Annotated in this window: 49 protein-coding genes, 1 tRNA gene and 1 pseudogene; 19 read left to right on the top strand and 32 right to left on the bottom strand. The window is 65.7% G+C overall.

Going from position 1 to position 56517, the window contains the following annotated elements; all coding sequences use genetic code 11:
• The first annotated feature begins 25 nt into the window (after positions 1 to 25).
• The 4 genes from hrcA to BLEFHOIH_RS14615 all read left to right on the top strand — a co-directional run bounded on the left by hrcA (position 26) and on the right by BLEFHOIH_RS14615 (position 5691).
• Positions 26 to 1162: a heat-inducible transcriptional repressor HrcA gene (gene hrcA / locus BLEFHOIH_RS14630; protein WP_280950373.1), complete on the top strand. Its 1137-nt coding sequence runs from the start codon at positions 26 to 28 to the stop codon at positions 1160 to 1162.
• A gap of 77 nt (positions 1163 to 1239) precedes the next feature.
• Positions 1240 to 2154, top strand: a complete 915-nt coding sequence (gene grpE, locus BLEFHOIH_RS14625) for a nucleotide exchange factor GrpE (RefSeq protein WP_088346701.1) — start codon at positions 1240 to 1242, stop codon at positions 2152 to 2154.
• Positions 2155 to 2414: 260 nt separating this feature from the next.
• Positions 2415 to 3992 (top strand): sensor domain-containing diguanylate cyclase, encoded by a 1578-nt coding sequence (locus BLEFHOIH_RS14620; protein ID WP_088346699.1) that lies wholly within the window; start codon positions 2415 to 2417, stop codon positions 3990 to 3992.
• A 58-nt stretch (positions 3993 to 4050) separates the two neighbouring features.
• The gene (locus BLEFHOIH_RS14615; protein ID WP_170937166.1) at positions 4051 to 5691 is read left to right on the top strand and encodes a sensor domain-containing diguanylate cyclase; all 1641 of its coding nucleotides are present in this window, start codon (positions 4051 to 4053) and stop codon (positions 5689 to 5691) included.
• Positions 5692 to 5703: 12 nt separating this feature from the next.
• On the opposite strand, the gene pssA is transcribed toward BLEFHOIH_RS14615, so the two are convergent.
• Together pssA and gluQRS are read right to left on the bottom strand one after the other, a co-directional pair.
• Positions 5704 to 6564 (bottom strand): CDP-diacylglycerol--serine O-phosphatidyltransferase, encoded by an 861-nt coding sequence (gene pssA, locus BLEFHOIH_RS14610; RefSeq protein ID WP_088346695.1) that lies wholly within the window; start codon positions 6562 to 6564, stop codon positions 5704 to 5706.
• Positions 6565 to 6694: 130 nt separating this feature from the next.
• A complete protein-coding gene (gluQRS, locus tag BLEFHOIH_RS14605) occupies positions 6695 to 7594 on the bottom strand; it encodes a tRNA glutamyl-Q(34) synthetase GluQRS (protein ID WP_088346693.1) in 900 nt (299 codons plus the stop codon).
• A gap of 75 nt (positions 7595 to 7669) precedes the next feature.
• Between gluQRS and BLEFHOIH_RS14600 the strand changes: the two genes are divergently transcribed.
• A complete protein-coding gene (locus BLEFHOIH_RS14600) occupies positions 7670 to 8335 on the top strand; it encodes a prolyl oligopeptidase family serine peptidase (protein ID WP_245297015.1) in 666 nt (221 codons plus the stop codon).
• A 228-nt stretch (positions 8336 to 8563) separates the two neighbouring features.
• On the opposite strand, the gene BLEFHOIH_RS14595 is transcribed toward BLEFHOIH_RS14600, so the two are convergent.
• The 8 genes from BLEFHOIH_RS14595 to BLEFHOIH_RS14555 form a co-directional block, all read right to left on the bottom strand.
• Complete coding sequence (locus BLEFHOIH_RS14595; RefSeq protein ID WP_088346691.1) at positions 8564 to 9247, bottom strand: HAD hydrolase-like protein; 684 nt, start codon at positions 9245 to 9247, stop codon at positions 8564 to 8566.
• A 297-nt stretch (positions 9248 to 9544) separates the two neighbouring features.
• Positions 9545 to 10330, bottom strand: a complete 786-nt coding sequence (locus BLEFHOIH_RS14585; RefSeq protein WP_088346687.1) for an HAD-IA family hydrolase — start codon at positions 10328 to 10330, stop codon at positions 9545 to 9547.
• Between the two features lie 21 nt (positions 10331 to 10351).
• Positions 10352 to 11293, bottom strand: a complete 942-nt coding sequence (cbbX, locus tag BLEFHOIH_RS14580) for a CbbX protein (protein ID WP_088346685.1) — start codon at positions 11291 to 11293, stop codon at positions 10352 to 10354.
• A 226-nt stretch (positions 11294 to 11519) separates the two neighbouring features.
• Entirely contained in the window at positions 11520 to 11939 is a 420-nt protein-coding gene (locus BLEFHOIH_RS14575) for a ribulose bisphosphate carboxylase small subunit (protein ID WP_088346683.1), read from the bottom strand.
• A 76-nt stretch (positions 11940 to 12015) separates the two neighbouring features.
• Positions 12016 to 13476, bottom strand: a complete 1461-nt coding sequence (locus tag BLEFHOIH_RS14570) for a ribulose-bisphosphate carboxylase large subunit (RefSeq protein ID WP_088346681.1) — start codon at positions 13474 to 13476, stop codon at positions 12016 to 12018.
• Positions 13477 to 13519: 43 nt separating this feature from the next.
• On the bottom strand, positions 13520 to 15544 hold the full coding sequence (tkt, locus tag BLEFHOIH_RS14565; protein WP_245297014.1) for a transketolase: 2025 nt from the start codon (positions 15542 to 15544) through the stop codon (positions 13520 to 13522).
• A complete protein-coding gene (locus BLEFHOIH_RS14560) occupies positions 15544 to 16419 on the bottom strand; it encodes a phosphoribulokinase (RefSeq protein WP_088346679.1) in 876 nt (291 codons plus the stop codon). The genes tkt and BLEFHOIH_RS14560 overlap by 1 nt, the downstream gene beginning before the upstream one ends.
• 18 nt (positions 16420 to 16437) lie before the next feature.
• Positions 16438 to 17466: a class 1 fructose-bisphosphatase gene (locus BLEFHOIH_RS14555; RefSeq protein WP_088346849.1), complete on the bottom strand. Its 1029-nt coding sequence runs from the start codon at positions 17464 to 17466 to the stop codon at positions 16438 to 16440.
• A 151-nt stretch (positions 17467 to 17617) separates the two neighbouring features.
• On the opposite strand from BLEFHOIH_RS14555, the gene BLEFHOIH_RS14550 reads away from it, so the two are divergent.
• Positions 17618 to 18544 carry a LysR family transcriptional regulator gene (locus BLEFHOIH_RS14550; protein WP_088346677.1) on the top strand — a complete coding sequence of 309 codons (927 nt, stop codon included), beginning with the start codon at positions 17618 to 17620 and terminating at the stop codon, positions 18542 to 18544.
• A gap of 172 nt (positions 18545 to 18716) precedes the next feature.
• On the opposite strand, the gene BLEFHOIH_RS14545 is transcribed toward BLEFHOIH_RS14550, so the two are convergent.
• From BLEFHOIH_RS14545 to fdnG, 9 genes are all read right to left on the bottom strand, one after another.
• Complete coding sequence (locus BLEFHOIH_RS14545) at positions 18717 to 19094, bottom strand: hypothetical protein (RefSeq protein WP_088346675.1); 378 nt, start codon at positions 19092 to 19094, stop codon at positions 18717 to 18719.
• Positions 19095 to 19120: 26 nt separating this feature from the next.
• Positions 19121 to 19218, bottom strand: a tRNA-Sec gene (locus tag BLEFHOIH_RS14540).
• 8 nt (positions 19219 to 19226) lie between these two features.
• The gene (gene selB / locus BLEFHOIH_RS14535) at positions 19227 to 21134 is read right to left on the bottom strand and encodes a selenocysteine-specific translation elongation factor (RefSeq protein ID WP_088346673.1); all 1908 of its coding nucleotides are present in this window, start codon (positions 21132 to 21134) and stop codon (positions 19227 to 19229) included.
• The gene (locus BLEFHOIH_RS14530; RefSeq protein ID WP_088346671.1) at positions 21131 to 21922 is read right to left on the bottom strand and encodes a tetratricopeptide repeat protein; all 792 of its coding nucleotides are present in this window, start codon (positions 21920 to 21922) and stop codon (positions 21131 to 21133) included. The genes selB and BLEFHOIH_RS14530 overlap by 4 nt, the downstream gene beginning before the upstream one ends.
• Positions 21923 to 21931: 9 nt before the next feature.
• Entirely contained in the window at positions 21932 to 23326 is a 1395-nt protein-coding gene (gene selA, locus BLEFHOIH_RS14525; RefSeq protein WP_280950372.1) for an L-seryl-tRNA(Sec) selenium transferase, read from the bottom strand.
• Positions 23327 to 23349: 23 nt separating this feature from the next.
• A complete protein-coding gene (gene fdhE, locus BLEFHOIH_RS14520; RefSeq protein WP_088346667.1) occupies positions 23350 to 24264 on the bottom strand; it encodes a formate dehydrogenase accessory protein FdhE in 915 nt (304 codons plus the stop codon).
• Positions 24261 to 24914: a formate dehydrogenase subunit gamma gene (locus tag BLEFHOIH_RS14515; RefSeq protein WP_088346665.1), complete on the bottom strand. Its 654-nt coding sequence runs from the start codon at positions 24912 to 24914 to the stop codon at positions 24261 to 24263. Before BLEFHOIH_RS14515 ends, fdhE begins: the two co-directional genes overlap by 4 nt.
• Positions 24904 to 25812, bottom strand: coding sequence for a formate dehydrogenase subunit beta (gene fdxH / locus BLEFHOIH_RS14510; RefSeq protein WP_088346663.1), 909 nt, complete (start codon positions 25810 to 25812; stop codon positions 24904 to 24906). Before fdxH ends, BLEFHOIH_RS14515 begins: the two co-directional genes overlap by 11 nt.
• Positions 25813 to 25823: 11 nt before the next feature.
• A complete protein-coding gene (gene fdnG, locus BLEFHOIH_RS14505) occupies positions 25824 to 28943 on the bottom strand; it encodes a formate dehydrogenase-N subunit alpha (RefSeq protein WP_140421882.1) in 3120 nt (1039 codons plus the stop codon).
• 472 nt (positions 28944 to 29415) lie between these two features.
• Between fdnG and selD the strand changes: the two genes are divergently transcribed.
• On the top strand, positions 29416 to 31683 hold the full coding sequence (selD, locus tag BLEFHOIH_RS14495) for a selenide, water dikinase SelD (RefSeq protein ID WP_088346660.1): 2268 nt from the start codon (positions 29416 to 29418) through the stop codon (positions 31681 to 31683).
• A 4-nt stretch (positions 31684 to 31687) separates the two neighbouring features.
• Here the strand turns inward: selD and tsaA are convergent, their stop codons facing one another.
• Complete coding sequence (tsaA, locus tag BLEFHOIH_RS14490; RefSeq protein ID WP_088346658.1) at positions 31688 to 32152, bottom strand: tRNA (N6-threonylcarbamoyladenosine(37)-N6)-methyltransferase TrmO; 465 nt, start codon at positions 32150 to 32152, stop codon at positions 31688 to 31690.
• Between the two features lie 44 nt (positions 32153 to 32196).
• Positions 32197 to 32604 carry a LysR family transcriptional regulator gene (locus BLEFHOIH_RS14485; protein ID WP_088346847.1) on the bottom strand — a complete coding sequence of 136 codons (408 nt, stop codon included), beginning with the start codon at positions 32602 to 32604 and terminating at the stop codon, positions 32197 to 32199.
• 143 nt (positions 32605 to 32747) lie between these two features.
• Here BLEFHOIH_RS14485 and BLEFHOIH_RS14480 point away from each other — a divergent pair, with 143 nt between their 5' ends.
• Positions 32748 to 33788, top strand: coding sequence for a trypsin-like peptidase domain-containing protein (locus BLEFHOIH_RS14480; RefSeq protein ID WP_088346656.1), 1041 nt, complete (start codon positions 32748 to 32750; stop codon positions 33786 to 33788).
• Between the two features lie 134 nt (positions 33789 to 33922).
• On the opposite strand, the gene BLEFHOIH_RS14475 is transcribed toward BLEFHOIH_RS14480, so the two are convergent.
• Positions 33923 to 35386, bottom strand: a complete 1464-nt coding sequence (locus BLEFHOIH_RS14475; protein WP_210191849.1) for a hypothetical protein — start codon at positions 35384 to 35386, stop codon at positions 33923 to 33925.
• Positions 35387 to 35548: 162 nt separating this feature from the next.
• On the opposite strand from BLEFHOIH_RS14475, the gene BLEFHOIH_RS14470 reads away from it, so the two are divergent.
• The 3 genes from BLEFHOIH_RS14470 (at position 35549) to BLEFHOIH_RS14460 (ending at position 39348) form a co-directional block, all read left to right on the top strand.
• Entirely contained in the window at positions 35549 to 37021 is a 1473-nt protein-coding gene (locus tag BLEFHOIH_RS14470; protein ID WP_088346846.1) for a 1-acyl-sn-glycerol-3-phosphate acyltransferase, read from the top strand.
• A gap of 44 nt (positions 37022 to 37065) precedes the next feature.
• Entirely contained in the window at positions 37066 to 38649 is a 1584-nt protein-coding gene (locus BLEFHOIH_RS14465) for a cisplatin damage response ATP-dependent DNA ligase (protein ID WP_088346652.1), read from the top strand.
• A gap of 69 nt (positions 38650 to 38718) precedes the next feature.
• On the top strand, positions 38719 to 39348 hold the full coding sequence (locus BLEFHOIH_RS14460; protein ID WP_088346650.1) for a glutathione S-transferase family protein: 630 nt from the start codon (positions 38719 to 38721) through the stop codon (positions 39346 to 39348).
• A gap of 89 nt (positions 39349 to 39437) precedes the next feature.
• On the opposite strand, the gene BLEFHOIH_RS27015 is transcribed toward BLEFHOIH_RS14460, so the two are convergent.
• Positions 39438 to 40583 (bottom strand): murein L,D-transpeptidase family protein, encoded by a 1146-nt coding sequence (locus tag BLEFHOIH_RS27015; protein ID WP_245297013.1) that lies wholly within the window; start codon positions 40581 to 40583, stop codon positions 39438 to 39440.
• A 601-nt stretch (positions 40584 to 41184) separates the two neighbouring features.
• Here BLEFHOIH_RS27015 and BLEFHOIH_RS14450 point away from each other — a divergent pair.
• On the top strand, positions 41185 to 41718 hold the full coding sequence (locus BLEFHOIH_RS14450; RefSeq protein WP_125461717.1) for a hypothetical protein: 534 nt from the start codon (positions 41185 to 41187) through the stop codon (positions 41716 to 41718).
• Here BLEFHOIH_RS14450 and BLEFHOIH_RS14445 read toward each other — a convergent pair.
• The 4 genes and pseudogenes from BLEFHOIH_RS14445 to BLEFHOIH_RS14435 all read right to left on the bottom strand — a co-directional run bounded on the left by BLEFHOIH_RS14445 (position 41713) and on the right by BLEFHOIH_RS14435 (position 44448).
• Complete coding sequence (locus BLEFHOIH_RS14445; RefSeq protein WP_088346645.1) at positions 41713 to 41895, bottom strand: hypothetical protein; 183 nt, start codon at positions 41893 to 41895, stop codon at positions 41713 to 41715. The genes BLEFHOIH_RS14450 and BLEFHOIH_RS14445 overlap by 6 nt on opposite strands.
• A 294-nt stretch (positions 41896 to 42189) precedes the next feature.
• Positions 42190 to 42972 carry a DUF1828 domain-containing protein gene (locus BLEFHOIH_RS14440; protein WP_088346643.1) on the bottom strand — a complete coding sequence of 261 codons (783 nt, stop codon included), beginning with the start codon at positions 42970 to 42972 and terminating at the stop codon, positions 42190 to 42192.
• Positions 42969 to 43451: a hypothetical protein gene (locus BLEFHOIH_RS26250; protein ID WP_125461716.1), complete on the bottom strand. Its 483-nt coding sequence runs from the start codon at positions 43449 to 43451 to the stop codon at positions 42969 to 42971. The genes BLEFHOIH_RS14440 and BLEFHOIH_RS26250 overlap by 4 nt, the downstream gene beginning before the upstream one ends.
• Positions 43452 to 43483: 32 nt before the next feature.
• Positions 43484 to 44448 (bottom strand): annotated as a pseudogene (locus tag BLEFHOIH_RS14435) (IS1595 family transposase).
• 264 nt (positions 44449 to 44712) lie between these two features.
• Here BLEFHOIH_RS14435 and ada point away from each other — a divergent pair.
• Positions 44713 to 45771, top strand: a complete 1059-nt coding sequence (ada, locus tag BLEFHOIH_RS14430; RefSeq protein WP_088346641.1) for a bifunctional DNA-binding transcriptional regulator/O6-methylguanine-DNA methyltransferase Ada — start codon at positions 44713 to 44715, stop codon at positions 45769 to 45771.
• Positions 45768 to 46517, top strand: a complete 750-nt coding sequence (locus BLEFHOIH_RS14425) for a 2OG-Fe(II) oxygenase (protein WP_088346639.1) — start codon at positions 45768 to 45770, stop codon at positions 46515 to 46517. The genes ada and BLEFHOIH_RS14425 overlap by 4 nt, the downstream gene beginning before the upstream one ends.
• Before the next feature lie 192 nt (positions 46518 to 46709).
• Here the strand turns inward: BLEFHOIH_RS14425 and BLEFHOIH_RS14420 are convergent, their stop codons facing one another.
• The 3 genes from BLEFHOIH_RS14420 to BLEFHOIH_RS26700 all read right to left on the bottom strand — a co-directional run bounded on the left by BLEFHOIH_RS14420 (position 46710) and on the right by BLEFHOIH_RS26700 (position 48360).
• On the bottom strand, positions 46710 to 47147 hold the full coding sequence (locus BLEFHOIH_RS14420; RefSeq protein ID WP_088346637.1) for a VOC family protein: 438 nt from the start codon (positions 47145 to 47147) through the stop codon (positions 46710 to 46712).
• A 113-nt stretch (positions 47148 to 47260) separates the two neighbouring features.
• Positions 47261 to 47647: a DUF2794 domain-containing protein gene (locus BLEFHOIH_RS14415; protein WP_088346635.1), complete on the bottom strand. Its 387-nt coding sequence runs from the start codon at positions 47645 to 47647 to the stop codon at positions 47261 to 47263.
• 398 nt (positions 47648 to 48045) lie between these two features.
• Complete coding sequence (locus BLEFHOIH_RS26700) at positions 48046 to 48360, bottom strand: hypothetical protein (RefSeq protein ID WP_170937164.1); 315 nt, start codon at positions 48358 to 48360, stop codon at positions 48046 to 48048.
• Positions 48361 to 48567: 207 nt separating this feature from the next.
• Between BLEFHOIH_RS26700 and BLEFHOIH_RS14405 the strand changes: the two genes are divergently transcribed.
• Positions 48568 to 49368, top strand: a complete 801-nt coding sequence (locus BLEFHOIH_RS14405) for a methyltransferase (protein WP_170937163.1) — start codon at positions 48568 to 48570, stop codon at positions 49366 to 49368.
• Here BLEFHOIH_RS14405 and BLEFHOIH_RS14400 read toward each other — a convergent pair.
• Both BLEFHOIH_RS14400 and tsaD read right to left on the bottom strand, forming a co-directional pair.
• Positions 49289 to 50347, bottom strand: coding sequence for an NAD(P)H-dependent glycerol-3-phosphate dehydrogenase (locus tag BLEFHOIH_RS14400; protein WP_088346629.1), 1059 nt, complete (start codon positions 50345 to 50347; stop codon positions 49289 to 49291). The two genes, BLEFHOIH_RS14405 and BLEFHOIH_RS14400, sit on opposite strands and share 80 nt — an antisense overlap.
• Positions 50348 to 50562: 215 nt before the next feature.
• Positions 50563 to 51633, bottom strand: a complete 1071-nt coding sequence (gene tsaD, locus BLEFHOIH_RS14395) for a tRNA (adenosine(37)-N6)-threonylcarbamoyltransferase complex transferase subunit TsaD (protein ID WP_088346845.1) — start codon at positions 51631 to 51633, stop codon at positions 50563 to 50565.
• Between the two features lie 144 nt (positions 51634 to 51777).
• On the opposite strand from tsaD, the gene hemC reads away from it, so the two are divergent.
• From hemC to BLEFHOIH_RS14375, 4 genes are all read left to right on the top strand, one after another.
• The gene (gene hemC / locus BLEFHOIH_RS14390; RefSeq protein WP_088346627.1) at positions 51778 to 52722 is read left to right on the top strand and encodes a hydroxymethylbilane synthase; all 945 of its coding nucleotides are present in this window, start codon (positions 51778 to 51780) and stop codon (positions 52720 to 52722) included.
• Positions 52722 to 53444 carry a uroporphyrinogen-III synthase gene (locus BLEFHOIH_RS14385; protein WP_088346625.1) on the top strand — a complete coding sequence of 241 codons (723 nt, stop codon included), beginning with the start codon at positions 52722 to 52724 and terminating at the stop codon, positions 53442 to 53444. The genes hemC and BLEFHOIH_RS14385 overlap by 1 nt, the downstream gene beginning before the upstream one ends.
• A 116-nt stretch (positions 53445 to 53560) precedes the next feature.
• A complete protein-coding gene (locus tag BLEFHOIH_RS14380) occupies positions 53561 to 54868 on the top strand; it encodes a mitofilin family membrane protein (RefSeq protein ID WP_088346623.1) in 1308 nt (435 codons plus the stop codon).
• The coding region (locus BLEFHOIH_RS14375) for a heme biosynthesis HemY N-terminal domain-containing protein (protein ID WP_088346621.1) at positions 54868 to 56517 on the top strand (1650 nt) is incomplete at its 3' end. The genes BLEFHOIH_RS14380 and BLEFHOIH_RS14375, both read left to right, overlap by 1 nt.

Here is a 56517-nt window from a genome sequence, read left to right as displayed (position 1 = left end):
CAGCGCTTATATCAGGACCGAGCCATTGACCACGCGTCAGCGACCGACGGTGATGCAGCGCGCCAAGGATCTTCAGCTTGCCAAGGATCTGACGTCTTCCGCCTTCGGGGCGGCGGGCGAGGGGGCGAGCGTGAATGGTCTGAATGAGCGTTCGCGTGCCGTCTTCCGGATGATTATCGAGACTTACCTGTCGACCGGCGATCCCGTCGGCTCGCGCAATCTGAGCCGCAACCTGCCGATGACGCTGTCGCCGGCCTCGGTGCGCAACGTCATGGCCGACCTGGAAGCGCTCGGCCTGATCTACGCGCCGCATACCAGTGCCGGGCGCCTGCCGACCGAATCGGGCCTGCGCATGTTCGTCGACGGGCTGCTGGAGCTCGGCGACCTCGCCCATAATGAGCGAGCACATATCGAGGCGCAGATTTCTGGCCCGCGCGGCCTTAACGATTTGTTATCCGAGGCCAGCGAAATGCTGTCCGGCCTGTCGCGCTGCGCCGGCGTCGTGCTTACGGAGAAGCTCATTCAGCGCATCAAGCATATCGACTTCGTCAGCCTCGACGCGACGCGCGCCCTGATCGTACTGGTCGGCGAGGACGGCACCATCGAAAACCGGGTGCTGGCCTTGCCGCAAGGCCTGCCGTCCTCCGCCCTGGTCGAGGCGACCAATTACCTTACGTCGCGGCTGCGCGGGGCGACGCTCAGCGAGGCCAGAAAGCGAATCGAGGAAGAATTAACCGCAAAGAGGGCCGAACTTGACGAATTGACCGCGAAAGTGGTCCAGTCGGGCCTTGCGCAATGGTCCGGCGGCAAGGAGGATACCAAGAGCCTCATCGTGCGCGGCCAGTCGCATCTGCTCGACGATTTGAAGGCCGTCGAAGACCTGGAGCGCGTGCGGCTCCTGTTCGACGACCTGGAATCCAAAAAGGATATCATGCAATTGCTGACCCTGACGGAACAGGCGGACGGCGTGCGCATTTTCATCGGGTCAGAGAATCAATTGTTTTCGCTGTCCGGATCTTCGCTCATTGTGGCTCCGTTCAGCGATACGGAACATAAAATTGTCGGTGTTTTGGGGGTGATAGGGCCCACGCGCATGAACTACGCCCGGATTATCCCCATGGTTGATTACACGGCGAAGCTGGTTGGTCGCCTCCTGACTTGATTATTGCCAGCTTCTGGCCAATATCCGACGAAATTTGCTCCTGTGACGGAGCTCTTCCTAGAGAGGGTAGAACCGCAATGGAAGAAGACAAACGCGGCCCCGACGCATCCGGCGAGGACCCCTTGGGCGGTAGCGATGCGCAGGCCGATGCCGCTTCGCCGCAGGAGCAGGCGATCAGGCTCGCGGCCGAAATCGAGACGCTGAAAACCGAAAATGCCGAGCTGAAGGACAAATCGCTCCGCCTCATCGCCGAGATGGAGAATCTGCGCCGCCGCACCGAGCGCGACAAATCCGAATTCGCCAAATATGCGATCTCCGAATTCGCCCGCGACGTCGTCGGGGTCGGCGACAATATCCGCCGCGCCATCGAGGCGGTGCCGAAGGAAGCCGTGGTGTCGGATCCGGCACTCAGCAGCCTGATCGAGGGTGTCGAGGTGACCGAGCGCGAGCTGCTGAAGGTTCTCGAGCGGTTCCAGGTGAAGCGCTTCGACCCGATCGGCCAGCCCTTCAACCCGCATCTGCATGAGGCGATGACCAAGATCGAGGTGCCGAATGTTGCCGCCGACACGGTCGTGCAGGTGATCCATGCCGGCTACATGATCGACGAGCGCGTGCTGCGCCCGGCGGCCGTCATCGTCGCCAAGGGCAGCAGTAAGGGCAGCGAGACGCCCGGGCCGTCCGGCCCCGGCGCGCAGCAGGCCGCCGATGAACCCATCCCGCCCGGTGCAATGAAAGTGCCGAGCGACGTGGTGTCGTCGTCCGACACGCCGCCCCAGCAGCCGCGCGGCGGGCGGGCCGACGTCCACCAGAACGTGCTCGGCCGTGAGTTCCAGGGCCGCCGCCAGGCGGGCGGACCGGGCAATGACGAACGGGCCGCGCCCTACAGGCGTCAGCGCGGCGCCGGCGGCGAGCCTTTCGGCGAGGGTCGCCCGCAAGGGCTGAACAAGGCGTCCGCATTGCATAAGCCGGTCATCGGCCCGGGCAAGGAATAAGGCTCCGCCGGGGCCGTTTCCGGCTCTCTGGCAATTTTCTCTCACGGTGGATCCCCGCGTCGCGGGGACGGCACCTTCCCACCCTGCCCGCCGGGGTCGATCTTTTCCCACACATGGTGCATTGAATTCCACTGGCGGCCGTCGGGGAACGGCCAAAGCCGCGCCCTAATCGGCGTGACCGCTCAGCCCAGCTTAACCAAGTCGATAAATACCCTCCGGGCGCAGCCGCGAATGAAAGGATTTTCGTGGCCACCTGAGTCATGCCCGAGACGCAATCGGCCTTGCGCGCCCATCTGCCGACCATCCGCTCCCGGCTGATCCTTCTGGTGATGGCCTGCATCCTGCCGGCCTCCCTGATGATCGTCGGCATGATCGCCTATGGCAGCCATGAGGACCGCGTCACGCTGGCCCAGTCATCGCTGGGTACGGCGCGCGCCCTGATGTCGACGGTGGACCGGGATTTGGCTGGAGTGCAGGCCGGGCTGCTCGCCCTCGCCACCTCGCCCCATCTCGCATCGGACGATCTCGCCGCATTCTACGTGCAGGCGGAAGAGGTGCTGAAGACCCTGAAGGCCAACAACATCCTTTTGATCGATGCCAGCTTCCAGCAGCGCCTCAATACGCTCCGGCCATATGGCACCGAGTTGCCGACCATCCTCAATCCGCAATTGCGGAGTGTATTCTCGACCGGAGAGCCGATCATTACCGACCTCTATGTTGGGAGGGTCGCCAATCAATTCATCACCGCCATCGGCGTGCCCGTGCGGCAGGGTGGAACGATCCGATATATTCTCGGCGCCGGCATCCTGCCGGAACGCTTCGCCAGTCTCCTTGCCGAACAGCGCTTCGACCCGGATATTAGAGCTGCTATTTTCGACGGCACCGGCACCATCGTCGCCCGGACCCATGAGATGGACACGTTCATCGGAAGGAAGGGCAATCCCACCGTGGTCGCGCGGCTCGGAGAGGTCGCCGAAGACGCGGTGGATGCCATTTCGGTCGAGGGGATCCCCGTCCTCTCCGTATTCAGCCGTTCCTCGTTTTCGAATTGGTCGGTTACGATCGGCATTCCGAAGCAAATCCTCAATCAGGGACTTTGGCAGAAGCTGACCTGGCTCGTCATCGGCCTGGTGATCCTCCTGGCCGGCAGCCTGGCTCTGGCCTGGGAGATCGGTAGCCAAATTGCGGGGGCGATCCGCAAGCTGGCGGCGCCCGCTCTGGCGCTTGGCTCGGGAGTCGAGGTCACAGTCCCGCGCCTGGACCTTCGGGAGGCGGACGAGGTCGGCTGGGCGCTGACGCGAGCATCCGCGATGCTGATGGCCGCGCAGCACAAGGCCAGCCACGATCCTCTGACCGGCCTTGCCAACCGCACGCTGTTCAATGACATTCTGACCCACCAGTTGGCCATCTGCGTCCGCACGAACAGGTCGCTCTCCATCGTCAATATCGATCTCGACGGCTTCAAGCCCGTCAACGACGAGCACGGCCATGCCACGGGCGATGAAGTGCTGTCCATGGTCGCCGCACGCCTCAAACACGCCATTCGCGACTCCGACCTGGCGGCCCGGCTGGGCGGAGACGAGTTCGCGCTGATCCTGATCCACACGGGCCAAAGGGCCGCCGAGGGGATGGCAAGGAAATTGATCGAGGCGCTGTCGGTCCCCTATGAGATCGGGCCGGTGACGCTGGAGCTGTCGGCGAGCATCGGCATCGCTTCCTATCCGGATGCCGGCACCACCGGCGAGGCCTTGTCGCAGCACGCCGATCAGGCAATGTACACGGCCAAGGCGCTCGGCAAACGCCGCTATTGCACCTATGGCGGCGAATGCGGCAGGTGATCGATTAACCAGATCGGGAGATTCCCGCCGGCCCACCCCGCGAACGAAAGGATTTTGGTTGCCACATGGTGGGATGACCAAAGGCCTCGAAGCCATGGATGCCGTCGCGCCGGAGGAGGGAGACGATCTTCCGACCATCCGCTCCCGGCTGATCTGGCTCGTCCTGGCCTGCATCGTGCCGGCCGCCCTGCTGGTCGTGGGACTGATCTATTATTCCAGCCAGAAGGATCGCGCCGCCATCGTCGCGGTCTCGATCGACACCTCGCGCGCCATCATGTCGGCGGTCGACCGGGAATTGGTCGGGGTGCAGGCCGGCCTTGCCGCGCTCGCAACCTCGCCCTATCTGGCGTCGTCAGGCGATCTCGCTGCTTTTTACGCTCAGTCGGAAAATGTGCTGACCACGCTCCACGCGAAGAGCATCCTGCTCATCGATCCCAAATTTCAGCAGGTGCTCAATACCCTCCGCCCCTTCGGCAGCGCTTTGCCCTCAGAGGCCAATCATCCCGTCCTGGCGCGGATCTTCCATACCGGTGAGCCTGTCAGAACCGACTTGATGGATGACGCCATCGCGCAACGGCCCCTGATCGTGGTGGCCGTGCCGGTCCGCCGCGACGGCACGGTGATCTACGTTCTGGCCGCCACGGTTTGGCCGGAGGCGCTGGCCACGCTTTTGCACCACCAGGGGCTTTCGACCGAATGGATTGCCGCCATCTTGGACAGCACCGGCACGACCGTCGCCCGCACGCATCAAATGGGCCGCTTCCTCGGCAAAGAAGGATCGGAGGGCGTGTTAGACCGTTTGCGCGAGGCGCCGGACGGGGCGGTCGAATCGAGGTCGCTCGAGGGTATCCCGGTCGTTGCGGCCTTCAGCAGGTCGCCTATCTCGAACTGGGCGATTAGCATCGGCATTCCCACACAAGTGCTGAACCGGGCGCTTTGGGAGCCGCTGGAATGGCTCTTCCTCGGCACGGCGCTGCTGCTGCTCGCCAGCGTCGCGCTGGCCTGGGCGATCGGGCGCAGCATCGCCCACTCTGTCCATCGACTTGCGGCGCCCGCTCTGGCTCTCGGTTTGGGCGCCGAAGTCACCGTTCCACGTCTGCCGTTGAGAGAGGCCGACGAGGTCGGCCGGGCGCTGACGCGGGCCTCCGCCATGCTGATGGCCGCGCAGCACAGAGCCTGCCACGACGCGCTGACCGGGCTCGCCAACCGCGCTCATTTCGATGACGTTCTCGGCCGTCAATTGGCGTTTTCGGACCGGACCCAGACCCCGCTCTCTGTGCTGCTGATCGATCTGGACGCCTTCAAGCCGGTCAATGACGTGCATGGCCACGCTGCGGGCGATGCCGTGCTCTGCATTGTCGCCAACCGTCTCACATCGGCGATCCGGCAATCCGATCTCGCTGCGCGGCTCGGCGGCGACGAATTTGCGCTGATTCTGACCCCCGCCGGCGCCGGGGCTGCTCAGATCGTGGCGGCAAAACTGATCGAGAGCCTGTCTGCGCCCTACCGGGTCGAGCATATGACCCTTTACCTGTCGGCGTGCATCGGCATCGCCAGCTACCCGGAGGCGGGCGCGACCAGCATGGCGCTGACGCGGCGCGCGGACGAGGCCCTGTACAAGGCCAAGGCGACCGGCAAGCAGCGCTATTGCGTCAGCGGCGTGGTCGCGGCGAATGGCAGTCCGGCGGCCGTGCTGTGACGGCGCTGCCGCTCAGAGCTGTTTCTCGCGCGGCGCGGCGGCTTCGGCGTCATGGGCAAGGGCGGGTGCCTCGATCGCGGCGTAATCATGCTCCAGCTCGGCATAGCGGCGCATGCTGACGGGGATCAGCGCCAGATAGGTCAGGCAGCCGGCCGTGACGCTGAGATAAGGGTAAGTGACGAGCGTCGCGACCAGCACGACCGCGAGCGCCACCACCGGCGCGATATAGTCGGGGGCGATGCGGCGGCCGATCAGCTTGCCGGAAAAGGTGCGGATGCGGCTGACCATCAGCGCGCCGATGCAGATGGCGTAGACGCCGATCACCGGCATCGGCATCCAGGCTTTCGGCACGCCGAGCCCCTCCAGATAGAGCGGCAGCAGCACCAGGATCGCGCCCGCCGGCACCGGCACGCCGACGAAGAACGCGCTTTGCCAGATCGGCTTGCTCGGCTCGTCCAGCGCGACGTTGAAGCGGGCAAGGCGCAGCGCGGCGGCGATGGAAAACACCAGCACGACGATCCAGCCCAGGCTCTTGACGTCGCCGAAGCCCCAGAGATAGAGCAGCACGGAGGGCGCGACGCCGAAGCAGACGAAATCGGAGAGCGAATCGAGCTCGGCGCCGAATCGGGAGGAGGCTTTCAAGAGGCGCGCCATGCGCCCGTCGATGCCGTCGAGCACGGCGGCGAGCGCGATGGCGCCGAGCGCGGTTTCGAAGCGCCCTTCGATGGCCATGCGGATGGAGGTGAGCCCGACGCAAAGCCCGACCAGCGTCACCATGTTGGGGATCAGCGAGCGCAGCGGCACGCTCCGCTTGCGGGCGGCAAGGAAGGCGCGGCGGCCATTCATCATCCTGTGCGAGAAGCGGCGCTGCATGGGGCTATCGCTGAAGCTGGCGGGGTTGCGCCGCGAGGGCGAAGCGCGCGGACGAGGGGCGGGCGAAGTTCATGGCAATCCTGGGCAAAACCGTCTCGGGCGCTGAATTCGGCCTGTCTGCGATCATCGGCTACTCTAACCATTTCTCGCCTGAAAAGCCCACCAGTTCCTTGACCGCTTCCGGCGTAACATCCTCGGCGCGCAGGCTGCGCAGGCTCTTGTCACGGTGCGACTTGGACAATTTGCGGCCCGAATTGTCGACAATGAGGCGGTGATGCCAGTAAAGCGGCTCCGGCAGGCCGAGCAGCACCTGCAGCAGGCGGTGGATGTCAGTCGCCGCGATCAGGTCGAGGCCGCGCGTGACATGGGTGACGCCCTGCAGCGCATCATCCGTGACGACCGCGATATGATAGCTGGCGGGCACATCCTTGCGCGCCAGCACGATGTCGCCCCAGCGCTCCGGGTCGGCCCGGGTCGCCGCCTCCGCCCCGCGCGCGTCGAAGCTGCGATATGTCAGCGGACCGCCATGAATTTCCCGCGCAAGAGCGGCCGCCTTGCCCATGTCCAGCCGCAAGGCGTAAGCCTCGCCCGCCGCGATCCGGGCGGCGCTTTCCTCGTGCGACAGGTCGCGGTAGAGGCCGGGATAGACCGGCACGCCCTCCGGATCGCGCGGCGCGGCGGCGCCTCTGGCCTCGAAGGCCTGGGCGATGTCACGGCGCGTGGCGAAGCAAGGATAGATCAACCCGAGCGCCGTCAGCTTGCCGATGGCCTCGGAATAGAGGTCGAAATGCTCCGACTGGCGGCGCACCGGCCGCTCCCAATCGAGGCCGAGCCAGGCCAGATCGTCGAGGATCGCGGCTTCATAGTCAGGACGCGACCGCTCGCGGTCGATATCCTCGATGCGCAACAGGAAGCGCCCGCCATGGCGCGCCGCCATGGCATGGGTGAACAGCGCCGAGAAGGCGTGGCCGAGATGCAGAAAACCGTTCGGGCTCGGCGCGAAGCGGAAAACGGATCGGGCGCTCAGCATGGCTCCATCTTCACCCTTGAGGAAAATTCTGCAATATGCGGCTTACCGGATCATTCCGCAGCCGAGGAAACAGCCATGACCGCAAGCCTGCCAAAACTCGACGGCCCCCGCATCATGCCCGCTTCCGGCGGCGCGGCGAAGCAATTGGTGGTGTTCCTGCACGGCTATGGCGCGGACGGCCAGGACCTGATCGACCTCGGCCAGCACTGGCGCGGTCTCTTGCCCGACGCGGCTTTTGTCTCGCCGCACGCGCCCGAGCGGCTGCCCGGCGGCTACGGCGGCCGGCAATGGTTCCCGCTGACCATGCGCGACCCGCAGGAGCGCTGGCACGGCGTGCAGGCCGCCGGTCCGGCGCTCAATGCTTTTCTGGACGATGAACTGGCGGCGCTGGGCCTCGGCGACGAGGCGCTGGCGCTGGTCGGCTTCAGCCAGGGCACGATGATGGCCCTGCATGTCGGCTTGCGGCGGGCAAAGCCGATGGCCGGGATCGTCGGCTATTCGGGGATGCTGGTCGAGCCGGGCCGGCTGCGGGCGGACATCCGGGCGCGGCCGCCGGTGCTGCTCGTCCATGGCGACAGCGACGATGTGATCCCGGTCGCCGCGCTGCATCAGGCGCGCGCGGCGCTCGCTGGGGAAGGCGTCGCGGTGGAATGGCATGTGCGGCCGGGCCTGCCGCACGGCATCGACGGCGAGGCGCTGGAGTTCGGCGGCCAGTTTCTGGCCAACGCGTTCCGGAAGTGAGGCCGGGGCGGCCGGGCGCGGTCGGACCGCAGCCTCGGCGCGCGGCTCTCCGGTCCTCCGTCGTCCCGGACGCCGCAAAGCGGTGAGCCGGGACCAATCCCGCATCCGCAAGCGCAGCGGCAAGAGGAGAGGCGAGTTGGCCCCGGCTCTGACGGCCGGGGCGACGGATGAGAGATACGCGAGGAGGCGAGGGCACGCTCACAATCCGAGCGGACGTCGGCGTCGCATTCAGCCCGTCAGCTCCGCGATTGCGGCGCGCAATTCCGCGGCGTTCGTGACGATCCGGTCGGCGCCTAACGTGCGAATGTCGCGGCTGCCATAGCCGTGCGGGACCAGAATGACGGGGATGCCGGCCGCGCGGGCCGAACCGACATCGGCGCCGGAATCGCCGACCAGCACGGCGCGCGAAACCTCGCCCCCGGCGTCGCGGATGGCCAGCAGCAGGGGCTCGGCATCGGGCTTGATCCCGCGGCCGGGGACGTGGCCGACGACGGCGTGCATCCAGCGCGCGACATCCAGCGCATCAAGGATCTGCAAGACCAGATCCTCCGCCTTGTTGCTGCAGACGGCGATCCGCGCGCCCTCGCCATGCAGGCCGATCATGGTCTCGGCGACCCAGTTATGCAGCACCGTCCGGGGCGCGGGCGCGGCGCGGTAATGGGCCATCAGCCGGGCGAAAGCGGCCTCGGTCTCGGCCTCGTCCAATTCCAGTCCCGTCGCCAGCAACGCTTTGCGCAGCAGCGCGTCGAGGCCGCCGCCGACCATGCGCTCGGTCTCGGCAAGGCCGACATGGCGGCCGAGATCGTCCAGGGTCGCGTTCAGCGCGGCGGCGATGTCGGGCGAGGTGTGTGCAAGCGTGCCGTCGAGGTCGAAGACGACGGTGAGGGGCGGTTTCGGTGCGGGTTGCGCCATGGATGCCGGGGCCGATTTTGTGTGGCGTGATGCACTGGTCGTATTCCCCGCAAGGGCGGGAGGCCGGTATTCACTAACCGGAAATGCTCAGACTGCCTAACCACTTATGCGCGGCATGGGCGCGCGCGATCTGCTCAGAGGGCCTAAGTCTTTTGTCATCCCCGCGAAAGCGGGGATCCAATACGCCACAGCATCCGCGTTTAGGGCGCAGCCTCAGGCGAAGTTTGCCCTTTACTGGATACCCGCTTTCGCGGGGATGACAAAACCCGGTGTCTTTGCACCCGTGTGAGCGCCCCTTTAAAACGCCGCCGCGAAGGCATGTCCTGCGGGCCGGCCGAGGAAACTTCGATGCAGCGCCCGGATCGCGTCGATGAGCTGCGCGGGCGATGGCGTGGCGGCGGAGCGGTTCGGCTCGGCGAGGGCAGGCAGCGCCTCCACCACGCGGGCCGCGCCAGCGAAATTCTCGCCGCGCGAATAATGGCTTGGCGTAACCAGCGTCGCCAGACCCGCGCCGATGGCCGAGCGCAGACCGTTCTCCGAATCCTCGATGGCGAGGCAATTCTCGGGCGGCAATCCCAAACCGGCGAGGGTCGCCACGAACACGTCCGGCGCGGGCTTCTTGCGAGGCACGCTTTCGCCGGCGGCGATCACCTCGAACGCTCCGGCGCCGTCCGCGCCGAGCGTGCTTCGGAGCAGCGCATCGACATTCGGCCGGCTCGTCGTGGTGGCGATGGCGAGGCGAATATCGTCGGTCAGCGCGCCCTCGATCAGCTCGGCGACGCCCGGCCGCAGCTTGATCTGGCCGTCCGACATCATCTGCGCATAGATCGCCGTCTTGCAGCGGTGGAGGTCCGCGATCAACCTCTCGACCCCGATAACGCTCATGCCGAGCCCGCCCGTCATGTCGATATAGAAGGCCAGCCGCTCCTTGCCGCCCGTCACTTTCAGCAGGTCGCCATACAGAGCCTCGCTCCAATGCCAGTCGAGGCCGGCGTCGGCGAAGGCGCGGTTGAAGGCCGCGCGATGCACCTCCTCGGTTTCGGCGAGCGTGCCGTCGACGTCGAAAATGATGGCTTGGAGCATTCGGCCTCCCGGGCAACAGGCTTATTCCTTGCCGGCGTCGCTCGTGTCGGCGCCATTGGCGTTCTTCAGAACGCGGCTCGCCAGAATGTCCGGCGCGTCGATGATCGACAGCGTGTCGATGGCAATCGCGCCATCGCTGGCGAAAATGCGGTTGGCTTGCCGCAGCCGCGCCCGGTCGAGCGCATTGCGGATCGAGCGCGCATTGGCGAAGAGCGGCTGGCCCTTGCGCGCTTCGATATAGGCGATCAGTGCGTCGTGCCCATCCGGGCTCAATCTGTAATTCTGTTTGGCCAGCATAATTTCCGCAATACGTAGTAATTCGTCGTCTGAATAATCGGGAAAATCGATGTGGTGGGCGATGCGCGAGCGGAAGCCCGGGTTGGAGCGGAAGAACTTGTCCATGCGGTCGCCATAGCCGGCGAGGATGACGACCAGGTCTTCGCGCTGATTTTCCATGACCTGCAAGAGGATTTCGATGGCCTCCTGGCCGTAATCGCGCTCGTTTTCCTGGCGGTAGAGGTAATAGGCCTCGTCGATGAACAAGACGCCGCCCATCGCCTTTTTGAGGATTTCCTTGGTCTTCGGAGCCGTGTGCCCGATGTACTGGCCGACGAGATCGTCGCGCGTCACCGAGACCAGATGGCCTTTGCGGACATAGCCGAGCCGGTGCAGGATGTCGGCCATGCGCATGGCGACGGTGGTCTTGCCGGTGCCGGGATTGCCGGTGAAGCTCATATGCAAGGTCGGCGTCTCGACGGTCAGGCCCATGCGGCGGCGGACGCGGTCGACGAGCAGCAGCGCGGCGATTTCGCGGATGCGGGTCTTGACCGGCAGCAGGCCGACGAGTTCGCGGTCGAGCTGATCGAGGATGTCCGCGAGGCCGGTCTCGGCATATTCCTGGCGCAGATTGACGGATTGCGGCAGGGCCGGTTCGGGAAGACCGGCGGATTCCTTTGTAGACATGGCTTGCCTCGCTTCTTGAATGGGCAGGCAGGGCATTCGGCTTGCGGGGATTCAGTTTGTCTCCCGTCAACCTCGGACGAAATCCCCGCGAAGGCGGGGATCCAGTAGGCCGCAGTACGTACGGATAGGCAGAACGCCTATTCGAGTTTGTGAATACTGGATCCCCGCCTTCGCGGGGATTTCGAAGATTGGAATTTGCGGGGCGTTGTGTGCCCCGCACGGAGTCTCAGTACCGCTCCCCCTGCGGCTTGTTCACGGCGTAGGAGCGCGTCGTATAGGCGATTTTGCGGCCGGCGCGCTCCTGGCGCTCGAGCATGAAGCCCGGCTCGTTGGCGGGCCGGTCGACGATGAAGGACAGTTTGACCGACTCCCAGCCATGCGAGGAGTCGAAGGCCGACAGGCGGATATACATGCGCCCGCCATAGACCTTGCGGCATTCGGCCAGCTCCAGCATCACGGCGGCCGGGTCCTTGGTGTCGAACATCGGCAGGCCCCACATCTCCCAATAGGTGTTGCGGGGATGCGGGTCGTCGGTGAATTCCAGGTTCACGGCCCAGCCGTGGTCCATGCAGTACTGGATCTGCTTCTTGATCTGATCGTCCGTCAGGTCGGGCAGGAAGGAGAACGTGCCTTGGGTGACTCTCATCGTCGGGTTCCTTTTTTTGCCCTCCCCCTTGTGGGAGAGGGCGGGCGCCGAAGGCGACCGGGTGAGGGGTTTGGGACTATTCCGCAGCGGTGGCTGTCGGGATGAAGTCGGGCGTGTCGGTGGAGGCGTAGTCGAAGGTGATGTCCCCCCACAAATCGAGCGCCTGCTTCAACGGCGTGCAATGGCGCGCCGCCTCGATCAGGATCTGCGGCCCCTCGGCCAGATAGTCGCGGCCCTCGTTGCGGGCGAGGATCATCGCCTCCAGGGCGACGCGGTTGGCGGTCGCTCCGGCCTGGATGCCCATCGGATGGCCGATGGTGCCGCCGCCGAATTGCAGCACCACGTCCTCGCCAAGGTGATGCAAGAGCTGATGCATCTGCCCCGCGTGAATGCCGCCCGAGGCGACCGGCATCACCTTGTTCAGTGAGGCCCATTCCTGCTCGAAGAACAGGCCGTGCTGGAGGTTCACCTTGGTGTGCTCGTCGAGCAGCGTGTCGTAGAAGCCGCGGATCATCAGCGGGTCGCCTTCGAGCTTGCCGACCACGGTGCCGGCATGGATGTGGTCGACGCCCGCCATCCGCATCCATTTGCAGATGACGCGGAAATTCATGCCGTGGTTCTTCTGGCGCGAATAGGTCGAGTTGCCGGCGCGGTGCAGATGCAGGATGGTGTCGTTCTTGCGCGCCCATTTGGCCATGGACTGGATGGCGGTGTAGCCGATCACGAGGTCGATCATGATGATGACCGAGCCCAGCTCCTTGGCGAATTCGGCGCGCTCGTACATCTCCTCCATGGTGCCGGCGGTGACGTTGAGATAGTGGCCCTTGACCTCTCCGGTCGACGCCTGCGCGCGGTTGACTGCCTCCATGCAGTAGAGGAAGCGGTCGCGCCAGTGCATGAAGGGCTGCGAGTTGATGTTCTCATCGTCCTTGGTGAAGTCGAGGCCGCCCTTCAGCGCTTCGTAGACGACGCGGCCGTAATTGCGGCCGGACAGGCCGAGCTTGGGCTTGGTCGTCGCGCCGAGCAGCGGGCGGCCGAACTTGTCGAGGCGCTCGCGCTCGATGACCACGCCGGTCGCCGGTCCCTGGAAGGTTTTCAGATAGGCGACGGGGATGCGCATGTCCTCGAGGCGCAGCGCCTTGACGGCCTTGAAGCCGAAGACGTTGCCGATGATAGATGCGGTGAGGTTGGCGATCGAGCCAGGCTCGAACAGGTCCAGGTCATAGGCGATATAGGCAAAGTGCTGGCCCGGCGCATTCGGTACCGCATCGACGCGGTAGCATTTGGCGCGGTATTTTTCGCAAGCCGTCAGCCGATCGGTCCACACCACGGTCCAGGTCGCCGTCGAGGACTCGCCCGCGACGGCCGCCGAGGCCTCGATCGGGTCGACGCCGTCCTGCGGGGTGACGCGGAACAGCGCGATGATGTCGGTGTCCTTGGGCACGTAGTCGGGCTGCCAGTAGCCCATCTTCTTGTATTCCATCACGCCGGCTTTGTAGCGGTCCTTGCCGGTGACTTGCGTGTTGGTCATGTCCATCGGTTTTCTCCTTACCGGCCGATTGGCCGCTGACGTCTTGTTCTCAGTCGATGAGGCTGCGGGCGGCGGCAGCGATGCGCTCCGCGGTGATGCCGAAATGGCGGTAGAGGTCGGCCGCCGGGGCCGATGCGCCGAAGCCGGTCATGCCGATGAAGGGGCCGTGCCGGCCGAGCCACTGGTCCCAGCCCTGGCGCACGCCGGCCTCTATGCCGACGCAGGGCGCCGGACCGATGACCGCGTCCTGATAGGCGCGCGGCTGCTCGGCGAACAGCTCCCAGCAGGGCATGGAGACGACGGCCGCATTGATGCCGTCGGCGGCGAGGGCATCTGCGGCTTCGAGGGCGAGCGAGACTTCGGAGCCGGTCGCCAGCAGCGAGACGTGCAGCGGGCCTTCGGCTTCGCGCAGCACATAGGCGCCGCGATTGACCAGATTGCCGTCGCTCGGCGTCAGCCGCAGCGCCGGCAGCGCCTGCCGCGTCAGGCAGAGGATCGACGGGCGGGTTCGCTGCCCGAGTGCGATCTCCCAGCATTCGGCGGTCTCGATGGCGTCGGCGGGGCGGAAGACCAAGACGTTCGGCATGGCGCGCAGGCCGGCGACATGCTCGACGGGCTGGTGCGTCGGGCCGTCTTCGCCGAGGCCAATGGAGTCATGCGTCATGACGTAGATGACGCGCTGCTGCATCAGCGCTGATAGCCGGATCGAGGCGCGGCAATAATCGGTGAACACCAGGAAGGTGCCGCCATAAGGGATGAGTCCGCCATGCAGGGCGATGCCGTTCATCGCCGCCGCCATGCCATGCTCGCGCACGCCGTAATGGATGTAGCTGCCGGAAAAATCCGTCGGCGTAACCGGGCGCTGCGGCTTCGCATGGGTGAGGTTCGAATGGGTCAGGTCCGCCGAGCCGCCGACGAGGTTAGGCATGGCGGGCGCAATCGCTTCGAGCACCTTCTGCGAGGCCTGCCGGGTCGCCAGTTTCGGCCTCTCGGCGAGCCATTGCGCCATCAGCGCGTCGAGCCGGCCGATTACGGCGACGGAGGCCACGCCGTCGAGATCCTCGGCGAAACGCTTGCGCAGGTCGGCGGGCTGCGCCTCGCGGATGACGTTCCACACTTTGCGCGCCTCAGCGCCGCGGATCGCCGTGCGCCGCCATGCGGTAAGGATCGGGCCGGGGATCTGGAACGGCGGATGGGGCCAGCCGAGCGCCGCCCGCGCCGCTTCGATCTCCGCCGCGCCGAGCGGCGCGCCATGCACGCCCTCGGTGCCCTGTTTGTTCGGCGCGCCATAGCCGATGATGGTCTTGCAGGCGATGAAGGACGGGCGGTCGCTGTCGCGCGCCCGGCCGATCGCCGCCGCGATCTCCTCCCGATCGTGCCCGTCCACCTGCTCGACATCCCAGCCGGCGGCGCGGAAACGCTGCAACTGGTTGGTCGAGGTCGCGAGCGACGTCGGCCCGTCGATGGAGATGGCGTTGTCGTCCCACAAGACGATCATCTTGGACAGACGCAGATGCCCGGCAAGGTCGATGGACTCATGGCTGATGCCCTCCATCAGGCAGCCGTCGCCGACGATGGCATAGGTGTGATGATCGGCGACGCCGTCGCCATAGCGGGCATTCAGCATCCGCTCGGCGATGGCCATGCCAACCGCATTGCCGAGCCCCTGGCCGAGCGGCCCGGTCGTGGTCTCGATTCCCGGGCAATGGCCATATTCGGGATGGCCCGCCGTCTTCGCGCCGAGCTGGCGGAAACGCTTCAGCTCATCGAGCGTCACGCCTTCATAGCCGGTCAGATAGAGCAGCGCGTATTGCAGCATCGACCCGTGCCCGGCCGAGAGCACGAAGCGGTCGCGGTCCGGCCATTCCGGCTCGGCGGGATCGAATTTCAGGAACTGGCGGAACAGCACCGTCGCCACATCGGCCATGCCCATCGGCATTCCCGGATGGCCGGACTTGGCTGCCTCGACCGCATCCATGGCGAGGGCGCGGATGGCGTTCGCCATATCCTTATGGGCGACCTCGGCGCCGGTCGCGCTCGTCATATGGTAGGGCATTTCAATGATCTCCCCCATTAGCCTGCCCTTCTTTTGCGCTCGACCAGCTTCATGATCATCGGCGTCAGGATGAGCTGCATGGCCAGATCCAGCTTGCCGCCGGGGATGACGATGGAATTGGCGCGCGACATGAAGCTGTCGGGCAGCATGGCGACGAGATAAGGGAAGTCGATGCCGCGCGGATTGCGGAAGCGGATGACCACCAGCGACTCGTCCAGCGTCGGAATCCAGCGCGCGATGAACGGGTTCGAGGTATCGACCGTCGGCACGCGCTGGAAGTTGATGTCGGTGTGGGTGAATTGCGGGCAGATATAGTTCACATAGTCTGGCATCCGCCGCAGGATAGTCTGGGTCACGGCCTCGGCCGAATGGCCGCGCGATTCCTTGTCCCGGTGGATTTTCTGGATCCATTCCAGATTGATGACCGGCACAACTCCGATCTTCAGATCGGCGTGGCGGGCGATGTCGACGCCCTTGGTCACCACCGCGCCATGCAGGCCCTCGTAGAATAGCAGATCCGTATTCGGCGGCATGTCGTGCCATTCGGTGAATGTGCCTGGCGGCGCGCCGTGCAGCTTGGACTCGCGCTCGTCATGGATGTAATAGCGCGTGCGCCCGCCGCCCGTTTCGGCATAGGTGCGGAAGGTCTCTTCCAGCGCCTCGAACAGATTGGCCTCGGGGCCGAAATGGCTGAAATGGGCATTGCCGTTTTCGGCCGCCTCAGCCATCGCCGCCCGCATCTGGGCCCGGTCATAGCTGTGAAAAGCATCACCTTCGATCATCGCCGCCTTGACGCCTTCACGGCGGAAGATCTGCTCGAACGTGTGCTTGACCGTCGAGGTGCCCGCGCCGGACGAACCGGTGACCGAAATGATGGGATGCTTCTGCGACACGATCAGTCCTCCAGTGCCTCAGGCACGCAACAAGCCGCGGCGGGCGAATAGGGGCGAGCGTTCGAAAGTCGAGTTGGGGTCGGCCTTGTAGCGGCCGATGCGGTCGATCTCGCCGGCCGAGCCGAAGATCAGCGGCGTGCGCTGATGCACGGCCTCCGGCACGATGTCGAGGATGCGGGTCTGGCCGTCGAAGGCCTTGCCGCCGGCCTGCTCGATCAGGAAGGCGATCGGATTGGCCTCGTAGACCAGCCGCAGCCGGCCCTTTTCGTAGCCCTTGCGGGCATCGGCCGGGTAGAGGAAGACGCCGCCGCGCGCCAGGATGCGGTGGCACTCGGCAACCAGCGAGGCGATCCAGCGCATGTTCACATCCGAGCCGCGCGGACCTTCGACCCCCGCCAGGCAGTCGTCGATATAGGAGCGCACCGCATCGCTCCAATGGCGGTAGTTGGAGGCGTTGATGGCGTATTCGTTGGTGTCGGGCGCGATCGCCAGCCGGTCGGCGGTGAAGCGGAATTGCCTGGCGTCGCGGTCGAGGGTGAAGAGCAGCGTGCCCTCGCCCATGGTCAGCACCAGCGCGCATTGCGGCCCGTAGATCACATAGCCGGCGGCGAGCTGGGCCGAACCGGGCTGGGCGAAGCTGGCCTGGCCGGCGGCGGGCAGCACCGAGAAGATCGTGCCGATGGAGACGTTGGTGTCGATGTTGGAGGAGCCGTCCAGCGGGTCGATGGCGATGGCGAGCAGCCCGTCCGATTGCAGCTCGAGCGGCTGGCGCAGTTCCTCGGAGGCGATCAGCGCAACCGGCGCATCGCGCAGCGAGGCGATGACGCGGTCATTGGCCCACACATCGAGCTTGGTCTGGCTGTCGCCATCTTCGTTGGCGCCGAGCTTTTCCCCGAGCTGGCCCTCGAGCGGCCCGCGGGCGATCCGCACGGCGATATCGGCGGACGCCTCGGCGACGGCGCGCACGGCGCTCGCGACGGCGGACTTGGCCGGATCGTTGCCGGACCAGTCGGATAGATAGGAAGTGAGTGTGGTGACACCACGCATGTTTTGGCCGCTCCCGATGGAAAAGCAAATCGGCCGGGCCCGTTTGGCCATCGGCCTCCGGGTCACTGTTTACGGTTAGCTTTGCAAAAAAGCTGCATTCAGTAAAATTATTAGTTCTATGCCTATAGCAAAGTTTTCCTTACTATACGCGATGCACGAGATCAGCCTCAGGCAACTGCGCATTGTCTCCGCCATCGCCAAAACCGGGAAAGTCATTGGCGCGGCAGAGATTCTTGGCGTCACGCCGCCCGCCGTCACCCTCCAGTTGAGACAGCTCGAAGCGGGGCTGGGCCTTGCGCTGTTCGAGCGTGCGCGCGAAGGCATGAGACTGACCGCCGCAGGCCAGCACATTTTGCAGAGCGCGGCGCGGATCGACGCCGAACTCGCGAGCTGCCTTGAAGGCTTCAAGGCCATGCGCGGGCTGAAGGGCGGCACCGTCGCCATCGGCGTCGTCAGCACGGCGAAATATTTCGCGCCCGCAGCCCTCGGCGCCTTCAAGCGCAAGCAGCCCGATGTTGAATTGAAGCTGTTCGTCGGCAATCGCGGCGACACCATCCGCGCCCTGGCCGACCTCGAGCTCGACCTCGCCATCATGGGCCGCCCGCCGGAACATCTCGACCTCCGCAGCGCGCTGATCGGTGAGCACCCGCACGTCATCATCGCCCGGCCGGATCATGCTTTGGCCAAGCGTCGGGGGTTATCGCTCGGCGATCTGGCGGACGAGACCTTCCTGATGCGCGAGCAGGGCTCGGGCACGCGGATGCTGATGGAGCGGATTTTCGCCGATGCGGGCAGGACGCCGCGCATGGGCATGGAGATTTCCTCGAACGAAACCATCAAGCAGGCGGTGATGGCCGGGCTCGGCATCGCCTTCATCTCCGGCCACACCATCGCGGCGGAGGTCGAGATCGAGCGGCTGGCGGTGCTGAACGTCGAGGGCCTGCCGGCGACGCGGCAATGGTGGGTGGTGCATCACGCCGACAAGCGGCTGATGCCCGCGCCGCTCGCGCTCTGGGCCTTCCTGCACGAAGAGGGCGGGCAGTATTTGCCTGTGCTGCCGATGGCGGCGGAGGGGTGAGTAGCGGGCCAATCCGCAGCCTGATTCCCTCTCCCTGGGGAGAGGGTTAGGGTGAGGGGTTGGTGCCTCACGGCTCGCTCACGAACCCCTCACCCGGCGCTTCGCGCCGACCTCTCCCAAGGGAGAGGTTGCGCTGCGGCAAGCGGACAGGGCTTTGTTTCCAACGCAGCGGTCAATGCTTGACCTCGTCCGCCTCCTCGATCTGCATCCGGCGGCCGCGATTGTCGAAGAAGGCGGATTTGTTCAGCTCCAGCCGATTGCCCTTGACGCGCTCCTCGGTGTCGAGCAGGCGCAGTTTTGCAAGCCGGTCGGAAATCGGGCCGGATGCGGGATCGCGCGAAACGAAGAACGCCACCGCGTCCCACCGCCCAGGCGCGCCCTTCAGCAAGCGGCGCATGGCCGCCCAGTCAACCTCGTCGCCGATGACATGCAGATAGGTCGATGCCACCGGCTCGACCGTGATGTCGCCGACCTCGAGCACCAGGATCAGCGCGGTAAACGGCCCGCGCGCGAATTCCTCGACGATCCAATCGTCAAAATCGGGAAGCATGGCGTGCTCCGCAAAGGCTGAAGGTTTGGCGGAAGAGAGTGGGAGTCGAACCCACGAAAGACCGCTCTAAACGGCCTCCACTGGCTTTGAAGGCCAGCCGCACCACCGGGAACGTATCTCTTCCAGTTCGCATCACGCCACCGCGCCGAAATAGCTGAGGCGGTCGGCGCGCACCCGGCGGCGATCGCCGCGCCGGATGGTAACGCCTTGTCTATCAAGAAATTCCAGGATCTGGATAGCCACTTTGCGGCCGCTGTCGATACGGTCGCGGAAGGCGGCGGCGGTGACTTCGCCATGCGGGTTGGCAGCGGCGATGTCGAAGGCGATCTGGATCATCTCGGCCACCGCCTCGCGCAGGAAGAAATGGTCGTGCGCCACTTCGATGACGCGGCCGAGCCGGACGAGACGGCGCATCAGATTGCGCATATCCTCCTCCTCGACGTCCAATTCGACGGCGAAGTCGCGCACGCGCGGCGGCTTGAAGCGGTTGGCCTGGATGACGGCATGGATGTGCCGCCACAGCCTTTCTTCCTCGGCGCTGAGGCTGACCTTGTGGCTCGGCAGGCGCAGCCACGGCCCGTCATCGACCACGCCGCCGATCTTGCGTTCCGCGCCCAGCACTTCGGCGAAGGCGTCCTTGGTCAGCTTGACCGGCATCATGTTGCGCAGCCGCTCGGCCTGCAGGCCGGGATGGTTGGGCGATTTCTCGTGATGGGAGGCGAGGGTGGCGATCAGCGCCTCGCGCGCGGCGATCCAATGGTCGCGGCCGAAGACGATGCCGCCGGCGATCACCGCGCCGAGCCGCTCGAACAGCGCGGCGGCTTCCTCGGGGCGCAGATTCTGGGCGAGCGCGAACGCGGCGCGCTCGAAGAAGCCGGGCGGCGCCGCGAGCAGGAGCCGCACTGCCTCGGCCGTGGCATTGTCGAGCGCTTGCAGCCGTTCCAGCCGGTCGGGTCGGCGGCGATGGCGGGTGGAGGCGAACGGGTCGATCACCACGCCGCCGCCGATGGTCGCCTGGGCTGAGGCGTCGCGCAGGATCAGGCGGTCATGGGCGAGCGCGCCGATGGGCTGGTCGAGGACGATCTGGGCGAGGGCCGACTCGCCCGGCGCGAGCGTGTCGCCCTCGAGCAGCGCGACGCGGCCCATGCCGTGCGCGGCGGCCAGATGCACATGCACCGGCGTCCAATGCTTGAGCGGCTTTTGCTCGCCGGCGAGATAGTCGAGGCGGACGTCGATGACCGAGGTCGGCGCGTGCAGCTCGGGCGACAGCACCCAGTCGCCGCGTGCGATGTCCTCCTTGCTCACGCGAGGCCCTGCGATGTTCAGCGCGCAGCGATCCCCGGCGACGGCGCGTTCGGCCGGCTGGTTCTGGGCGTGCAGGCTGCGCACGCGGGCCTCAAACCCCTTCGGCGAGACGGTCAGCCGGTCGCCGACGCGGATCTCGCCGGAGAACAGCGTGCCGGTGACGACGAGGCCCGCGCCTTGCAGGGTGAAGACGCGGTCGATGGCGAGGCGCGGATAGCCGCTGGCCGGGCGGCGCTCGCCGCTATGCATGGCGAGCAGGTCGCGCAAGCCTTCGATGCCCTCGCCGGTCAGGCTGGAGACGGGCAGGATCGGCGCGCCGGCCAGTTTCGTCGGCGCCAGCAGCGCCTGGATTTCGGCGATGCGGCGGGCGCGCAACTCGCCGTCGGCGAGGTCGGCCTTGGTCAGCGCGACGATGCCGGTCTCGATGCCGAGCAGATCGACGATCTGCAGATGCTCGACGGTCTGCGGCATGACGCCGTCATCGGCGGCGATGACGAGCATCACGAGGTCGATGCCGGTCGCGCCCGCCAGCATGTTATGCACGAAGCGCTCATGGCCGGGCACGTCGACGAAGCCGCCGATGGTGCCGTCCGGCAGCGGAAAATAGGCATAGCCGAGGTCGATGGTGATGCCGCGCTTCTTCTCCTCGGCCAGCCGGTCGGCATCGACGCCGGTGAGCGCCTTCACCAGCGCGGTCTTGCCATGGTCGATGTGACCCGCCGTGCCGATAATCATGGCGCGTCACCGGGCGGCGTATCGGCGAGGCGGGCGGCTTCGGCGCGCTCGGCTGGCGTGGCGGCGGCTTCGGCCTTGGCGATGAAGGCGTCGGCGACGTCGCTGCGGCCCTTGCGGGCGCGGTAGAGCCAGGTCAGCGCGGCGACGATGTCGCGCGGCACGCCACTGCCCATCAGATAGGCCGCGCCCAGCATGGCCTGCGCGTCATGCTGGCCGAGCGCCGCCGCCTTGCCCCACCACTCGGCGGCGGCCACCACGTCGCGCTCGACGCCGAGGGCGTTGTGATAGAGGTCGCCGAGGCGGGCCATTGCCTCGCGGCTGCCGGCATTGGCGGCTTGCAGGCCGTATTTCAGCGTGCGGGCATAATCCTGGGTGACGCCGCCGCCGACCAGATGCATCCAGCTCACCATGTCAGCGGCTTCCGGGTCGCCGAGATCGGCGGCGCGATTGTACCATTCGCCGGAAATGGCGTGGTCCTGGGGCACGCCGCGGCCCTCGAAATAGAGCAGCGCCAGATTGCGCATGGCGGTCGCCTGCCCGGCGCGGGCGGCGCGGGTGATGAGCATGGCGGCATGGGCCTCGTCGCGGGTGACGCCATCGCCTTCGAGATAGAGCGCACCCAGCGCATTGAGCGCGCGGGGCTCGCCCGCCTCGGCGAGCGGCACCCACAGGCCGAGCGCCTTGCGCGTGTCGCCGGCCTTGTGCGCGGCGAGGGCGGCTTCCAGCCTCTCCGGTACGCTCGGCGGCGGTGTGCGGAGTGGCGACAAGAGACGCCCGATCAATCCCATGGCTGCCCCCTAAACCGCGAGATCGGCGAATTGGGCGGCGAGGGCGGGCTCGTCATGGGCTTCGAGGCAGCGGAGGTCGAGCCAGAGGCGCCCATCGGCGATGCGGCCGATCACCGGCACGGGCAGGGCGCGCAGCTTCGCGGCGAGCGCTTCGAGCCGGGTGCCGGAGCCGCGCGCCTGTTTGGCGGCGAAAGTGATCGCAAAACTCGGCATCAGGTCGAGCGGCAGCGCGCCGGAGCCGATCTGGCTGTGGCAGGGCGCGATTTCGGCGGTGAGGCCGCCGGGCAGTCTGGCGGACAGCGCGGGCAGCAGGCGCTCGGCGGCGGCGCGGATGTCTTGCGCGGGGCGGGCGAGCAGGCGGATGGTCGGCAATTGCGCGCGCAGACGTTCCGGGTCGGCGTAGAGCTTCAGCGTCGCCTCGATGGCGGCGAGCCGGATCTTGTCGAGCCTGAGCGCGCGCTTCATCGGATGCTTGGCGATCTGGCGGACGAGGTCCTTGCGCCCGGCGATGAACCCGGCCTGCGGTCCGCCGAGCAGCTTGTCGCCGGAGAAGGTGACGATGTCGGCGCCCGCCTTGATCGAGGCGGCGGCGGTCGGCTCGTAGGGCAGGCCGTAGCGGCGCAGGTCGGTCAGCGTGCCGGAGCCGAGATCCTCGATAACCGGGATGCCGCGTTCGCGCCCGAGCGCCGCCAATTCGCTGATGGCGATGGATTTGGTAAACCCCTTGATGGCGTAGTTCGAGCAATGCACCTTCATGATGAGTCCGGTCTCCGGCCCGATGGCGCGCTCGTAATCGGCCAGATGGGTGCGGTTGGTGGTGCCGACCTCGACAAGGCGGCAGCCCGCGTCGCGCATGATGTCGGGAATGCGGAAGGAGCCGCCGATTTCAACCAGCTCGCCGCGCGAGACGATGACGTCCTTGCCGCGCGCGAGCGCCGCCAGCACCAGCAGCACGGCGGCGGCATTATTGTTGACGGCGGAGGCAGCCGCCGCGCCGGTCAATTCCGTTAACCACGCTTCGATATGGCGGTCGCGCTCGCCGCGCTGGCCGGCCTCCAGCTCATATTCGAGCGTCGTCGCCGCGCGCATCGCCTCGACCGCCGCTGCGATGGCGTCCTCGGCGATGAGGGCGCGGCCGAGATTGGTGTGCAGCACCGTGCCGGTGAGGTTGAAAACACGCCGCTGAGACTGCGCGAAGCGCCTGGCCAAATCCGTCCGCGCCGCCGCAGCGACCGACGCCTCGTCCGCCCCGACCCTGCCCTCGCGGATGGCGCCCGCAATCCCGCGCAGCGCCTCCACGACCGGCACACGGCCATATTCCGCCTCCAAAGCCGCGACGGATGCCCATTTCAGCATCGCATCGACGGAGGGCGGCACGGGGCGCTTGGCTCGCCCGTCTGGCACTGGGGCGTCCTCTTGGGGTGTGCCTAGATCACCGGCACGAAGGGGTTTGGCGCGTGACGTTTCCATCCGGCATTATTGACCATAAGGTCGAGCGAAAGCGTTGCTAGATCGTCGCAAAGCGCCTCGACGGCCATATTTTTTTGTTGATAGAAGATCTTCGAGTAGGTTCGGCAATCGTCGCAGCTCTCGCATTTGGCAACGCCATCGCCGCCTTCGATCTCCTGATATGCGACGTCCTTTTCCGTCCCGCAAGTGATGCAGGCGACGCGGACATAATGCCAACTCGTCGAACACAGTCCACAGCTTAGGAAACGGCGGCCGAAGGCGTGGTCGGCGACCACCACGCCCGCCACCGGCGGCGAGCCGCAGCAGGGGCACAGGCCGGGCGCGTCGAGCGGCTTGATCGCCTCCTTCGGGAGGAGGCTCGCGATGCGTGCGAATTCGACCTGCAGCGCGGCGACGGCGAAGATCGCCTCGCCCTGCCAATGCGGCGGGATCGCGCTTTCCAGATGCGCGCGGGCCAGATTGTCCAGATGTTCGTCGGGCGCCTCGCCGAGGCCCGCCAGCACGTCGATGGTTGCCTGGGGCAGGCCGTCGCGCGAAATATTGGCGGCGATGAAGCGCAGCGCGGCGCGATAGGTCGCGGTCGGCACCCAGCTATCGGTGGCGATCGGCGGCATGGCGTGTTCCCGCGCCCGGGCGATCGCCTCCGCCGAGGGCGGCACGACCTCGCCGGCGAGCAGGCTGGCGTCGGCCTGGGCGCTGAACACGCGGACCATCAGGCCGAGAAAGCCGGCGGCCGGATTGGCGGCTGCCAGGGTTTTCATGCGGGCGGCGCGTATTTCGAACAAGGCAGGATACCGCGGCAGACGAACAAATTCGTCTGCCGCGGCCTTACCTATGCTCAGATCCCCGAATTGGGGTGTCTGTCCACTCATTCAGCCGGTACTCGTTTCTCGTCCCTGACTTCCTGGCGCAGCCATTTGCGGTGATGTCGCCAGGACCAGCCGGCCGTGACGCTGCCGCGCATCATGGCCCGCACCGTGCCGCGCACCCAGACGGCCGCATAGGCATGGACGATCCACAACAGCACCGCCGCGACTGCCGCGCCGGCATGCACGACAACGGCCAGTCGCCGCTGGTCGATGTTGAAATCATTGGCGAAATAGACGTCCCAGATCACCACGCCGCTGGTGACGAGCGCGGCGATGGTGAAGGTCATGCCCCAGAAATACAGCTTCTGGCCGGCATTGTAGCGGCCGACTTCCGGCAGCCCGTCCTCCTCGTTGCGCAGCACCGCGCCGAACTTGCCCAGCCAGCGGAAATCATCGACCGTCGGGAAGTTGTAGCGGACGAAGCGCAGGAACAAACCGAGGAAGCTGATCACCAGCACGACGCCGATGAACGGATGCAGGATCCGTGTCATCTGGCCGCCGCCGAACAAATTCGTGAGGAAAAACAATGACGGATGGAACAAGGCGAAGCCGCTCAGCGCGAGCAGGATGAGCGATCCCGCCGTGATCCAATGGTTGATGCGCGCCCACGCCGTGTAGCGCGCAACGATGCTGTCGTCGTCATCACGAGACATCGCGACCTCCCGTCAGCGCCTTGGCGTGTTCCACATCCTCCTCCGTGACTTCATTCGGTCCGGCGGTAATATAGTGGATGAACGCGATGACACCGGCCAGCGCGATGCCCCCGAGCGACAGTGGCTTGAAGATGCCCTTCCACAAAGCCACAGTATCGGCGATCTGCGGCTTGTTCGGAAGACCCGCATAAAGCTGGGGCTGATCGTTGTGATGCAGAACATACATCACATGCGTGCCGCCGACACCTTCCGGATTGTAGAGCCCGGCATTGGCAAAGCCGCGCTCCTTCAGATCTTCGATGCGGCCTTGCGCATGTTCGATCATGTCTTCCTTGGAGCCGAAGTAGATCGCCTGGGTCGGGCAGGCCTTGGCGCAGGCCGGAGCCTGTCCGACGGCCACCCGGTCCGAGCACAACGTGCACTTGTAGGCCTTGCGGTCGACATTTGAAATGCGCGGGATGTTAAAGGGACATCCCTTCACGCAATATCCGCAGCCAATACAATTCTCCGAGACGAAATCGACGATACCGTTCTGATATTGCACGATCGCGCCCGGCGACGGACAGGCCTTCAGGCAGCCCGGATCGTCGCAGTGCATGCAGCCGTCCTTGCGGATCAGCCATTCCAGATTGCCGTCCGGATTGACCCATTCGGTGTAGCGCATCAGCGTCCAGGTATGCTCGGTCAGGTCGTGCGGGTTGTCGTAGACACCCACATTGACGCCGACCTCTTCCTTGAGGTTGTTCCACTCGAGGCAGGCGACCTGGCAGGCCTTGCAGCCGATGCATTTGGACACGTCGATGAGCTTGGCGACCTCCACGGCCGTGCCGCGCACGCTGGGCGGCGGCTCGGTCGTGGCGGAGCGGCGGCGAAGGTCGAGAGATTGGTATGTTGCCATGACTTATCTCCCTAGCCTTGCTGTTTCTTGGAGGACGACACGCTGGCGACGGCGGGTTCCGTCACCGGCGGCGTGGTCGGCTCGACATCGACCAGATACGCCTTGAATTCCGGCGTCTCCGAATTGGCGTCGCCGACCACCGGGCCGAGCACGTTGACGCCGTAGCCCTTCTTGGCCGCACCGGTGAAGCCCCAGTGGATCGGGATGCCGATGACGTGCTGGACCTTGCCGTCGACCTTCAGCGGCTGCAGCCGTTTCGTGACCACGGCCTTGGCTTTGACGAAGCCGCGGTTCGAGGAGACTTTCACCCAGCCGCCGATCTTGATGCCCTTCTCGGCGGCGAGCTGTTCGGACATCTCGACGAAAAATTCCGGCTGCATGACGGCGTTCGGCAAGACGTGCTTCGACCAATAATGGAAGTGCTCCGTCAGGCGATAGGTCGTCGCCACGATGGGGAATTTTTCGGCGCTGCCCAGGGCCTCCCGGTCGCCCTTGAACATGCGGGCCACCGGATTGCCCTTGATCGCCGGGCTCATCAGATTGGCGATCGGGGCTTCCATCGGCTCGTAATGCTCCGGGAACGGTCCCTCCCGCATGCCGGTGCGGGCGAACAGGCGGGCAACGCCCTCCTGCTGCATGATGAACGGGCCGACCGACTGCTCCGGCTTGATGGTCGGGCCGTAATCGGGCACGTCGAAACCGACCCAGCGGCTGCCATTCCACTGGATGAGCGGCTTTTGCGGCGCCCACGGCTTGCCCGCCACGTCGGCGGAAGCGCGGTTGTAAAGGATGCGCCGATTGGCCGGCCAGGCCCAGGTCCATTTCGGGGCCAGGCCGGTGCCGCCGGGATCGGTCGTATCCCGCCGTGCCATCTGATTGCCGGCATCGGTGAAGCAGCCGGAATAGATCCAGCAGCCGCAGGCGGTCTTGCCGTCGTCGGTGAGCTGGGCAAAGCCGTCGAGCTGTTTGCCCGCCGCCAGGATGATCTTGGTCGGATCGGCCGGGTCGGTGATGTCCTCGAGCACGCGCCCGTTCAGCTCCTTGGCCAGTTCCTCAGGCGTCGGAGCATGAGGCGTCTGGTAGTTCCAGGTGAGGTTCAGGATCGGATCGGGGAAGGCACCGCCTTCATTGACATACATCGTCTTCAGCCGGAGGAAGATCTCCGCCATGATGTCGATGTCGGTCTTGGTCTCGTAGGGCGGCTCCTGGCCCGGCCAGTGCCATTGCAGCCAGCGCGAGGAGTTGGTCAGCGACCCTTCGTCCTCGGCGAAGCTGGTGGTCGGCAGCTCGAACACTTCGGTCTGGATTTCCTCAGGCTTCGAATCGTTGAACTCGCCGTGGTTTTCCCAGAAACGGGCCGTTTCCGTTTGCAGCGGGTCCATCACCACCAGCCATTTCAGCTTGGCCAGCGCCTGAAGATTCTTGGCCTTGTTCGGGAACGACATCAGGGGATTGAAGCCCTGACAGATGTACCCGTTCATCTTGCCATTATACATCAGGTCGAAAGCGCGCAGGATGTCGTAGGTGACATCGAGCTTGGGCAGGTAATTATAGGCCCAGTCATTCTCCGCCGTCGCCGCCTTGCCGAAAATCGACTTCTGGAAGCTGACGAAGAACTTCTTGTAATTCTGCCAATAGCTGGTCTGACCGGGACGCAAGGGCTTGAAGCCGCGCGAACTCATATAGGTTGCGAGGTCAGGCTCCTTCTGCGTGGGCATGTTGAGATAGCCCGGCATCAGATGCGACATCAGCCCGACGTCGGTCAGCCCCTGGATGTTGGAGTGGCCGCGAAGCGCATTCATGCCGCCGCCGCGCACGCCGATATTGCCCAGCAAAAGCTGGACCATCGCCATGGTGCGGATGTTCTGGGCGCCCTTGGAATGCTGCGTCCAGCCCAGCGCGTACATCGAGGTCATCGCCTTGTCGGGCTTCGAGGTCGAAGCCATGTACTCGGCGACTTTCAGGAACTTCTCCTTGGGCGAGCCGCAGATGCGCTCGACCAGTTCCGGCGTGTAGCGGGAATAATGCTGCTTCATGAGCTGATAGACGCAGCGCGGATCCTGCAAGGTCATGTCGACCTTGGCGAACCCGTCCTCGCCGATCTCGTAGTCCCAGCTCGACTTGTCGTAGTCGCGCTTGACCTCGTCATAGCCCGTGAACAAGCCGTCCTTAAAGCCGAATTCCGGCTTCACGATATAGGCGGCATTTGTGAAGTTCAGCACATATTCCTTCTGAATCAAATCGTTGCTCAGAAGGTAATTGATGACGCCGCCGAGGAAGGCGATGTCGGTGCCGGGACGGATCGGGCAATAGTAATCGGCCACGGACGCGGAACGGGTGAAGCGGGGATCGACGACGATCAGCTTCGCCTTGTTATGCGCCTTGGCTTCCGTCACCCATTTGAAACCGCATGGGTGGGCTTCGGCGGCATTGCCGCCCATGATCACGATGACATCAGAATTCTTGATGTCCATCCAGGTATTTGTCATCGCACCGCGACCGAATGTTGGGCCCAAACTGGACACCGTCGGTCCGTGTCAAACACGCGCCTGGTTATCGAATACCACCATGCCGAGAGAGCGGACCGTCTTCCAGGTCATGAACGCCGTCTCGTTGGTCGTGGCCGAAGCGGCGAGCATGCCCGTCGTCAACCAGCGATTGACCGTCACGCCTTCAGGATTGGTCGCGACGAAATTCTTGTCGCGGTCTTCCTTCATCAGCTTGGTGATGCGGTCGAGCGCGAAATCCCAGGACACGCGCTCCCACTTATCCGAGCCGGGCTTCCGGTGCAGCGGATATTTCGTGCGCGTCTTGGAATGGACGAAATCCAGAAGACCCGCGCCTTTCGGGCACAGCGTGCCGCGATTGACCGGGTGATCGGGATCGCCTTCGATATGGATGACTTCCTGCTTGGCGTTCTTGGATTTGTCGCCGAGCGAATACATCAGGATGCCGCAGCTCACCGAGCAATAGGGGCATGTGTTGCGCGTCTCAGTTGTCCTGGCAAGCTTGAAGGGGCGAACCGCTTGAGCGAGCGCCTTCTGGTCTTCACCGAAGCCCAGCACGGCCATGCTCGAAGCGAGCGCCGCACCTCCACCAGCTTTCAGGAAACTACGCCGATCTAATTCCATCGCGGTTTCCTCTCCCATGGGAACAATGGCGGTAAGCCTCGTCCCACCCGAAAGCGCATCTGCATGCAGAAATGCGCTCGATTTCGCAGCCACTTATGAAATGGAATGCGATTTCATAATCTCACGCGATCGAAAGCCGCGTCAATAGCCGCCCTATCCGACTAAAGGCTGACGCGGCATAAGCGCCTGATGGAGAATGGGAATCCCCGGAGCACGCAGGCTTGATACCGGCTTTGCGATCTGTCAGAGTTTTTCGAGGCGTCTTGGGCTCGCCGCCATGGCTGGGCAGGGTGGCGCCGCGAGCGGACGATCAACCGAAAATCTTGCATGGATGACATTGCATGAGCCGGCTCCCCGACGCGGCGCCGATGAATGCGCTTTTGCCGGGATCGCCGGTATTGGCGGTGGATATCCGCCTTGGCAGGCCGGGTGGATCTTGCGCCGGAGCGCGGCGCGCCAGCGTTGTTAGCCGATGAAGCCGAAAACGCAATCTCCGGTCGTCAAGGACGTGGTGCTCATTGGCGCCGGCCATGCCCATGTGCAGGTGCTGAAGCGCTTCGGCATGAAGCCGATGCCTGGCGTCCGCCTGACGCTGATCACCCGCGAAGTGCATACGCCTTACTCCGGGATGCTGCCGGGGCTGATCGCGGGCCTCTATGATTTCGACCAGGCGCATATCGACACTGGGCCGCTCTGCCGCTTCGCGGGCGCGCGGCTCTATCAGAGCGCCGCCATCGGCATCGACCTGCCCTCCAAGATGGTCATCTGCGACAACCGCCCGCCGGTGCCTTACGACATCCTCTCGATCAATATCGGCTCGACGCCGAACACGGCGAGCGTCGCGGGCGCGGCGGACCATGCGGTCCCGGTGAAGCCGATCGACGGCTTCCTGGCGCGTTTCGAGGCGCTGCGCCAGCGCGTCCTCAAGGCGCGCGGCGAACGGCGCATCGCGCTGGTCGGCGGCGGCGCGGGCGGCGTCGAGCTGATGCTGTCGCTCGAGCGGCGGCTCCGGGGCGATCTGGCGGCGGCCGGGCACGACCCGGCGGCGGCGCGTTTCACCCTGGTCAGCGACCCGGAGGTGCTGCCGAATTTCCCCGAAAGCTTCGTTGCGCGCTTCGAGGCGATCTTCCAGGAGCGCGGCATCGAGATCGTCACCGGCAGCGCCGTCTGCCGCGTCGAGCGCGGCCTGATCCATTTCCAGAACGGCGGCAGCCGCGCCGCTGACGAAATCCTCTGGGTGACGCAGGCCCAGCCGCCGTCCTGGCTGAAGGCGACGCGGCTGCCGCTCGACGAGAAGGGGTTTCTGCGCGTCGATGCCCAGCTCCGGGCCGAGGGCGAGAGCGATGTGTTCGCCGCGGGTGACGTCATCGCCTTCCAGCCGCGCCCGCTGCCGAAATCCGGCGTCTATGCCGTGCGCGCCGGCCCGGTGCTGACGGAGAACATCCGGCGGCGGCTCAGCGGCGGGCAGCTCACCAGTTTCAAGCCGCAGCGCGAGGCGATGTATCTGGTCTCGACCGGCGAGCCCTACGCCATCGGCACCCGCAACGGGCTGGTCTTTGCGGGCGAATGGGTCTGGCGCTGGAAGGACCGCATCGACCGCCGCTTCATGGCGAAGTTCAACGAATTGCCGGAGATGGCCGAGCCGGAGGCGGCTGCCGCCTCGCCCGTCTCGGACGGGCGCGCGCTGGCGGAGATCGCGGCGGTGCCGATGCGCTGCGGCGGCTGCGGCGCGAAAGTGGGCGCCACGGTGCTGACGCGGGCGCTCGGCGGCATCCGGCCGTTCGCGCGGCCCGAAGTGCTGGCCGGGCTGAACGCGGCCGACGACGCGGCGGTGATCGACACCGGCGGCGAGCAGCTTTCGGTGCAGACGGTCGATTATTTCCGGGCCATGGTCGACGACCCCTATCTGTTCGGCCGCATCGCCGCCAATCACGCGCTCGGCGACATCTACGCCATGGGCGCGGTGCCCCAGACGGCGCTCGCCATCGCCACCCTCCCCTATGGCATCGAAGCCAAGGTCGAGGCGGACCTCGCCGCCATGATGGCCGGCGCCAACGAAACGCTGAGCGCGGCCGATTGCACGCTCGCCGGGGGGCACACCAGCGAAGGCGCGGAACTGGCGCTCGGTTTCGCGGTCACCGGCCTCGTGCCGCGCGATGCCGTCCTGCGCAAGGATGGCGCGCGGGTGGGCGACCGGCTGATCCTGACCAAGCCGCTCGGCACCGGCACCCTCTTCGCCGCCGACATGCGCGGCAAGGCCAAGGCGCGCTGGGTGATGAACGCCGTCGCCCATATGCTGCAATCGGGGCGCGCGGCGTCCGAGATTTTGGTCCGGCACGGCGCCCATGCGGCGACGGACATCACCGGCTTCGGCCTGATCGGCCATCTGGTCGAAATGCTGAAGGCCGGCGGCGTCGGCGCGCGGCTGGACATGGGCGCGATCGCCGCGCTCGACGGCGCGGCGGAGACGCTGGCGGCGGGCATCGTCTCCTCGCTGCAGCCGGAGAATTTGCGCCTGCGCCGCGCCATCGCCGAGGGCGGCGCGCGCGACCATCCGCTGTTCCCGCTGCTGTTCGACCCGCAAACCGCCGGCGGCCTGCTCGCCGCCGTCCCCGCCGGGCAAGCCGAAGCCTGCCGCGCCGATCTCATCGCCGCCGGCTACGACCGCGCCGCCATCATCGGCACCGTGACCGAGGCCCCGCCCGGCGGCAAGCTGGTCGCGCTCGGCGAGGCGGACTGAGCGCCTAGTCCGCCGCGTCCGTCCTCGGCGGGCAGCGCCCGGGTTTCAGGTCGATCAGCGGCGTGCCGTCGAGGCAGTCCAGGCCGCGCACCAGCAGCGCCGATCCCTCCACCCCGGCGATGGCGACGCCGGAGACGCCGATCGGATTGGGCCGCACCGGCGAGCGCAGCGCGAAGGTGCCGCGCGTCGGTCCGTGGCCCGGGCTCTGGATCACCAGATCGCGCCGGGCCTCGTGCAGCCAGTAGAAAACCTCGATCCGCTCCAGTTCGGACACGCCCTCGAGCGCCGCCCCCCAAGGCTCGAAAATCTCGATGCGGCAGACCGGTCCCTCCGGATCGCCGCGCTTGGGACATTCCGCCCGCGTCGCCCACGGCGTGCGGATGCGGCCGATGAAAACCAATCCGGCATCGGTCGGCGCGGGGGCGGCGACGGCGACCTCGTTGGGCCGGATATCGCTCAGGCCGGGCATCTCACTCATCTGTCGTCCATCCTCTTGCAAATCCGGGCCCACGCTCACGGCGCGAGCACCTGCGCCAGCGCCTTCATATCGGCCGCCGACTGCGCCGCCGCGCTGGCCTCGATGCGGCGGTAGCGGGCGACGATCTCGCGGCCGAGATCGGTCAGCATGGCGCCGCCGCCGCCGCTGCCGCCCGTCTGCTTGACCACCAGCGGCGACACGAACACCGCGTTCAGCCCGTCGATCAGCAGCCAGGCGCGCCGGTAGGACATGCCCATCGCCTTGCCTGCCGCCGAGATCGAGCCGCGCTCCTCGATCAGCTCCAGCAATTGGATCTTGCCGGGCCCCAGAAACGCCCGCTCGCCGAATTTCACCCGCAGGAACAGCGTCGGCGCCTCGGCGCCCGCGGGCCGGTTCTGGGCGCGGCTCGCCTCCGGCGCGTCGGAGATGGTTTTCTTCGTCATGCCTCCGCCCGTCGCAGATTGCAGAAAATCGCCGCCATGTTGCACCTTGTGCCCTGCCGCGTCCATGGCTGCCGCAAATCCCGCCCGCTTGAAATGCCGCCACGGCCTCTTAGTTAATGGCGACCCTCAAGGGGAGTCCAATCATGAACATCATCAGACTCAATTTTGCCCGGCCCGCCGCCGTCGAATCCGGTGACACCGCCGAGCGTCCCGCCGCTGCCCCCCGCGCCGATGAAGACGCCGCGATGGACGCCTATTCGCGCGTCGTCACCGGCGTCGTCGAGCGCGTCGGCCCGGCGCTGGTCGGCATCAGGCGGCTGCGGTCGAAGAATGGCGAGGGGCCGCAGGGCGCCGAAGGCGGCGGCTCCGGCATCGTCATCACGCCGGACGGCTATGTGCTCACCAACCATCACGTAGTGATGGGCGCGCCCGCCGTCGAAGTGCTGCTCGCCGACGGCACCGTCGCCAAGGCCGAAATGGTCGGCTCCGATCCCGACACCGATCTGGCGCTCCTGCGCGTGCACCGGCACCAGCTCTCCTCGGTCGAACTCGGCGACAGCGCCGCGCTGCGCCAGGGCCAGTTGGTCGTCGCCATCGGCAATCCGTTCGGATTGCAGGCGAGCGTCACGGCGGGCGTCGTCAGCGCCCTGGCCCGCACGCTGCGCGCCAGCAACGGCCGCCTGATCGAAGACATCATCCAGACCGACGCCGCCCTCAATCCCGGCAATTCCGGCGGCGCGCTGCTCGACTCGGCGGGCCGCGTCATCGGCGTCAACACCGCCATCATCGCGGGCGCGCAGGGCACCGGCTTCGCCGTGCCGGTCAACACCGCCAAGCGCGTCATCCCGGAGCTTCTGCGCTATGGCCGGATCGAGCGCGGCTATCTCGGCATTGCCGGCCAGACGGTGCATTTCCCCCGCGCCGCCGCCGACCGCATGGGCCTGAAGACCGCCTCCGCCGTGCAGATCATCCAGGCCGTGCCGGGCGGACCGGCGGCGGCGGCGGGCATCATCCAGGGCGACGTCATCATCTCGATCAACGACCGCCCGGTGCCGAGCGTCGACGACATCTACAAGCTGCTCGACCGCCAGGCCATCGGCCAGGAGCTGAAGGTGAAACTGCTGCGGCGCGGCGAAATGATGGCCTTGACGCCCCGCGTCGCCGAACAGCCGGCGCGGAAATAGCGGGAGCGTGGCGAGGGGCTGACGCTTAGATGCGCGCAGCCCGCCACGATCCACAGCCGGACTCCTTCTCCCGATAGGAGAGGGTCAGGCAGCGACCGCCTCACGCGCCTAGTAGCACCGCGCCGCTCCCCGCCTCACCCGCTCTCGCGCATCAACGCGCAGAAGCGGTCGAGCGGGGCGGGGTCGCGCATCATGGTGACCGGGATGCTGAAATGGCCGCGGTCCCAGATGAAGCGGTTGGCGTCGGGGATGTGCCAGCGGTCGATGGCGTCGGCGCCGCTGGCATATGGGGTGACGCGGTCGCGCTTGCCGAGCACGGTGACGATGCGCTCCGGCGGCGTCACGGGGCCGCGCGACGGCGCCAGCAGCGCCAGATAATCCTCCAGCGGCTCGGGCCGCCAGCCTTTCGCCTCGACGATTTCGCGGCCGCCCCATATCCGCATCAGGTCGCCATGCCGGACGGCGTCCTGGATGGTGCCGCAATGGGCGATCAGCAAGAGTGCTTCGGGTTGCAGGCGGGCGGGCCAGTCGCGGGCGCGGTCGGCGGCGAGCTGGGCGGTCAATGCGCCAAGACTAGAGCCGCCGAAGGCCAGCGGGCCGGATGAGGTCTTGCGCGCCCAATCGGCCAGCACCGACCATTCGCGCACGGCGCCGGTCATCAGATCGAGACTGCCCATCGGGAATGTCGAGATCATGCGCTCGCCGCCATAATGACCGGGCGTCCGCCGCCGTCCGTGCCAGGGCGCTTCCGGCCGGATGACGCGGATGCCGCGCGCCCGCAGCGCGCCGACCTCGTCGATCAGCCCGCGCCAGTGGTCGAACTCGATGCAGATGCCATGGCCGAAGATCAGCGTCGGCGGATCGGTGACGCCGTCCGGCTCGTAGACGCGGGCATGGACGCGGTCGGCGAGGCGGCCGGAGGGGCTGTCGAAGCTGATCCAGAAATCGCGGCCCTTGGCGGTCGGGATGGCGCGGGTTCGCGTCAGCTCCGGCATCGGGTCGGGTGGGGCGAAATAGGGCGCCGGGTCGGCCAGCGCCGCGCCATAGACGGCATCGACTTCGGCGGGTGTCGGCGGGTCGAAATTGACGCGCGGCGTTGCCGGGGTGATCAGGAAGCGGAACTGGCGGCGCAAGCCATTGTGATCCTGCCGGGCGGCGAGCCGCGCCGTCTCCAGCGCCATGCATTCGGTCTCGCTGGCCGCGCCGCCGCCGGTGCCGATGCCGTCGAACAGGGCGCGGTGCCACGCCGCATCGACGGCCTCCGCGCGGACGCGGGCCTCTTCCAGCCGCGCCAGCAGCCGGACCAGCCGGTCGCGCTGGCCCGGGCGCGGCTCGGCGGGGACGGCCTCGTAAAAGCGCTCGGGCGAGCCCTCGGCGACGGTTCCGGCGGCCCACAGGCGCGACAGCGGGAAGAACCAGCGCCTGAGCGCCCAATGGGCGGCCGGATCGAGCCAGGGCCAGCCGCAGAGCCACCCCGCCGCCGCGCGCAGGGGATCGCCGGTGCGGCCATTGCCGCGTGGGGGCCGCTCGGGCGCCGGCATCTGCGGTTTCACGAATTCGCGTTCCGCCAAGCCGGACCGCCGCTTGCGCATGGTCATCATCTTGTCCTCGAAGGCTGGCCGCGCTGTCGGGCGCGCGGCAATGCGTTCGGCATTTGGTGGCCGCCCCAGGGCGGTGCTATCTTTCCCCAAAACAGCCGCCCGATCCAGTCCGCTTTGCCGCGCGGCCGGAAGACGAGCGCGCGCAAGGGGAGAACGGGCATGGGGAGCACGGTGACGCTGCCGCTCTGGCTGGCGGTACTGACGGCGGGCCTCGCGGTCTGGGCCATCCTCGACCGGCTGCTGATCCCGAGCCTGCGCTGGGCGCTGCGCCGCCGCGCCAACCGCGCCATCGAGGAGCTGAATTCCCGGCTGCATCTGCGCATCCGCCCGTTCAAATCGACCCGCCGCCAGGTGCTGGTCGACCGGCTGCTGTTCGACCCCGACATCATCGAGGCGATCGAGCAGCACGCCAGGGAAACCGGCATCCCGCGCAGCGTCGCCATGGACCAGGCCAGGCGTTATGCCCGCGAAATCGTGCCCTCCTTCAGCGCCTATACCTATTTCCGTGTCGGCACGCGGCTTGCCCGGCGGCTGTCGCAACTGCTCTACCGGGTGCGTGTCGGCTATACCGGCGATCTGCGCGAGGTCGATCCGGACGCTTCGGTGGTGTTCGTCATCAACCACCGCTCGAACATGGATTATGTGCTGGTGACTTACGTTGCGGCCAGCGCCTCGGCGATCAGCTATGCGGTCGGCGAATGGGCGCAGGTGTGGCCGCTGCGCGAGCTGATCCGCTCGATGGGCGCCTATTTCATCCGCCGCAATTCGCGCGATCCGCTCTACCGCCGCGTGCTCGCCCGCTATGTCGCGACGGCGACGCAGGCGGGCGTCGTGCAGGCGGTGTTTCCCGAAGGCGGCCTCAGTCTCGACGGGGCGCTGAAGGAGCCCAAGCTCGGGCTCATCAGCTATATGGTCGCCGGGTTCGATCCGCGGGGGCCGCGCGATGTGGTGTTCATTCCGGTCGGGGTGAATTACGACCGGGTGCTGGAGGACCGGCTGCTGACCGGCGCGGCGGCGCGGGCGGTGGGTGGCGGACGCGCGGCGTTCAAGATCAGCGGGCGCAAGCTCCTTGGCTTCATCGCCAACAGCTTTTGGCTGATGGCGCGCGGGCGCTGGTACCGCTACGGCTATGCCTGCGTCAGTTTCGGCAAGCCGATCTCGCTGCGCGCCTATCTCGCCGAGCGCCATGCCGATCTTCGCACCCTGACGCCGGAGGCGCGCGAGGCGGAGATCGCCGGACTCGGGCGTATGCTGATGCGGCAGCTCGGAAAGACCGTGCCCGCTCTGCCGGTGTCGCTCGTCGCGCTGGCGATGCGGGAGGAGCCGGAGCGGCGCCTGACGGCCTTCGAGCTGAAGGGCCGCGTCTACGACCTGATGCAGCGGCTCGAGGCCGAGGGCGCCTATATCCACATTCCGCGCCAAGACCGGGAATATGCCATCGATGTCGGCGTCCGGATGCTGCTGTTGCGGCGGCTGATCCTGGAGGAAGACGGTCTCTACCGCATCAACCCGGCCGAGACTGTGCTGATCGCCTATTACGCCAACGCCATCGCCCATCTCGCCGGAGCAAAACCGCCCGCCCCGCGCGAGATCGGGGCCGCCGCAGCGCCGGTTGCGGAGGCCATGGTTTAACGCGCACGGCTTGCTTCAGCCGCGCGGATCGCTATCTGTGTGCCATGCGCGCATTCGCCGACCTGCTCGACCACCTCTATTTCAGCCACAGCAACCTCGCCAAGGCCGCGCTGCTGCACGATTATTTCCGCCGCACCCCCGACCCGGACCGCGGCTGGGCAGTCGCCGCCATCGCGGGAGAGTTGCGCTTCGACCTGTTCAAGCGCGCCATCGTCCGCGACCTGATCGTCGAGCGCGCCGACCCGGTGCTGTTCGCCATGTCCTACGACTATGTCGGCGAAATGTCGGAGACCGTGGCCCATCTCTGGCCCGCGCCGCCAGCCGGCGCCGAGCCGCGCGAGCTGCCCCTGCTGCACGAGATCATCGCGGAATTCGGCCGGCTCAGCAAAGCCGAGATCCGCGTTTACCTCGCCTCCCTGCTCGACATCGCGACGCCCGCGCAGCGCTGGGCGCTGCTGAAGCTCGGCACGCAGGGCCTCCGCGTCGGCATCTCGGCCCGGTTCATGAAGCGCACCCTGGCCGATTATGGCGGCGTACCGCTCGCCGATGTGGAGGAGGTCTGGCACGGGCTCACGCCGCCCTATGCCGATCTGTTCGACTGGCTGGAAGGGCGCGCGCCAAAGCCCGACACCAGCGAGCAGGTGGTGTTCCATCCGGTGATGCTGTCCAACGCCATCGACGACGCCGATATCGGCCTCATCACGCCCGAGGAGTTTCAGGCCGAGTGGAAATATGACGGCATCCGCGTGCAACTCGTCAGCCTGCCGGCGGGCAAGGGGCTGTTCTCGCGCACCGGCGACGATGTCAGCGCCGCCTTCCCCGATCTGCTCGACGGCATCGACTTTCATGCCGTGCTGGATGGGGAACTCGTCATCCGCAAAGACGGCGAAGTCGCCTCCTTCAACGATTTGCAGCAGCGCCTCAACCGCAAGACGCCCAGCGCCAAGCTGATTGCCGACGCGCCCGCCCATCTCGTGCTCTACGACGCGCTGCGGATCGAGGATCTCGACCTGCGCGCCCTGCCGCTCACCGAGCGCCGCGCCCATCTTGACCGCTGGTATATCGAGACGCAGCCGCGCGCCATGGACCTGGCCCAGCCGCTCCCTTTCGACGGTCCCGAAGCGCTGACAGCTTTGCGCGCCGCCGCGCCGGAACTCGGCGGCGTCTTCGTCGAGGGGCTGATGCTGAAGCGCAAATCCGGCCCCTATGTCGCCGCGCGTCCGCAAGGCCAGTGGTACAAGTGGAAGCGCGACCCGAAGCTCGTCGACGCTGTGCTGATGTATGCGCAGCGCGGCAGCGGCAAGCGCTCGAGTTTTTATTCGGACTACACGTTCGGCCTCTGGCGCAACGAGGAATTGCTGCCGGTAGGCAAGGCCTATTTCGGCTTCACCGACGAGGAACTGCGCCTGCTCGACCGCTGGGTCCGCAACAATACGGTCAACCGTTTCGGGCCGGTGCGGGAGGTCGAGAAGGCGCTGGTCTTCGAGGTCGCCTTCGACAGCGTGCACGCCTCGACGCGCCATAAATCCGGCGTCGCCATGCGTTTCCCGCGCATCAACCGCATCCGCTGGGACAAGCCGGCCGACGAAGCGGACAGGCTGGAGACTCTCGAAAAGCTGATCGGCTGAGACGGGCGAAGGCTTGCGGCCGCCGCCGCCGCGTTCTAGCCTCTCGGCAACGAAAACCCGGGAGGTCCGATGCTCAAGATCTATGGCCGCGCCAATTCCATCAATGTGCGCAAGGTGTTGTGGGCCGCCGACGAAATCGGCATCCCGTTCGAGCAGGAGGACGACTGGGGGCGCGGCTTCAAGCCGCTGACCAATCCGGCCTTCCTCGCCATCAACGCGCTGGCCCTCATCCCGGTGATCGATGATGACGGCTTCATCCTCAGCGAATCCAACACCATCGCCCGCTATCTGGCCGCCAAGCACGGCCGCACCGACCTGCTCCCCGCCGACCCGAGGGGCCGCGCCGAAGTCGAGCGCTGGATGGACTGGCAGGTCAGCGATCTGTCCGACCGGGCGCGCGGGGCGGTGATGTCGATTATCTTCAAGGCGCCGCTGCCGGGCGGCGAGGAGGTCATCCGCGCCTCGCTTCAAACCTGGCCGGAGGCGATCGGCATGATCGAGGCGCAGCTCACGCGCACGGGCGGCTATATCGCGGGCGCCAATTTCACGCTCGCCGACGTGGCGATCGGCCTATCAGTCAACCGCTGGATGGCGACGCCGTTCGAGGGCAAGCCGGAATTCCCCGCCGTGGCCGCCTATTACGAGCGCCTCAGCGAGCGCCCGGCCTATCTGGCGCATGGCCGGAACGGCAAGCCGTAAAGCGGCATCGGTTTAGGCGGAAATAACGGCCGTCCGCAAACACCCGGGCGGCCGTCAGGCCGGACCGGGAGCCGTTCGCGGATCAGGCGTCAGCGCGCCGGCATCATGTCGGATTTGCTGGATTCGACCACATTATGCATGCCGCGCGTGACCTCGGGCTCGCCGGGCTTTTTCTCGGGCGCGGCCTGCGGTTCCTCGGCATTGAGCGTCGCCGCCGTCTGCTGCTGCTGCTGCTGTTGCGCGACGACCGGCCGGGGGGGGAACGGCGCGGTCACGGCGCCGGCCAGCGAGACGCCGCTCGCCTCATTGCCGCCGCCACGGGGCGCGGGCTGGGCGGGCGCGGTCCATGCCGACGCTGCCGGCTGCGCCGGGATCGCCGCCGTCGGCTGCGACGCGGCGGCGCGCTGCGGTGCGCCTGCCGCCGTCTGAGGCTTCGGCGCGGGCGTCGCGGCGGGCGCGTAGGAGGCGAGGCGGCTCGCTTGCGTCGTTACCGGCGAGGAGGCCGGCGCGTTGCTGGCCATGACCTGGTTGGCGAACGGATTGAACGGCTCGATCGGCGCGCGGCGATAGGCCGGGCAATCGGCGGACGGATCGGGCACGCCCTCGAAGCCGATGAAATTGGCGTTGACCAGATAGTTGCGCGAGCAGACCGAGACCTTCGGCGGAATGCGCGAAATTTCGAAATCGTCATAGCCGGTCTTCAGCGTCCGCCAGAAGCTGATCCACTTGCTCTCGCGGTGGCGCTTCATGTTCTCGTCGGTCATGCGGAACGGGAAGGCATGGACCTGGAACTTGGTCTGGCCGCCGGCGAAGGATTCGCGGGCAAGCGCGTAAATCTCCTCGATCAGCGCGTCGGTCATGGCGTAGCAGCCGGCGGACCGGCAATCGCCATGCACCATCAGCGCGCTGCCGGTGCGGCCATTGGCTTTGTCATAGGCGTTCGGGAAACCCATGTTCCAGGCCAGATGGAACTGGCTGTTCGGGTTCATCTGGCCCGGCGTGATGGTGTAGAAGCCCTCGGGCGACTGCTTGTCGCCGGTCGCGACCTTCGGTCCGAGTTCGCCGGAGAAGGTGCAGATCGGGTAGGTCTTGAACAGGTAGAAGCGCTTGTCCGGCTTTTCCTTCCAGATCTCGAGCTGCGACTCTTCCTTGAAGATGCGCACGAAGATCGGCGACTCCTGCGTCATGCCGCTTTTGGCGAGCAAAGCCTGTGTCTCGGGAGAGAGCTGCTTCAAGGCCGGCAAGACATCGGTGCTGCCACCGAAAGGACACCCGCCGAGCAAGACAGCGGTCGCAGCAAGCAACGCAAACCGAATAACGATTTTCACGGACATGTCATGTGCCCCTTGCACGCGCCGAGAAGATCGACTCATCGTGTTTAAATTAAGTTAACTACGACCCATAACAGGACGCTGACGGCTGATTCGCAAGCGGTATCATAAACCTGGGAAAAAACGGCGGCTTTTTGACCAGCTTGGCGATTTCGGCTCGCGCGCGACGTTATGTGTCAGCAGTGCGCTCAACCTTAAGAGGCTTTAAACGCCCTCCGGCTAGTGTCTTCGACCCGCCGAGGGCTGGCGGGCGGGCGGGCTGCCTTGAAAGCGGGATCTGGAAGCACCGCACTTGCAACGGCGGTTCGCCGGGTACGGGAGGTGCCTCGAGGTCGGCTCGCGCTGCCGCGCTCCCACCCATGTCTATCTAAGGCAATCCCCTTTAGCCCCACACCTTTTGTCGTCGCCGCGAAGGCTTGGATGACAAGAAAAAGGCGATTGTCCGTTTGACAAACCCATCGACTCATTGCTGACTCCCGTCAGGCAACGAAAGATGGAGTCCGTCATGGGCATTCGGTACGAAAACTTAGACGATATCACTCGGGCCTCTATGGTTCTTGAGATCCAAAATGATATTGAGCAAGGCACGCTCTACCTAAGCAACTACCTGACCGATATCGGGAAGGCAGATTGGCCGAACCTTCTTAAAGAGGCCGCGCAGCTTCACGATGATGACTGGCTTGCTCAACACCTTCGCCTTGACGGACGTCTATTGCGTCAAGTTCAGCGAAGAAAGCCGAAAGGCGGCTTTACGATGGCTGACGTGCCCGTCACCGCGAACACTACTATGGCGGAAGGCGAGTTCAACAGGTTCTATATCCGGGCTATCTGTGTCCGTGCCATTGAGGCCGGGCATGACAATGTCTTGATCTATCGTGGACGACACTCGGCTGATCCGCGCTCGGAATCCGAGATGCTGGTTGGCAATCCTATCCTAGCGACGGGCTTGCTCAACGACCTGAGAGAGAAACCGGGCGTAGATGCTGCTCTCGGTCTGGCGAAGCCAAACTCCGGGTTGAGCGTCAAATTGATGTCATGAAAACGTCAGGTGGCTCTTTTCGTCCAGCCGATACGATCTGGACCCGTCCTCATCTTCGAGAATGAAAAGTTCGGCGTCTCCTGCAATGCCTAATCCGTATCGATGAGAGAGCTCTGCAAGTTCCTGAAGATAGGCCTGCAGTACGGCTTCCGTTGCGTCCGGCACTTCTGCCTCCATCCGATTAACATCCCATCTTGGCAAAATGCATTTTTTGCCAATGGGTTCCGGGCACGAAAATCCCCGGCTGAATGACCGGGGTTGAAAGGGGACGCCGATAACGAGGTTCAGCGACTCTTTGCTTTGGTTGGCCTTGCCATCTTGGCTCCGCCGCTACCCTTACTAGCTCGGTTTGGTTTCTCGTCCTTCCGCGGCGGTGGCGAGGACGCTACGCGCTTCATCAACTCGTCAACGGCTTCTTCGCTGTTGTCGCAGCCTAGCTCGCGAGCAGCCCTTACGAACCGTTCATGCTGATTATGCGGCTTGTGTTGAGACATGCCTTACAACCTTATCTATCGCTCCGGAGCGTCCTTCGTCCCAGACAGCCAGTTCCAGATCACTATTAAGAGCACGCGACTGAGTTCTTTTGTTGATGCGAACCGGATTAGTGTCTTCGTAAATCAGAAATGGAATTACGTTTTCAACTTTGTTTAACTCAAGCTCCTTCGAGAAAAGGATTGCTTCTAAAGCTTTTTGTTCGTTCGAAACCGCAAAAATTGCAGCAACACGCCCTGATTTGTGCCGCACAACGACGTCCGCTTTGTAGTCACGTAGCGCCCCGACCGGCACTTCATTTTTTTCGACCTGCGCATCGTCTCCCAGACGATCACGCAAAGCAAGAAATACATCATCCTTGAACGTATTTCGAACCGTATCGCGGTTTAACATCTGAAGATCTTGAATGCGATTCAGGAACGATAAAAACTGTGGAACCAGTTTTGCCACTTCAGATTCTTCGCACCATTCAGTGTGAAACAGAATACTATTTTGGTTAAATAGAATATTGTGCTGTTTTAGCAATGAATCCAACTGCTCTAGTCTCGTATCAGACGAGAAATCTACACCAATTCCCTCCAGCTCAGCGATTGTTGCACCATCATCCTCAAGGCGGACACGCCCGCCTTCAGATCTGACGTAGAAAACCAGATTGTCGCCGGACACCCAGCGAAAAGGCGACTTCACAGCGTAACCGAGCGGCACCACTCGAACCGAGAAACCTTCACACAATGCATGGCATATCTGCTCTTTCAGGGTCATATGAGCTCGCCTTGAGCAACAAAACGATACCTGCTAGCGGCAATGGTCAAGGCGTTTGCCCGTGTAACATTGAAGGTGATCTCACATTCGTCCCGCGCAAATGTCGGCCAGGAAACCATTTTTTGAGTGTCTCTCCAGACGCCCGGATAGGTTTGCAACGCCTCACCTTTTACATAATGGCAATGCCAGCCTTTGTGAGACGTGTGTAGCTCGTGATGACATAAGATAGCGCTGTCGCCACTTAGATCTATCGCCAATATTGAGGCGAAATATTCTGTTTGCTCGTTAAGCTTGATCAGCACTCGAAAGGCGTGCCCAAGGGCACGGAACGTAACGACCCGCCAGCACCAGTTTTGACCTAAGCTTATCCCTCCCTTGGCTCTTGAGAGAGGAAAAAACCGTTTTGCAATTTTCCCTGACTGCCAGCCGGTAATAATTACATCGGTTTTTTGAGCGCGGATTATGTCGCCCAGCTTCACGCAAGCCACCCTTACGCCTATGTAGTTAAAGCTTAGGCTACTTCTTCATCAGGCCGTCGATAGGTAAGTCTCTTACCCTGAACGCCCTGCATAGCCCTAATCAATCGTGTAGAGTCATCGCAGCCGCGTGATGCTCTGTTATTGTACCTAAACTCAAATTCAGCCAAATATCTATGCAAATGCTTTTCAGCGCAATGCTGATAAACGCCCTTCATGCCGCGCTTGAAGATGCTGAAATAGCCTTCCAGCGTGTTGGTGTGAATCTCGCCACGGACGTTTTCGCCCTTGCCATGGCTGACCACGCCATGCTCTGCAAACTCGTTGCGCAGGTGAACGTACTGACCGGCTTCGTCCGTCATCACGCGAGCTTCGCGGGCGATGTTGGCCTTGAGGATCGGAACTAGCGTCTTAGCCTTCACATCGTCAACGTGAAGGGTGCGAACTTCGCCGCCGCGCTCTACCAAGGCTAGCACGGCGTGCTTGTGAGCATAGCCACGGCCTTCTTCTCGCCCTTCGACTTGACGCCCTTCTTCTCGCCGATGAAGGTCTCATAAGCCTCTACAATGCCGCCAGCGCCGCCCATCGGGGCCATGGCACCGGAGCGCATGGCCTCGCGCAAACGGTGAGCCATGAACCAAGCCGCCTCATAGGTAATTTCCAGCGTGCGGTGAAGCTGGTGCGAGCTGATGCCCTTCTTCGAGCTGCAAAGAAGGTGAGCAGCCTGGAACCACTTGTGCAGCGGAATGTGGCTCGACTCAAACACGGTGCCGACCCGAACCGTAAACTGCTTGCGGCACTTGCTGCACTTTTTCAAGCCGTGACGGACAACGCCTTCCGGGTTCTTCTTGCTCGGCTTGCTGCGGACACCCTTGAGAGCGTAAATGCGATCTGTGTTGCTGCAATGGGGGCAGACAGGGCCATTGGCCCAAAGCAGAGCCTCAAGGCGCACAAACGCTGCTTCTTCATCATGAAAATGAGGCTTATTAAGAACAGACATAACCAGAATCCCCTAACTCATTGACATCAATGTAATGTCACACTGGGTTTGTCAACCGTATAATTGCCAAGAAAAACGGACGTGCATGCGTAAAAGCGGGATAATTTGGCCGGCGGGAAAGCGCCGAGCCTTCCGCAGCCCCCCCCCCGGATCTGCATCGCGACGATCCGAAATTCGGAGTTTGATAGCAACGGCCGGGCTGCGGCATAGTCCGACATGGCCCATCTTCGGCGAACGATCCGATCACCCGAAAGGATAATCGCCATGGCAACCCTATTGGACATGGACACCGACACCCGCTGGACCGCCGTCCAGCAGCGCGACAAGAGCTTCGACGGCCGCTTCGTCTACGCCGTGGTCACGACCGGCGTGTTCTGCCGCCCGAGCTGCGCCGCAAGGCTGCCGCGCGTCGAAAATGTTCGCTTCTTCGCCGATAATGACGCGGCCGCCAAAGCCGGGTTCCGCGCCTGCAAGCGCTGCAAGCCGACAGGGGCATCGCTCGCCGACCGCCAGGCCCAGGCCGTCGAACAAGCCTGCCGGCTGATCGAGGCGGCGGAGGACCGCATCGACTTCGCGGCCATCGCGGCCGAAGTCGGCATCAGCCGCTATCATTTCCACCGGCTGTTCAAGGACATTGCCGGCCTTACCCCAGGCGCCTACGCCAAGGCCACCCGCGCCCGGCGCGCGCTCGGCGAAATGGCCGATGGCGCCAGCGTCACCGAGGCGATCTATGCCGCCGGCTACAGCTCGCCGAGCCGCTTCTATGAAGGCGTCGCGCCGCAGCTCGGCGTCAGGCCGGGGAGCTTCGCCAAGGGCGGCGCCGGCGAGACCATCCGCTTCGGCGTCGGCGAGTGTTCGCTCGGCAGCATTCTGGTGGCGGCGACGGCCAAGGGCCTCTGCGCCATCCAGTTCGGCGACGACCCGCAAGCGCTGATCGACGATTTGCAGCGGATCTTCCCTAGGGCCGACTTGGTCGGGGCGGACGCGGCGTTCGAACGCTGGATGGCCGAAGTGGTCGGCTTCGTCGATGCGCCCGCGCGCGGGTTGAGCCTGCCGCTCGATGTGCGCGGCACCGCCTTCCAGCAGAAAGTGTGGCAGGCGCTTAGCGAAATCCCGGCGGGCAGCACCGCCACCTATGCCGAGATCGCCGCGAGGATCGGCGCGCCGGGCGCGGTGCGCGCGGTCGCCAATGCCTGCGCCGGCAACAAACTGGCGGTGGTCATTCCCTGCCACCGCGTCGTGCGGACCGGCGGAGCGCTGTCGGGCTATCGCTGGGGCGTCGAGCGCAAGGCGGCATTGATCGCGCGCGAGGCGGCGGCATGAGCCAGCTTGCCACGAAACAGGAGGTTGCCGCGGCGCCCGCCGCAATCGCCGGCCGCATCGCGGGCCTCGACTGGTCCGCCATCGGCGCCGAACTCGATCTGCATGGCGCGGCGACCACCGGGCCGCTGCTCACACCCGAGGATTGCGCCGCGCTGCTCGCCCGCTATGACGAGCCCGCGCTCTATCGCAGCCGCATCATCATGGCGCGGCATGGGTTTGGACGCGGCGAATATCAATATTACGCCGCGCCGCTGCCCGATCTTATCGGCTCGGCGCGGACGGCGCTCTACCCGCCGCTCGCCGCCATTGCCAATGGCTGGAACGAACGGCTCGGCGTCGCAACCCGCTTTCCGGCGAGCCACGCCGCCTTCCTCGCGCGCTGCCATGCGGCGGGGCAGACGAGGCCGACGCCGCTGATACTGAAATACGAGGCGGGCGATTATAATTGCCTGCATCAGGATGTTTATGGAGAGCACGTCTTCCCATTGCAGATCGCCATTCTGCTCTCGGCGCCGGGGCGAGATTTCTCGGGCGGTGAATTCGTGCTGACCGAGCAGCGCCCGCGCATGCAGAGCCGCGCCGAAGTGGTGACGCTCGGCCAGGGCGAGGGCGTAATCTTTCCGGTGCATCATCGTCCGGTTGCGGGCGCGCGCGGGGTCTATCGCACAAATATGCGCCATGGCGTCAGCCGTCTGCGGTCTGGACGCCGGTTCACGCTCGGAATCATCTTCCACGATGCGGCGTGATGCTGGCGGAGATGAATGCAATACAAAAGGTAAGATATTGGGATCTATGCAAAATGGCATGGTGCCTATGCAAAACCCCTCATTGTGCGCTGCGGTAGGAACAATCATCTTCGGCCTATCGACAGAAGGCTATTCTTCCTCCTCCCATAAGCCTTCCTCCTTTTTACGCCAGCGGTTCGCCGCTGGCGTTTTTTATCGCGCCTCCGACAGGAATGGCTTGCCGACGCCGAAGACCGCGCCTTGCGGATCGAGGAGGATGGCGAAGCGGCCGGTATTGGGGACGTTGAAGGGCTCCTCCAGTACGCTGCCGCCGAGTTCCCGCGCCTGCCGGGCGGATTCATCGACATCATTGACGGTAATGAACGGCATCCAGACCGGCGAGCGCGCCTGATGCGCCTCGGGCAGCCCGCGCATGCTGCCGATCTGGGTAAAACCCATCATCCAGATCGTGTGCGGCGGCCCGCTTTTCTCCGGCTCCGGGACGGCGCGGTCCTCAAGCCCGTCGGGATTGAACGACTGCCAGCCGAAAAGCTGCGAATAAAAGGCCGACGCGCCCTCGGCGTCGTTGGTCAGAAGCTCGTTCCACAGGAAGGTCCCCGGCGCCCGCATCTGCTCGTCCCCGCTACGCATTTTCCCCTGAAGGCATCCTAATGCCTCGCATCGGCGCAATCCAGACGGCAAATGGGTGCAAGGCCCGCCGGCCCGCGCGAAGGGCCTCGGCGGCGGGCGGGAGGCGCGGGACGCTAGAGCTTGACGAGTTCGAGCTTTGCCCGGTCGAAGACGCGCAGCACGCGGCAAAGCTCATGGCCGCGCTTTAGGATCAGCCCGGTGGCGGCGATGACGCTATAGGCGCCCTGCTTGCGCGCGAGTTTCGGGTTCTTCTCGATGCGGTAGAGCGGGGCCTCGGCGGTGCGGCGGAAAACGGAAAACACCGCGCGGTCGCGCAGCATGTCGATGGCGTAATCGCGCCATTCGCCTTCCGCGACCTGCCGGCCGTAAACCGAAAGCAGTTGGTTCAATTCGGCGCGGTTGAAGCTGATATAATGCGGCCGCCCGTGGGTGAGCGCCAAGCCCGGCTGGACAAATCCCTCTCCAGCAGGGCGAAAAACTATGGGTTCGATATCGCTCATCGCGCCTCCCGATCTTTCCAGATTCCGTATCATCAAGGCGGTCCGTGGAAAGATCAAGTCCTAGATGGCCGCTTCATCCCAAGAAAAAACCCCTTATGCGCCCGCGCCTTGCGCGCCGCACCGCACAATTTCCAGGAAGTGCGGAAGGCCACGCTCTGGTTGAGCAGCGGCGCAACAACAATCACGAAAGTGCCCCAGTTTGCCCTTCGCGGTGCCTTATTGATCATTAAAATGTAGACAGTTGCCTCAACGCCCCGGTCGCATTTGTCCCGAGGCATCGGTACAAGCCCCCGCCCCCCGGGGACTTTCCTCTGGTCGGGGCTTGAGGCAACGGTGTTCCCCAAAAGTGTGATCCTCAGGCGAGCCTTACAGGGCTCGCCTTTTTCTTTGGCCGGGCCTCAGCCGGCCTCGGCGACCGTCATCACCGTGCGGATGCCGATGATGGCGCGGCAGCGCGCGGCGAGCGTTTCCGAAGCCGCCGCCGTGAGGCCGAAAAAGCGCAGCTCGATCGACATCTCCTCGCCGGCGCCCTGCTCCGTCGAGGCATGCACGCGGTAGGGCACCAGCCCCAGCTTGGTGAAGGGGATCAGCACGCGTGGCAGGAGGTCGTAAGCGCTTTCGCCGGTGAGGAAAAAATAGGTTTTGGCCGCGGCCTCGGGAGGCGTGGCGGTCAGGCTGGCCGCTTGGGCAAGCGGCGCTGTCGACGCAGACATTTGGCAATCCTTGCGAGATCGGAATCGAATGAGAGAACGGAGCTCCCGGCGCCCTCAGGCTACCGGGCCGCTAATTCGATGTCCGCCGATGATGCAAGGGGCATAGGTCATGGCGGCAAGATACTCCAGACGGCTTTTGGCCGCAAGGCGCGGGAACATCCTCAACACCTTGCCAGTTGCTTTTGGGAGAGCTGGGAGGATTTTCATATGAGAGTGGTATTTTTGCACAATAGAGTTCCGCGCAGTCCCGCGCGCGGCAGCATCGCCCGGATCGCGGGGCTTGCCTACGGCGTCGCCGCCTTCGTCGCGACCTTCGCCTTCTTCACCCATTACGTCCTGTTCCTTGGAAATTTACCGAAACTCTCCGCGCCATGGCTCGCGACCACCGTGGACACTGGCCCGACCCTGCCCCCCTTCGCGGCGGCATTGGTGGATCTTGCCCTCGTTGCTCTCTTCGGGTTGCAGCATTCGCTGATGGCGCGGCCGGGCTTCAAGGCCTGGTGGACGCGCACCGTGCCGAAGGGGCTGGAGCGCTCGACCTATGTCATGGCCGCGAGCGCCGTCGGCTTCATCATGATGCTGTTCTGGCAGCCGATCCCGATCGTGCTGTGGGAAGCGCCGCTGCCGGCCGCGACCGCGCTCTGGGTGGCGTTCGGCCTCGGCTGGCTGCTGCTGCTTGCCTCGGGCATCAGCTTCAACATTTTCGAGCTGCTCGGCCTGCGTCAGGCCTGGGCCTGGTCCCAGAACAGGCCGGCGCCCGAGCTGAGCCTGAAGACCAACTGGCTGTATGACTCGATGCGCCACCCGATGTATGTCGGCTTCCTGCTCGGCGTCTGGATGACGCCGCACATGACGGTCGGCCACGCGCTGATGGCGGCGGGCTTCACGCTCTATATCCTGGTCGCCATGCGCTATGAGGAGCGCGACCTCAGCCGGAATTTCGGGCCGGCCTACGAGTCCTGGCGGCAGGGGCGGGCGCAACAGCCAGCCGGTCGGCCTCGCCCCTGAACGGGCGGGACAAAACCGAGGCGATGGCTTCGTCCACATCGGCCTCGCCGGCCAGGATGGCGCGCACGGCCTCGCAGATCGGCAGCTCGATGCCAAGCGTCTTGGCGCGGGCGACGGCGGCGGCGGCGGAATGCGCGCCTTCGCTCACCGATTTGCGGGCGCCGAGCACGTCATTCGGCGACTTGCCCTCGCCGAGCGCCTTGCCGAGCGACATGTTGCGCGACTGTTCGCTGGAGCAGGTGAGGATGAGGTCGCCGAGGCCGGAGAGGCCCATCAGCGTTTCGGGCTTGGCGCCCATCGCCGTGCCGAAGCGCATCAGCTCGGCAAAGCCCCGTGTGATGAGGCCGGCCTGCGCATTGCTGCCGAGGCCGCGCCCGGCGACGATGCCGGCGGCGATGGCGAGCACGTTCTTCACCGCGCCGCCGAGCTGCGCGCCGAGCATGTCGTCCGACCAGTAGAGCCGCAGCGAGCGCGCGCCGAGCGCATTGGCGACGCGCAGGCCGACGACCTCCTGCGGCGTGGCGAGGGTCAGCGCGGCGGGCATGCCGCGGGCGATTTCGCTGGCAAAGCTCGGGCCGGCGAGGACGCCCGGCAGCGCTTCCGGCAGCGCCTCGGCGACGACGTCGGACATCAGCTTGCCGGTGTCCTCCTCAAAACCCTTGGTGCAGATGATGACCGGCTTCTGAGTGACGTGGCGGGCGAATTCATCGGCGACGCTGCGGAAGAACTGGCTCGGCACCACCATCAGCAAAAGGTCGGCGGCGGCGACTTCGGCGACCTTCGCCGTGGCGCGGATCTCGCGGTCGAGCGCGACGCCGGACAGATAGATGTGGTTGGAATGCTCGTGATTGATCTCGTCGACCGTCTCGCGCTCATAGGCCCACAGCACCACGTCGCGCCCGGCCCGTCTTGCCGCGATCGCCAGCGCCGTTCCCCAGGCGCCCGCACCGATGATGCCCACACTTTGATAGTCAGCCATTCCGTTCACCAAATTCCTTCTCTCACGCGGCTCCAAGAGCCGCCCAAATCCAAACGTTCGTGCCGCGCACTCCCCCTCACCCACCCGCCTGGCGGCGGAAGCCTCTCCCGCAAGGGGAGAGGGCGAAGAACGAACGCCGCTTTTTTAGCCCTCTCCCCTCGCGAAGAAGGCGACCGGGTGAGGGGGCGCGGCAAGCGCGGCCCACGCCATGATACCTACGCCTTTACACCCGCGCCGATGGCTTTGGGTGCATCGCCGTCCAGCGGCCAGCGCGCCCGGGCCGAAAAATCCGCCTCGAAGGGCAATCCGTGCGCCAGTCTCTCGGCGCCGGCCCAGGCGATCATGGCGGCATTGTCGCCGCAAAGCGCGATCGGTGGCACATGCAAGCTGAACCCAGCCTGAGCGGCGACGCCCGCCATCGCCGCGCGCAGCCGCATATTCGCCGCGACCCCGCCGGCCGCAACCAGACGCAGCGGCGCGCCTTCGGGTGTCTGCTTTATATAGATTGCCATGGCGGTGGTTATCCGGTCGATTACCGATTGGGCTATGGCCTCTTCGAAGGACGCGCATAAATCACGGATGTCCTGCTCGCGCAAGGGCTCCAGCCGCTTGGCCTCGAGGCGCAGCGCCGTTTTCAGCCCGGAGAAGGAGAAATGCGGCTCGGGGCGTCCGAGCATCGGGCGCGGCAGCGCGAAACGGCGGGGATCGCCGCCCACGGCCCAGCGCTCCACTTCGGGGCCGCCGGGAAAGCCGAGGCCCAGGAGCTTGGCCGTCTTGTCGAACGCCTCGCCGAGCGCATCGTCGAGCGTCGTGCCGAGCCGCCGGTAGTCGCCGACACCGTTGACGGCCAGAAGCTGCGTATGCCCGCCCGACACCAGCAGCAGCAAATAGGGCGGCGCGACGCCCTCCGTCAGCCCGACCGTCAGGGCATGGCCTTCGAGATGGTTGACCGGGATCACCGGCAGCTTGTGCACCAGCCCGATCGCCTTCGCCGTCACCGCGCCGACCAAGAGGCCGCCGATCAGCCCCGGACCGGCCGTCACGGCAATGGCGGACAGGTCGGCAAAGCCAAGCCCCGCCTCGCGCATCGCCGCCGCGATCATGCCGTCCAGCGCCTCGACATGGGCGCGCGCTGCGATCTCCGGCACCACGCCGCCATATTCGGCATGCTCGCGCAATTGCGAGCGCACCAGATTGACGCGAATGGCGCCCGAACCGTCCGCATGCCGCTCGATCACCGCCACGCCGGTCTCGTCGCAACTGGTCTCGATGCCCAGGACGGTCAGCGGGCTGTTGGAGCTTTTCATTTTGCGTGGCTTAAAACTGGAGGGCATTGTAAATCTGGCGGAGCAAATCCCGCGCCGCGGTCATAGTTGCCGCCACTTCATGGGGACAATAAGCCCACAATCACGCGCGGCCAAGGATAAGTCATGCAAAGCGAACCGAAAACGCAAGCCCTCATCCGCATCGGCACTCGGGGCAGCAAGCTTGCGCTGGCCCAAGCCTACCAGCTTCGGGACCGGCTGATCGACGCCCATAACCTTACGCCCGACGATTTCGACATCGTCATCATCAAGACCAGCGGCGACATGATTACGGAAAAGCCGCTGTCCGAATTTGGCGGCAAGGGGCTTTTCACCAAGGAAATCGAGGAAGCGCTGAGCGCCTCCGAGATCGACCTTGCCGTGCATTCCATGAAGGACATGCCGACCAAGCTGCCCGACGGGCTGGAGATCTCCTGCTTCCTGCCGCGCGAAGACGTCCGCGATGCTTTCATCAGCCCGAAGGCGGCCAGCCTCTCCGCCCTCGCCAAGGGCGCGGTGCTCGGCACGTCATCGCTGCGCCGCCATGCGCAGGTGAAGCGGCTGCGCCCGGACCTCAAGATCATCAACTATCGCGGCAATGTCGACACGCGGCTGCGCAAGCTCGACGAGAACGTCGCCGACGCCACCCTGCTCGCCTATGCGGGCCTGCGCCGGCTCGGCCTCGAGGACCGCGTCACCGCGCTGATCGAAACCGACGAGATGCTGCCGGCGGTCGCGCAGGGCGCTATCGGCGTCGAGACCCGCATCGGCGACGAGACCATGCTGCGCTATCTGGCCCCGCTGCATGACGGCGAAACCAGCCTCTGCGTCGAGGCCGAGCGCGCCTTCCTCGCCGAGCTCGACGGCTCCTGCCGCACGCCCATCGCGGGCCTCGCGACGCTGGATGGCGGAACGTTGCGCTTCCGCGGCCAGATCCTCCTGCCCGACGGCAGCCGCTCCTACCAGACCGAGCGCGAGGGCGCGGCCGGCGACGGCGCCGAAATGGGCGTCGATGCCGCGCGCGAATTGCTGCAGGCGGCCGGACCGGATTTCCTGCGCAAGGTCGCCTGATGCGCATCATCGTCACGCGGTCCGGCGAGGATGCCGAGCTGCAGGCCGCGCGGCTCGCGGCGCTCGGCCATCAGCCGGTGATCCATCCGCTGCTGCAGATCGACTATCCGGCGCTGCCGCCGATTGCGCTGGACGGCGTGCAGGCGCTCATCCTGACCAGCCGCAACGCGCTGCGCGGCCTGAGCCGGAATGCGGCGTTCGAGGCGGCGAAAAGTCTGCCCGCGTATTGCGTCGGCGAGGGCACGGCCGACGGCGCACGCGAACACGGCTTTGCCCACACCGTCACCGGCGAGGGCACCGCCAAGGATCTGGTGCCGCTGATCGCCCAGTCCTTGCGGCCGCAAGCCGGGCCGCTGCTCTATCTCACCGGTGCCCATCTCGCCTTCGATCTCGAAGCCCCGCTCGCCCAGCTCGGCTTCGCCGTGACGCGTCTCATCGTCTATGAATCCCGCGAGCCCGGTGAGGCCGCCGCGGCACGTTTCGCCGGCGATCTGCGCAGCGGCGTCGACGGCGTGATTTTGATGTCACCGCGCGGTGCGGCGAATTTTATAAGGATTGTTAAGGGGTTTGACCTAGAGCGGGAAGTCCGGGCAATAAGATGTTATTGTTACTCGGATGCGATTGCGGGCGCTCTTAGTAAAATCAACGGGTTGACGGTTGCCGTTTCCCGTCGTCCAACGGAAGCCGAATTGATGCAGCTAATCGGCCCGGTCGCAGCCTAATTGCGGATCTCGCCGATACCAAGGAAGCGCTTGGCAAACGTTAACATTTGCCATCCTATGGTGGCGCGCGAGGATCGGGCCCCGTGGCATTGGGGGCCTGCGGGGAGTATGAGGCCATGACAGGCAATAACGGACCGGAAAGGGACGATCCGGTGAACGCAGGCAACGAGCGGCGTCCGCACGCCACGCTCGACCTGCAAGCGGAGGAAATTCCGGCCAGGGACAATCCCAGCGCGGACGCGGCCGAGACGGCGGGCGGCGCTCAAGCCGCCAGCCTGGACGAGACGCCGGGCGATCCAGAGGCCGCGAGCCCGCTCGAAGCGGCAAGCGCGGACGAGGCTCCGGACGCTGCCGAAGCGGCTGGTGCCAGCGAGACGGCGAGCGCCCCCGAGCCGGCCGCGCCGCGCGCAGAGCGGCCGGATTATCTCCGGCATGACGCACCGGCCGAGGACCTGCCGCCGCATCCTGCCGAGACCGGCGGCCATGCTTTCGCCAGCCATATGGCCTCGGGCGCGCTCGGCGCGCTGCTGGCGCTGATCGTCGCCTATTTCGCCTTCGCCGCCAACAATGCCCCGGCGCCCTTCACCGCCGACGACGCGCAGATGCTGCGCGCCCGCCTTGCCGCCATCGAGGGCCGGCTGAATGACACTGCGGCCCGCACCGAGCAGCTCAGCTCCGGCAGCCAGACCAACGGCCTGAAGAACGACCTCGCCGCCCTCAACGAACGCATCGGCCGCATCGAAGGGCGCCCTGCGGCCGCCCCGGGCATCTCGCCCGACGCCGTGCAGGATTCCGTCCAGCATTCGCTCGATCCGCTGAACGCCCGCATCGCCGAACTCGAAGCGCGGCTCGGCAGCGTCGTCAAGGCGCAAAGCGAAGTGCAGACCAACGGCAAGGCCACCGCCCTCGCCGTCGCGCTCTATAATCTGCGCCGCGCCGCCGACGAGGGCCGCCCCTTCGCCGCCGAATTGCAGTCCGTCGCCGACATGACGCCGGTGCCGCTCGACCTCAGCACGCTGGAGTCGCGCCGCGACGAAGGCGTGCGCAGCCTCGAACAGCTCCAATCCGCCTTCAACGCCTCCGCCAACGCCGCCATCGACGCCGAAAACCAGCCCGCCGACGATTCCTTCGCCAGCAGCCTCTGGTCGAAGGCCAAATCCTTCATCCGCGTCCGCCGCAAGGGCGACGTGCCCGGCGACGACACCCGCGCCATCCTCGCCCGCATCGAGCACCGGCTCGCAACCGGCGACCTGCCCTCGGCGATCGAAGAATCGGGCCGGCTGCAAGGTCCCGCGGCGACCGCGATGGTGCGCTGGCTCGGCGAGCTGAAAGCCAAGCAGGCGACCGACGAGGCCCTGGCGCGCGTCGAGGCAAGACTACTCACCGCGCTTGGCGGCGAAGAGCAAGCCAAAAGGGGTGGCTGATGATTCGGGCGCTGATCTATCTGCTTCTGCTCGCCGCGCTGGCCTTCGGTCTCGCCTGGTTCGCCGACCGTCCGGGCGAATTGTCGATCAACTGGCTCAGCTATCAGATCGACGTGCCGCTGTTCTGGGTGGCGGTCGCCTCGATCATCGGCATCGGCCTGATGCTGTTCGTGTTCAACTTCTTCGGCCGGGTGCTCTCCGGTCCGAGCCGCCTGCGCCGCCATATGAAGCGCCGCCGCATCGCGCGCGGCTACACCGCGCTGCGCAAGGGCATCTTCGCCGTCGGCGCGGGTGACGAGGCGACCGCCGCGCGCTACGCCATCGAGGCCCGCCGCGCGCTGCCGAAGGAGCCGCTGACCGAATTGCTGCGCGCCCAGTCCGCCCAGCTCAGCGGCGACCGGCGCACCGCCCAGCGCATTTTCGAGGCGATGGCGGATCACGCCGAGACCCGCCTGCTCGGGTTGCGCGGCCTGTTCCTCGAAGCCAGCCGCGAAGGCCAGATGGAGGCCGCCCGGCAATTCGCCTCGCGCGCCATGACGCTCAACCCGGCCCTGCCCTGGCCGGTCCATGCGCTGTTCGACATGCAATGCCGCTCGCGCAACTGGCAGGGCGCGCTGGAGACGCTGAGCGTCGCCCGCAACAACCGCCATCTCGACCGACGGACGCTCGATCGGCGCCGCGCCGTGCTGCTGACCGCCCAGGCCCAGGATCTGGAGCCGACGGACGCCAGCCGCGCCGCCGAGCTGGCCATGGAGGCCCACCGCATCGCGCCGGATTTCGTGCCGGCCGCCGTCATCGCGGGCCGCATCATGGCGGGACAGGGCAATGCCTATAAGGCCGCCCGCGTGCTCGCGCGCACCTGGCAATATACGCCGCACCCGGACCTCGCCCTCGGCTACGCCTATGCCCGCCCCGGCGATTCCCCGCGCGACCGCCTCGGCCGCATCAAGTCGCTGATCGTGCTGACGCCGGATCATCCGGAAGCCCGCGTCGCGCTGGCCTCGGCCGCCGTCGATGCGCGCGAATGGGAAGAGGCCCGCGAGGCGCTGCAACCGCTCCTGGCCAAGAACCCGACCGCCCGCGTCTGCGCCCTGATGGCTCGCATCGAGGGCGGCGAGAAGCGCGATGCCGGCCGCGTCCGCGAATGGCTGGCCCGCGCCGTGCGTGCGCCGCGCGACGCCGCCTGGATCGCCGATGGCGTCGCCTCGGCCGAATGGCAGCCGATCTCGCCGGTCACCGGCGCGCTGGACGCCTTCGAATGGCGCGTGCCGCCGGACCAGTCCAAGCTCGGCCAGTCCGACGCGCTGTTCGAGGAAGTCTCGGCGCTCGGCATCGAGCTGGAGGCCGTTGCGCGGAAGCTATCCGACGCCAGTCCCGGACGCGGCGATGCGCCCGCCTCCACGCCCGGTGAGCCGCTGACCATCACCGTCACCGCCGAGGATCGCGGCCCCAAACCGGCCGCCGCCGCACCGGTTGAGAAGAAGCCCGAGCCGAAGCCGGCGCCCGCGCCGGAGAAGCCTGCGAGCTCCGCCTTTATTCGCGACGCCGCGCCCGCCCCCGCGCCGGCGCCGGTCAAGGCTGCGCCCGCCGTCGCCCCTGCCGAACCGCTTGTCCGCGTCAACCCGTCCCCTGCCGCCGTGGTGCCGGCC

Source organism: Rhodomicrobium sp. R_RK_3 (assembly GCF_002198715.1).
Taxonomy (GTDB): domain Bacteria; phylum Pseudomonadota; class Alphaproteobacteria; order Rhizobiales; family Rhodomicrobiaceae; genus R-RK-3.
Note: the sequence above shows the minus strand (reverse complement) of the source record. Positions and strands in the feature narration are given on the sequence as shown.

Excerpts from the sequence above, each read along its gene's own strand:
- BLEFHOIH_RS14600 (WP_245297015.1), top strand. The coding sequence starts at position 7,670 with ATGACCGCAAGCCTGCCAAAACTCGACGGCCCCCGCATCATGCCCGCT.
- BLEFHOIH_RS14545 (WP_088346675.1), bottom strand. The coding sequence starts at position 19,094 with ATGCTTCCCGATTTTGACGATTGGATCGTCGAGGAATTCGCGCGCGGG.
- BLEFHOIH_RS14470 (WP_088346846.1), top strand. The coding sequence starts at position 35,549 with ATGGGGAGCACGGTGACGCTGCCGCTCTGGCTGGCGGTACTGACGGCG.
- BLEFHOIH_RS14465 (WP_088346652.1), top strand. The coding sequence starts at position 37,066 with ATGCGCGCATTCGCCGACCTGCTCGACCACCTCTATTTCAGCCACAGC.
- cbbX (WP_088346685.1), bottom strand. The coding sequence starts at position 11,293 with ATGTCTACAAAGGAATCCGCCGGTCTTCCCGAACCGGCCCTGCCGCAA.
- pssA (WP_088346695.1), bottom strand. The coding sequence starts at position 6,564 with ATGCAGCGCCGCTTCTCGCACAGGATGATGAATGGCCGCCGCGCCTTC.
- BLEFHOIH_RS14480 (WP_088346656.1), top strand. The coding sequence starts at position 32,748 with ATGAACATCATCAGACTCAATTTTGCCCGGCCCGCCGCCGTCGAATCC.
- ada (WP_088346641.1), top strand. The coding sequence starts at position 44,713 with ATGGCAACCCTATTGGACATGGACACCGACACCCGCTGGACCGCCGTC.
- BLEFHOIH_RS14415 (WP_088346635.1), bottom strand. The coding sequence starts at position 47,647 with ATGAGCGATATCGAACCCATAGTTTTTCGCCCTGCTGGAGAGGGATTT.
- BLEFHOIH_RS14405 (WP_170937163.1), top strand. The coding sequence starts at position 48,568 with ATGAGAGTGGTATTTTTGCACAATAGAGTTCCGCGCAGTCCCGCGCGC.
- gluQRS (WP_088346693.1), bottom strand. The coding sequence starts at position 7,594 with ATGCTGAGCGCCCGATCCGTTTTCCGCTTCGCGCCGAGCCCGAACGGT.
- BLEFHOIH_RS14485 (WP_088346847.1), bottom strand. The coding sequence starts at position 32,604 with ATGACGAAGAAAACCATCTCCGACGCGCCGGAGGCGAGCCGCGCCCAG.
- selD (WP_088346660.1), top strand. The coding sequence starts at position 29,416 with ATGAAGCCGAAAACGCAATCTCCGGTCGTCAAGGACGTGGTGCTCATT.
- BLEFHOIH_RS14440 (WP_088346643.1), bottom strand. The coding sequence starts at position 42,972 with ATGACCCTGAAAGAGCAGATATGCCATGCATTGTGTGAAGGTTTCTCG.
- tkt (WP_245297014.1), bottom strand. The coding sequence starts at position 15,544 with ATGGGGGAGATCATTGAAATGCCCTACCATATGACGAGCGCGACCGGC.
- BLEFHOIH_RS14515 (WP_088346665.1), bottom strand. The coding sequence starts at position 24,914 with ATGTCTCGTGATGACGACGACAGCATCGTTGCGCGCTACACGGCGTGG.
- BLEFHOIH_RS14595 (WP_088346691.1), bottom strand. The coding sequence starts at position 9,247 with ATGGCGCAACCCGCACCGAAACCGCCCCTCACCGTCGTCTTCGACCTC.
- BLEFHOIH_RS14460 (WP_088346650.1), top strand. The coding sequence starts at position 38,719 with ATGCTCAAGATCTATGGCCGCGCCAATTCCATCAATGTGCGCAAGGTG.
- BLEFHOIH_RS14550 (WP_088346677.1), top strand. The coding sequence starts at position 17,618 with ATGCACGAGATCAGCCTCAGGCAACTGCGCATTGTCTCCGCCATCGCC.
- BLEFHOIH_RS14585 (WP_088346687.1), bottom strand. The coding sequence starts at position 10,330 with ATGCTCCAAGCCATCATTTTCGACGTCGACGGCACGCTCGCCGAAACC.
- BLEFHOIH_RS14450 (WP_125461717.1), top strand. The coding sequence starts at position 41,185 with ATGGGCATTCGGTACGAAAACTTAGACGATATCACTCGGGCCTCTATG.
- BLEFHOIH_RS14425 (WP_088346639.1), top strand. The coding sequence starts at position 45,768 with ATGAGCCAGCTTGCCACGAAACAGGAGGTTGCCGCGGCGCCCGCCGCA.
- BLEFHOIH_RS14570 (WP_088346681.1), bottom strand. The coding sequence starts at position 13,476 with ATGGACATGACCAACACGCAAGTCACCGGCAAGGACCGCTACAAAGCC.
- BLEFHOIH_RS14380 (WP_088346623.1), top strand. The coding sequence starts at position 53,561 with ATGACAGGCAATAACGGACCGGAAAGGGACGATCCGGTGAACGCAGGC.
- BLEFHOIH_RS14575 (WP_088346683.1), bottom strand. The coding sequence starts at position 11,939 with ATGAGAGTCACCCAAGGCACGTTCTCCTTCCTGCCCGACCTGACGGAC.
- hemC (WP_088346627.1), top strand. The coding sequence starts at position 51,778 with ATGCAAAGCGAACCGAAAACGCAAGCCCTCATCCGCATCGGCACTCGG.
- fdxH (WP_088346663.1), bottom strand. The coding sequence starts at position 25,812 with ATGGCAACATACCAATCTCTCGACCTTCGCCGCCGCTCCGCCACGACC.
- BLEFHOIH_RS14475 (WP_210191849.1), bottom strand. The coding sequence starts at position 35,386 with ATGACCATGCGCAAGCGGCGGTCCGGCTTGGCGGAACGCGAATTCGTG.
- fdhE (WP_088346667.1), bottom strand. The coding sequence starts at position 24,264 with ATGAGTGGACAGACACCCCAATTCGGGGATCTGAGCATAGGTAAGGCC.
- selB (WP_088346673.1), bottom strand. The coding sequence starts at position 21,134 with ATGATTATCGGCACGGCGGGTCACATCGACCATGGCAAGACCGCGCTG.
- BLEFHOIH_RS14445 (WP_088346645.1), bottom strand. The coding sequence starts at position 41,895 with ATGGAGGCAGAAGTGCCGGACGCAACGGAAGCCGTACTGCAGGCCTAT.
- BLEFHOIH_RS14400 (WP_088346629.1), bottom strand. The coding sequence starts at position 50,347 with ATGGCTGACTATCAAAGTGTGGGCATCATCGGTGCGGGCGCCTGGGGA.
- BLEFHOIH_RS14385 (WP_088346625.1), top strand. The coding sequence starts at position 52,722 with ATGCGCATCATCGTCACGCGGTCCGGCGAGGATGCCGAGCTGCAGGCC.
- BLEFHOIH_RS14420 (WP_088346637.1), bottom strand. The coding sequence starts at position 47,147 with ATGCGTAGCGGGGACGAGCAGATGCGGGCGCCGGGGACCTTCCTGTGG.
- BLEFHOIH_RS14530 (WP_088346671.1), bottom strand. The coding sequence starts at position 21,922 with ATGGGATTGATCGGGCGTCTCTTGTCGCCACTCCGCACACCGCCGCCG.
- grpE (WP_088346701.1), top strand. The coding sequence starts at position 1,240 with ATGGAAGAAGACAAACGCGGCCCCGACGCATCCGGCGAGGACCCCTTG.
- BLEFHOIH_RS14555 (WP_088346849.1), bottom strand. The coding sequence starts at position 17,466 with ATGCGTGGTGTCACCACACTCACTTCCTATCTATCCGACTGGTCCGGC.
- BLEFHOIH_RS26700 (WP_170937164.1), bottom strand. The coding sequence starts at position 48,360 with ATGTCTGCGTCGACAGCGCCGCTTGCCCAAGCGGCCAGCCTGACCGCC.
- tsaA (WP_088346658.1), bottom strand. The coding sequence starts at position 32,152 with ATGCCCGGCCTGAGCGATATCCGGCCCAACGAGGTCGCCGTCGCCGCC.
- BLEFHOIH_RS14620 (WP_088346699.1), top strand. The coding sequence starts at position 2,415 with ATGCCCGAGACGCAATCGGCCTTGCGCGCCCATCTGCCGACCATCCGC.